This is a genomic window from Chryseobacterium sp. C3, from assembly GCF_014218905.1.
GTDB classification, from domain to species: domain Bacteria; phylum Bacteroidota; class Bacteroidia; order Flavobacteriales; family Weeksellaceae; genus Chryseobacterium; species Chryseobacterium mucoviscidosis.
Genome location: NZ_JACLCU010000008.1, coordinates 113290 through 170960 on the forward strand (window position 1 = coordinate 113290; position 57671 = coordinate 170960).

Here is a 57671-nt window from a genome sequence, read left to right on the forward strand (position 1 = left end):
CACCGGAAATTTCTGAGAGACAATAAATATACCCATGATCTGAACGCTCCTGCAGTTTGGGCAATGAAAGATACGTTATACGTTTTCGGATCTACATGGGAACAGGATTTCCCGATCTGGAAAAGTACCAATCCCACCAAAGACGACTGGAAAATTGCTGTCGATACTTTAAAAGTCGGAGCATGGGATCCTGCATTTCATTACGATGAAGACAAAAACAAGCTGTACTTGTATTGGGGATCAAGCAACGAATGGCCATTGTTGGGAACCGAAGTAAAAGTAAATACCCTTCAGTCCGAAGGTTTTGTAAAGCCGACCATCAGGTTAAAACCGGAAGATCACGGTTGGGAAAGATTCGGGGAATATAATGACAATGTTTTCTTACAGCCTTTTGTAGAAGGAGCGTGGATGACGAAGCATAACGGAAAATATTATTTGCAATATGGAGCTCCTGCAACGGAGTTTAGCGGATATTCGGACGGAGTGTATGTGAGTAATAAGCCTTTGGAAGGTTTTGAATATCAACAGCATAATCCGTTTTCTTACAAACCGGGAGGTTTTGCGAGAGGAGCAGGACACGGTGCAACCTTTGAAGACAATTACAAAAACTGGTGGCATATTTCAACCATTTTTATTTCAACAAAAAATAATTTTGAAAGACGTTTGGGAATCTGGCCTGCCGGATTTGATAAAGATGATGTAATGTATTGCAACACGGCTTACGGAGATTATCCAACGTATCTTCCACAATATGCACAGGGAAAAGATTTCTCTAAAGGACTTTTTGCAGGTTGGATGCTGCTGAATTACAATAAGCCGGTTCAGGTTTCATCCACTTTGGGTGGTTATCATTCTAATTATGCGGTGGATGAAGATATTAAAACGTACTGGAGTGCCAAAACGGGAAATTCCGGAGAATGGTTTCAGACGGATTTGGGAGAGGTTTCTACCATCAATGCCATTCAGATCAATTATGCCGATCAGGATGTTGAGTTTATGGGAAAAACACTGGGCAAAATGCATCAGTATAAAATCTATGGTTCCGATGACGGTAAAAAATGGAATGTTATTGTGGATAAAAGCAAAAACAACAAAGATGTTCCTCATGATTATGTAGAATTGGAAAAACCTGCCAAAGCAAGATTTCTGAAAATGGAAAATCTGAAAATGCCAACCGGAAAATTTGCATTAAGCGGATTCAGAGTTTTTGGAAAAGGCGCAGGAACTGTTCCCGGAAAAGTTCAGAATTTTGTTCCGTTGAGATCTGATCCTAAAAAATACGGCGAAAGAAGAAGCATCTGGATGAAATGGCAGCAGAATTCCGATGCAGACGGATATGTTATTTATTGGGGAAAATCTCCGGATAAATTATACGGAAGCATTATGGTGTACGGAAAAAACGAATATTTCTTCACCGGAGCCGACAGAACGGATGCATATTATTTCCAGATCGAAGCTTTCAATGCGAATGGAGTTTCAGAAAGATCGGAGATTTTTAAGTCTGAATAAAATATTAATAAACGCTTTGAATTTTCAGAGCGTTTATTTTTTGTCGATATTCTTCATAAATCCCTCAATTTTATTGACCAGAAAATCTGCATTGGAAGACTGATCCCAACCGAGATGATCTCCGGTAAATTCATAAGATTCATGATACACTTTATTTTCTGATAGAACCGAGTCCAGCGTTTTCTTTTGAGACAGTGGAACCACATGGTCATTAATTCCGTAATAAGAAAGGGTAGGAGCGGAAGTTGGAGTAATCCAGTGAACCGGACTTCCAAAGTCCATTAGCGTTGTTTTGCTGTCAACGATTTTAGGATCAATCAAATGTTTTTCTACGAAAGCATAATCTTCATAATTTTTAAATCCTGAATCGTTCAGATCAGTGGGACCGACGATATTGATAACCGCTTTTACCTTTCTGTCCGAATCAAATTTATAAGCATACAACATTGCTAAATGTCCGCCTGCGCTGTTTCCGAGAAGAATATATTTGGGATGAATTTTTAAGGTTTTTTCTACATTGTTCATAGCACTGGTAATATCATCCGTTTGACTGGGAAGTGCAAAACGTTTAGATGAAGCAAGCCTATAATTCAGATTGACAAAAATATGTTCAGGAAATTTTTTCATCAGATCATAAGTGAAATCTGTAAGCTGAGATTTCCTTCCTCCACGCCAACCGCCTCCGTGAATAACGATGAAAACGTTTTTATCTTTTAAAGAAGCTTTAGGAGTATAAACGTCCATTTTCTGTTCCCTGTCTTTTCCATAAGAAACATTTTTTTCTATGGTAAAAGATTTTCCATTTCCGAAGTCAATGGTGTTTTGTTTACAATTTAAAAGTGTAAGAAGAAATAAACCTGTTAAAACAATTAAACGACTCTTCATCATTGAATTTTAATTAAAAATAAAAAAACTCGCCGATTTCTCAGCGAGTTTACCACAAAAAATGATTTATATGAAGAAATGATTGTTATCTTGTTCTGTTTTTAATTTCGTCTGAAGCACTTTCTATGTTTCTTACCTTTTTCACTTTCTGGTTTCCGAAATTGTAAGTAATGCTTACATTAATGCTTCTTCTATACTGGTCGTTTCTAATGTAGTTATAGTTTCCGGAAGCCTGTAAATCTTCAATTTCCACGACATTGGTTCTTAAAACATCATTCAGATTAACCGCAAAAGTCCAGTCGTTCCAGTTTTTCTTAATGTTCAGATCTAAACTTGCTAAGTTTTTCAGCATACCAAGTTCTATCTGCTGTTTATCCACATAGAAGAAATTTACGCCTAAGAACCATGTTTTCTTTTTGTCTAAACGGATGGTGTTGTTACTGGTAATCAACATACTTGCCGATTTTCTGTTGTTTACATAAGTGTCAAAAACCTGTCCTGTTGTAGGATCTGTATCTAATGTTCCGTTGTTGATGTTATACTGAACACCCGCATTGAAGTTTAATGTAAGATATTGCTTGAATAAAGATTTCTGAATTCCCAGCATGGCAGACATTTCCTGCTTGTCTCCGAAATTGGTTCTGATGTAGGCTAACTGAACTCTTTTCTGATTGGTTTTCGGATCGATATAGCTTCTCTGCAACGGAACCTGCGTGATCTGGTCTTTTTCATAGGTATGATTCAAAATCAGGAAGTAAGAATTTTTGTACATATATGTTAACTCCTGATTGTAAGTGGAAGATGCTTTTACGAAAGGATTATTCTGGGTATAATTATCTTCCGTAATCAGATTTTTTACAGGATTCAGTTCCCAAAAGCTGGGTCTTCTCATTCTGCTTGAAAAGGAATAGGAAATATTGTTCTTATCATTAATAGCATAATTGAAGCTTAAAAAAGGTAAAAGATTATTATAATTTCTTTCGATCTGCTGATTGGTTTCTACATTGTTTTTCCAACTGTCTGCGGTTCCTAAGCTGTTCGTGATTTCGTATCTTGCTCCGATTTTTCCTGAAAACTTATCCGAAAACTTTTTTTCAAAAGTTACATACAGCCCATAAATATTTTCATTGTAAACAAAATGGTTAAAATCATTTTGAGAAGCTAACTGGTTACCGGAAAGATCATATGGATAAGAATAGTTTTTGGTGTCGTTGTCAGTTTTTGTTTTATTGTAATTTCCTCCGGCAGAGAACGTAAAATCGTTTTTAAACTTCTGAATATAATCTATCGTCCCGGAAAAATTATTGATAACCTGCGGAAGATCCTGAATTATTTTGCTGCTGTTTTGGGTGAAATTTCCTGCCGCATCCTGAATCAGCGTGTTGTTATTCGTGTACTGAAATCTTTTATAATTAAGATAAGCCGCATTCACGTTCAGTTTGCTTCCTAAAGAATCAAGCTTCACTTCATAGTTTAAATTTACAGAATTGTTGTAACTTCTTGCGTCCTCTTTATTTTTGGTTTTAGTGTAAGCGGTTGAAAGTATATTGCCGTTAGTATCATATTTTGTAATCGTGTTCATCAGATCAATCGTAGAATTGTAACTTTTGTTTGCCCATGTATTCCATGATAAAGCCAGATTACTTTTGTCATTCAACTGATAATCAATATTCAGATATCCTCCTAAATTTTTGTTCGGATCATCAATATTCCCTATAGATTCATTCTGTACATTTTCAGATCGGTTTCTAAGAACATATGCTTGCGGATTGATATTTTCGCCACCACTAAGATTCGCATTAATTCCCAGTTTGTCTTTTCTGTAATTGACAGAGAAACTGGCGTTGCTTGCATTGTATTTACTCTGGGTATTAGACATTCTCATGTTTCCGCTGGTTCCGTCACTCATTTTTTTCTTCAGCACGATATTGATGATTCCATCGGAAGATTCCACCTGATATTCACTTCCCGGAACCGTGATCACTTCAATTTTCTGGATATTTTCTGCGGGTGTATTTTTCAGAAACTGAACTAGAGATTCTGCATCCATATTGCTTTTTCTGCCGTTAATGTAGATCAGCGCATTGTTCTTTCCTGCAATCTTTAACGTTTTATCATCTGTTGTAGACAAAAGGGGAGTCTGCTTCAGAATATCGAACGTTGTATTTCCTTTTGCAATGGGAGATGCAGCAACATCATATACAAAACGGTCACTTTGTTTTTTGAAAACCTGTTTGGTTAAAGTAACTCCTTCTATGCTTTTTGTTTTTACAGTATCCTTTTTAGTTTGTTGTGCGAAAGATAATCCACTGAAGAATATAGCTGCGATAAGAATGGGCGTTTTCATGTTTTATAATTTTAGAGAGTTTTTAATAGCTTGTATTTGTTATTATTTAACATTGCAAAGATATGTAATAAATTAAGTATCTTGCAATACAAAGTACTTAAAATGTTTTTAAATAAAATTTAACTAATTGATTTTCAGTTAATAAAATTTTAGATTAAATTTTTTGCTTTTATTTCTTTGCTGTCAATAAGACAATTTTGAACATGATTGTATTACATTTCGGGATAAAATTTCTGAAATGTCATGGTGTAATAAAAAGAAAAAGAACCGAAATGGTTCTTTTTATTGAATTTATTCTCTGTCGAAACGGGCTAATTTTTTATCAATCCAGATGGTGGCAAACGGGAAGAAAGCGGCAATTAAGGCAAAAACGCTGTCTTCATCATCCCACACGTAAATTTTTCTGACCGCGGGTAAAAAGATCAGATAAAGAGAAAAAAAGAAACCGTGAATACTTCCGATGGTACTGATGTAGACAATAGGAAGAATTTCATCGGGATTGGTACGGATCCAGATCATTGCTGTGAAAAGAAAAAACCACGAAACGGCTTCTGCAAGGCAGATATTCTTAAACCACTTAATGATTTTTTCCTGAGGATATTTTAAGAAAAATTTTTCTAAGAAATTCATAAATTTTACATATCATTAATTCAGGACTAATAAGAAACCTCCAGCTTCCATCTTCCTGCATCGGCTTATCAAAGCTAAATTACTTATAAAAACTGCTCCCATCCAAATAATCAAAAACTTCGGGAGGAAGCATCGGTCTTACATTTTTTCCGCTTTTAATCATGTTACGGATTTCTGTTGCGGAAAGCTCAATAACCGGCGCGTTGATTAGAGAAATATTTTCGTGCTGAAGATATTCAGAATCTTTCTTTTCACCTTCAAAAACCCTCGGATAAACAATGATGTGATGATTTTTAATTAAAGTTTCAGAATTTTTCCATTTGTGAAGGCTTTCCAGATTATCTTCTCCCATGATTAAACTAAAAGAATAGTCAGGATATTTCTCATGAAGATAAGTCAGCGTGTCAATCGTATAACTTGGCTGTGGAAGCGAAAACTCCACATTTGAAGCACGCATTCTCGGATAATTTTTTACCGCAAGCTGCACCATATCCAGTCGGTTATGATCTTTTAACAAAGATTTTTTTTCTTTGAAAGGATTTTGCGGACTTACCACAAACCACAATTCATCCATATCGGAATTTTCCAGAATATAATTGGCTAAAATTAAATGACCAATATGAATCGGGTTAAACGAACCGAAAAATAAACCAATTTTTTTCATAAAAAACTTCTAATCCCTGAATTGTACATCTTTAATATTCAGATAATGTGTGACATTTCCTTTCCAGTGATTTTCTTCCAGTGTAAAGGCAAGATCAAAATATTTATTTCTGAAATCATCGGCAAACTGTCCTAATTTGAAGCCTACACATTCAATATTTCTTCCGGTGGACTCCTGCTTAATGTAAAATTTAAGATGATTATTATCTTTCCCCATTGTTTTGATATACCCCGAAACCTTCTGATTGGTTAAGGTAAGAATCGGTTTCATGTTGTGAGGTCCGAAAGGGGCTAATTTTCTGTGGAAATTGATAAATTCTCTGTTAATTTCATCAATCTGAATTTCAGAATCGATCGTAATCGATGGCTCTTTCTGATGTTCTTTGATTTTTTCAGAGACAACACGTTCAAATTTTTCTTTAAAAGCGGCAAATTTCTCTTTCTCCATAGAAAGCCCTGCTGCAGCATGATGTCCTCCGAATTTTAAAAAATATTCCGAACACATATCCAGTGCTTCGTGAACATCAAAATCTGAAACGGATCTCGCCGAAGCCACCATTTCCCCATTATTTCCATCCGTAAAAACGAGGGTAGGTTTGTAGTAGGTTTCAATTAATCTTGAAGCTACAATTCCTATCACTCCTTTATTCCATTCCGGATGATAAACGATGGTGGTATATTTTGTTTCCTGCTGAGATTCAATAACCTGATTCAAAGCAGAAAGAGTAGAATTCATATCCAGTTCACGCCTTTCATCATTAAGATTCATGATGTCACTTACAATCTGGTGGGCGTGTTTCAGGTTATCCGAAACCATAAGTTCAACGGCTGCTTTTCCGTGCGAAATTCTTCCGGCAGCGTTAATTTTAGGCGCAATTTCAAACACAATATTTGAAATTTCAAAATGAGAAAGTTTGTCTTCAGGAATTAATAATCTTAATCCTAAATTTCTCGTTTTTCTCAGGGTTTTCAGTCCCATTTTAGCCAAAACCCTGTTTTCGCCGGTCATCGAAACGATATCTGCGGCAATGGAAATGGCGAGAAGATCTGTTAATTCAAACAGTTCTGCTTCAGGAAGTTTATAAATGGTATTGAGCCCCTGACAAAGTTTAAAGCCTACTCCGCAACCGGAAAGTTCTTTGAAAGGATAACGGCAGTCACTTCTTTTCGGATCCAGAACAGCAACAGCGTCAGGAATTTCTTCGCCGGGTAAATGGTGATCGCAGATGATAAAATCAATATCCAGACTTTTGGCATAGCTGATCATATCTAATGCTTTGATTCCGCAGTCCAATGCAATGATTAAAGAAAAGCCGTTTTCTTTGGCAAAGTCGATTCCTTCGGTAGAAATTCCATACCCTTCAGAATTTCTGTCGGGGATATAGTAATCTAAATATTTTTTCTGAACAATTTTGCTGAGGTACAGATACATAAGTGCAACGGCAGTTGTTCCGTCCACGTCATAATCTCCGTATACCAATATTTTTTCTCCATTCTCAATTGCAGTGGCAATCCGCTCTACAGCTTTTTGCATATCTGCCATTAAAAACGGACTGTGAATGTCGTTAAGGTTGGGTTTAAAAAATTCTCTTGCCTTTTGATAATTGTCAATTCCTCTGAGAACGAGGAGTTTAGATTCAAAAGTTCCAAAACCAAGAGACGAACTTAATCCATCCACAATTTCCTCATCGGGTTCGGGCTTGTAAATCCATTTTTGACTCATTTCACAAAAATAGGGAATTATAATTTAAAAGAAAAGTTTATTGTTGAAGGGGAAGTGTTAAAAAAAACCGTTCAGCAGTTGAACGGTTTTTAAATATTTTAAGAATACATTTTCTCTCTTAATTCTTTTACTTTCTTATCAGCAAGATATTCATCGTAAGTCATTTCTCTGTCGATAATTCCGGTTGGAGTAAGCTCGATGATTCTGTTACAGACTGTGGAAAGCATTTCGTGGTCATGAGAAGCCAGTAGAATATTTCCTTTGAAGTTAGACAGTGAGTTGTTCAATGTCGTGATACTTTCAAGGTCTAAGTGGTTTGTAGGTTCGTCCAGTAAAAGAACGTTGGCTTTCTGAAGCATCATTCTGCTGAACATACATCTCATTTTTTCACCTCCTGAAAGTACTTTACATGATTTTAAAGCTTCATCACCGGAGAAAAGCATTCTTCCCAAGAAACCTCTTACGAATTCTTCATGACGCTCTTCATCATTTTTCGTGAATTGTCTTAACCAATCAACCAAACTTAAATCTTCCTGAAAGAAATTGGTATTGTCCAAAGGCATATGAGACTGGTTTGTAGTAACTCCCCAAGCAACAGTTCCTTTGTCTGCTTCTACATTTCCTGCTAAAATTTCGAAAAATTCTGTGATTGCCAATGAATTTTTAGACAAAACAGCAACTTTATCTCCTTTTTTAAGATTTAAATCGATGTTTGAGAACAATAATTCTCCGTCTTTGGTTTTCTCAAGACCTTTTACATCCAAAATCTGATCTCCCGCTTCTCTTTCCATTTCGAAAATAATGGCAGGGTATCTTCTTGAAGACGGTTTAATATCATCAATGTTTAATTTATCGATCATTTTCTTTCTTGCGGTTGCCTGTTTCGCTTTCGCAACGTTTGAGCTGAATCTTGCAATGAAGTCCTGAAGTTCTTTCTTCTTTTCCTCCGCTTTTTTATTAGCCTGAGCTCTTTGTCTCGTTGCTAATTGAGAAGCCTGATACCAGAAAGAGTAGTTACCGGTGTAAAGATTTAATTTAGCGTAATCCAAGTCACCGATGTGCGTACAAACCGTGTCTAAGAAGTGACGGTCGTGAGATACAACGATTACGGTGTTTTCGTAATCTGCTAAGAAATCTTCCAGCCAAGAGATCGTATCGATATCAAGGTCGTTCGTAGGCTCATCCAGAATAAGTACATCCGGATTTCCGAAAAGCGCCTGAGCCAAAAGAACCTTTACTTTGTCTTTGTTCTCAAGTTCGCTCATCATTTGCCAGTGCATATCATCTTTAATGCCTACGTTGGAAAGCATGGTCTGTGCATCAGATTCTGCAGTCCATCCTCCCATTTCATCGTAGATGACGCCTAATTCTCCGGCTTTAATTCCGTCTTCATCAGAGAAGTCTTCCTTCGCATAAAGCGCGTCCATCTCTTCTTTTATCTCGAATAATTTTTTGTTACCTCTCAAAACCGCTTCAAGCACAGTAAATTGATCATAAGCAAAGTGATCCTGCTCCAGAACAGACATTCTTTTTCCAGGTTCCAAAGATACGTGTCCTGTTGTCGGGTCCTGCTTTCCTGTTAATATTTTAAGGAATGTAGACTTTCCTGCACCATTTGCTCCGATAATTCCGTAGCAGTTTCCTTTCGTAAACATAATGTTTACCTCGTCAAAAAGAACTCTTTTCCCGAATTGTAAAGATAAGTTAGATACTGTTAACATATAGTTTTGTAAATTTGGCGCAAAAATACGAAAAGAATTTGGGTATTTCGCAATATTGTAATAGTCAGGTTTTTAAATGTGGGGTATTTTTTATATATTTCATTCATTAAATTAATAAAACGCAGAAAAAAAATTTCAGAAAAGATAAATTTCATCTGCAACTTTATTAAATTTTTACATCTTACAAATACAAAAGGATTTTAAAATGAAGATTGAAAAAACAGTCAATATATTAAACCGAAGAGCCAGATTTGAATATGAAATTCTGGAAGAATACGAAGCGGGAATGGTTTTAACAGGTACGGAAATAAAATCTTTGCGTTCTTCAAAAGCATCCATCGCAGAATCGTTCTGTCAGTTTATTGATGGGGAATTGTACATCATTAATATGATGATTGACGAGTACAAATTAGGAACTTTTTACAATCATAAAACAAAAAGGGAACGGAAATTGCTCTTGCACAAAAAAGAGTTACAAAAATTAGAAAAAAAGTTAAAGGATGCAGGGAACACTATTATACCTCTTAAATTATATATCAATGACAGGGGAAAAGCAAAGGTTCTCATAGCGCTGGGTAGAGGTAAAAAACTCTTCGATAAAAGGGAGAGCATAAAAGATAGAGAAAATAAACGAAACCTCGACAGAATATTAAAGAAAAGTTAAAAATCATCTGAAAAACTTTGTATATAAAGAAAAATTATATTTATTTTGCATTATCAATTATTTAATCATTTAATTCTATGAAAAATCTAAAATTAGGAATTTCAGCATTGGCACTTACTGTTGCTTCTACTGTGTTCGCTCAGACTACCAACAATCCGTGGTTAATCGGGGTTGGTGCTCACGCGGAAAACCATTTGGCACAGAGAAATAATTTCAGTAATACGTTCTCTGCTAATAATTTGACGAAGACAATGTTCAATATGAACAACTTCTCTATTACTCCACCATTATCAAAACTTACTGTAGCTAGGAACATCGGTAAAGGTTTGGTAATAGACTGGCAGACTACTGTTGGAAATGTTGAAAACAAAAGATTCAACATGGGTAAAGAGTTTATGTTGATGACAGGTTTAGGTTTCCAGGCGAAGGCTGCAGGTCTTCTTTGGGACGAAGAATCTTGGTTTGATCCATATTTAAGAGTTGGTGCTAACTATTTGAGACACGATTATACTTCTCTTACTTTCCCTAGAACGGATGCCAACGGAGAATATGTTCCAAATGGTGACAACGGTACTGAAAACGGTAAAGCTAACTTCTTTACGGTTGCTACTGGTGCAGGTGTTAACTTTTGGTTAACTAAAAACTTCGGTTTAGGTATCCAGGGAGATTACGTATCAACTCCGGGTGATAAATCTACAGTTGCTAACTTCTGGCAAGCTTCAGCTTCTTTGAACTTTAGATTTGGTAACAGAGATAGAGATAAAGATGGTATCTTAGATAAAGACGACTTATGTCCAGATACACCAGGTTTACCAGAATTCCAAGGATGTCCTGATACTGATGGTGATGGAGTTCCAGATAAAGACGATCAATGTCCAGATGTTGCTGGTCCGGTTGAAAACAACGGATGCCCTTGGCCAGATACTGATGGTGACGGTGTAATCGACAAAGATGATGCTTGTCCTACAGTTGCAGGTCCTGCTGAAAACAATGGTTGTCCTTGGCCAGATACAGACGGTGACGGAATCTTAGATAAAGATGATGCTTGTCCTACAGTTCCAGGTCTTCCAGAATACAACGGATGTCCTAAGCCTGCTAAAGTAAAAGAAAAAGAAATTCAAGAGCAAGTTAACAGCATTTTCTTTGATTTCAACAAAGCTACTATTAAAGCTGAATCTACTCCTGCATTAGACAGAGCTGCTGACATCATTAAGAAAGAAGGAGGTAACTACTTATTAGAAGGTCAAACTGATGCTAAAGGATCTGAAGCTTACAACTTAAAATTATCTAGAGAAAGAGCTGCTGCTGTAGTTGCTGCTTTAGATGCAAGAGGTGTTAATGCTAACGCTCTTAAATCAATCGGTGTAGGTAAAGCTAAAGCTAAAGTTCCTGCTACTGCTTCTGATGTTGAAAGACAAGTAGACAGAAAAGTAGTTGTTACTGCTATCGAAGATGCGGCTCAATGGGAATCTCTTAAAAAGAGAGACTACGAAGATCCAACTCCGGTAAAAGTAGTTAAGAAAAAAGCTCCAGCTAAGAAAAAAGCTCCAGCTAAAAAAAGAAAATAATTAAATTTTTCTAAATATAAATACCTCCAGTTCTCTGGGGGTATTTTTTTTTTCGTTCACTTTTGAGTAATTTTGTTGAAAATTAAAAATATAAAATGGGAAGAGCGTTTGAATATAGAAAAGCTTCTAAAATGGCCAGATGGGACAAAATGGCCAAAACATTTTCTAAAATAGGTAAAGATATTGCATTGGCAGTAAAAGCAGGAGGTGCAGATCCGGAATCTAATCCTGCATTAAGAAGATGCATCCAGAATGCGAAAGGTGCAAACATGCCAAAAGATAACGTAGAAAGAGCGATTAAAAAGGCAAGTGGTGCAGATGCAGAAAACTATGAAGAAATTACTTACGAAGGTTACGGACAAGGTGGTGTTGCGTTTTTCGTTGAATGTACCACAAACAATACAACAAGAACTGTTGCCAATGTAAGAGCTATTTTCAATAAGTTTGACGGTAATCTTGGTAAGAACGGAGAATTAGCTTTCATCTTCGACAGAAAAGGAATTTTCACGATCGATTTAACTCAGATTAAAATGGATTGGGACGATTTTGAAATGGAAATGATTGACGGCGGAGCAGAAGACGTAGAAAAAGACGAAGAAGAAGTAATGATTACAACAGCTTTCGAAGATTTCGGCTCTCTATCTCACAAATTAGACGAACTGGGAATTGAAGCAAAAAGCGCAGAACTTCAGAGAATTCCGAATAATACAAAGGAAGTAAACGAAGAGCAGTTCAAGGCAAATATGAAAATGCTTGAGCGTTTTGAAGACGATGATGACGTTCAAAACGTTTATCACAACATGGAAATTACAGAAGAGTTGATGGAAACTCTCTAAAAAATAGTAGTTGTCCGGAATTTATCATCAATAAAAAACTTTGGGTTCTTTGCTGAGTGAAACGCCTTTGCGAGCTTAAAAAGCGGTTAATATTTAAAAGACTTTTGCGAACTTTGCGTTAAAATTAAGCATTATGATGAATTAAGGATAAGTAAAAAAATAATATAACATTCATATACAGTTAACTTTCAAGTAGTTTCTTTGTATAAAACTATGAAAAGAAACGTTGAATTAGTTGTTATATCGGATGTTCATCTGGGAACTTACGGATGTAAGGCTAAAGAATTACTGCGATACCTTAATTCTATTCAGCCTAAAACTTTAGTTTTGAATGGAGATATTATCGATATCTGGCAATTCAAAAAGTCTTACTTCCCTAAACCCCATTTAAAGGTCATCAAAAAAATATTGTCCTTTGCCACAAAAAACACAGATGTTTTCTACATTACCGGAAATCATGACGAGATGTTCCGGAAGTTTACCGACTTCCAACTGGGTAAACTTAAAGTCTGTAATAAAATCTGTTTAGACATAGACAATAAAAAAACATGGATCTTTCACGGAGATGTGTTCGATGCCTCTGTTCAGCATTCGATATGGATTGCAAAACTCGGAGGAGAAGGCTACGATTTATTAATTGTGATTAATAATGTTGTCAATTGGTTTTTGGAGAAAATGGGAAAAGAAAAATATTCATTTTCAAAAAAAATTAAAAACAATGTAAAGAAAGCGGTAAAATACATCGGGGATTTTGAGCTGACTGCTTCCGAACTTGCCATCGACAATCATTACGATTATGTAGTTTGCGGACATATTCATCAGCCGCAGATTCGGGAGGTGATTAATAAAAAAGGTTCCTGTACGTATCTTAATTCCGGCGACTGGATCGAAAATCTTTCCGCACTGGAGTACAATAATAACGAGTGGAAGATTTTTTATTATGATGAACATAAAGATTCTTTAAAAGACGATACCGCAGAGGAAATTCAGGAAATCGATAGTGATGAGCTTTTAAAAATAGTAACCAACTTCAGCCAATGAGAATTTTATACGCCTTTCAGGGAACAGGAAACGGACACGTCGCACGTGCGCAGGAAATCGTTCCGATCCTGAAAAAATATGCTTCGGTGGATACACTCATCAGCGGACATCAGTCGCAGTTAAAGGCTGATTTTGATATTAACTTTAAACACAAAGGCGTTTCCCTTCTTTACGATAAAACAGGCGGTTTATCCTACCGGAAAACGTTTACAGACAATAGTTTTTTAGAAGCCTTCAAAGCGATCCGCGAAATCGAGCTTTCTCAGTACGATTTAGTCATCAACGATTATGAACCTTTAACGGGATGGGCTTGTAAATTCAAAAAACATCCGATGATCGAGTTGAGTCATCAGGCTTCCATGTTGTTTAAAGAAACGCCGAAACCGGATAAAAAAGATTTTTTTGGGGAAATGGTGCTTAAATATTATGTTCCGAGCGAAAAAAGAATTGGTTTCCACTTCGAAAATTATCATCCTCAGATAAAAAAGCCGGTGATCAGAAGAAAAATCCGAAACCTGAATCCCAACAAAAAAGGTTTTTATCTGGTGTATCTTCCGAGCTTTTCGGATGAAAATATCATTAAAGTTTTAAAGCAGATTCCGGTAGAATGGAAAGTTTTTTCCAAATATTCCAAATTGCAGTTTAAGGAAAATAATGTTGAAATTTTTCCGATTGATGAAATTCAATACTTAAAAGCGTTTGAAAACTGCGATGGAATTCTCTGCAATGCAGGTTTCGAAAGTCCCGCAGAAGCACTTTTTATGGATAAAAAACTGTTCGTAATTCCTATTCATAATCAATATGAGCAGGAATGCAACGCATGTGCTTTAGACAAGATGGGAATTCCGAATTCTAAAGTCTTGAAACTGGAAGAAATACAGAATTGGGTAAATTCCGATCAGCATCTGAAAGTAGATTATCCCGATAATATTGAGGAAATCTTGGTGAACGAAGTGTTAACGCTGTAAAAAAATATCTTCCACGTCCTTCATTCTCATCATCACAGATCGCGCGTAAGAACAGTGCGGGTAAACTTTCCAGTTGTTTTCGCGGGCAAACTTTATGGCTTCTTCTACCAGATATTTTCCCATTCCGCGACCTTCAAATTCGGGGTGAACCAGAACGAAGGAAATAATGAATTTGCTGTCTTCGGGGAAAATAGTGTACGTTAATCTTCCGATTTCTTTAACATCGTTATTTAAAGTAATTACTCCGCCGTTTCCCGATTTATTATTTTCAAATCTCATAACTTAAACTTTTATGAAGTGTAAAATACAAAAACTGCACCGCGAAAGGTTATTTGTATTTTGCGATTTCTGCTTTTAGTGCTTCAATTTCTGCTTCCAGTTTATCGATGTATTTTTTCTGAGATTCCCACAAAGAAAGCGGAATGTTGTAATTATTGGTATTTCCAATACCATTTCCGTTACCTGTAGAATTATCATTAAATATAAAAACTAAACTTTCTTCATTTTCAAAAATGTCTTCAATTGGAACTTCCAATACTTCAGCGATTTTCTGCCATTCCGATAAAGAAATTTTTGCCGTTCCTTTTTCTCTTCGGTTGTAGTTGGAAACATCCATAGAAAGGATGTCTGCCATTCTTTCCTGGCTGATGTTTCTTCTTTTGCGGGCTTCGATGAGTTTTGTTTTTTCCATTTCTGTAAAGTTTAGTGTAAAGATAAATTTTTTGCGAAAAATCGCAATAAAATCGCAAAAAGAAAAGTCTTTTTGTTGATTTCTAATTTTTACTTTTGACAAGTTAGCTAAAAAACACAAACGTTCAAAAAATACCTTTAAAAACTAAAATGCCGGAAAGATCAAATTTAAATTATTTTGCTTATCATTTCTTTTGGCTTCCTGTAACGGTGGGAGCACTGTATATTTCCATTCAGTATTTTGTGGTGTACCATCTTCTGAATTTTGGGCATTATGATATTCTTTTTACCATAACATCCTGTTTGCTGTTGTCACTTATAAATTTAGGTTTTGCCCTGATTGGTAAAGGAAGAAACCAATTTGTAAAAGATTTTTCAGAATACGTTATCATTTTATACCTCTCGTGTATGTTGTCTTTTTTAATTCACTTTTGCAGGTTCAATTTTGGAACGGTAAGGCGTTGCGCTTTTGATCTTGATATTTCTGAAGTGAAAAATATGCATGATGTGGCGATACTTTTTACATCCGTTATCAACATCATTTTTCTTTGCATCATCCGTAAATATAAACTAAAAATTAGAGTATTGCATTTTGTCCTGTTGATTTTGGCGATGATTGCTCAGTTCTTTTATACACGTAGTTTTAGAATGATTTAGTTTGAATATTATGTCATTTCGACGAAGGAGAAATCTGCCAAAAATAATCGTTTAGATGATTTCAGCATGACAAACTTTGCTCCAGATTATCTAAACGCAAAGTTTTTATTTTGAGAATGAATATATTAAGGGAGCAAAGTGAAGGCAGATTTCATCTGCTCAGAAGCGCGCTTTATCATCCGTCTGCGACGGAGTATCTTTGCTTCTCTTTAATGAGGTGAAAACTTTTTCCTTTGCGTTTAGATTGCAGTTTTTAAATCAAATCAATAAAAAATTTTTGTATAAGCATTTGATATTTTTTTAAGAATCATCTGCAAAATCCGCAAAATCTGCGGGAGCTTTTATAAGCAGAGTGGTTTGAAAATATTTTAAAATCGTCTTCCTAACTGTCTTTCCCCGTATAATAATTGTAATCCTTAATAACAACCCCGATGAACTGTCTTTCCGTCATTTTGGTAGGATCTACTTCCAGCTTCAGAATTCCTTTAATCTTATCGGAAAGTTTGCTGATAATTTGTCGGTCGTCCACTCTTAAAGCTTTCAGATAATTATCTTTAATGATTCTCATATCATTATCGCTTAAAGCAATGACCTGCGGAAAAGTAGGAACATAATCTTCTTTAATATTCTCCAGAATCGTATGCGAAATATTGATGTTGTTTTTTAAGGAAATAACGGCGGTTCCCGATGCAATATCTCCCAAACGCTGGTTGTTTTTGGAAGCAATGGCAGAGATAAGACCGATAATAGAAATATCAATAATCCTGAAAACCCAGCGAATCATATAATCTCCGAATCCCGCCTGATAACCGTCGATTTTCACCACACGGATTTTCATGACTTTTTTCCCCGGAGTCTGCCCTTCCATCAGGCTTTCCAGAACAAGCGGATAAATCGCAGTCGGGAAAAGAAGAATGCTGTAAATAGCAATAATCGACCACTGATCCAGCCCGTCCATCACATATCCCAGATTCAGAATATTGAAAAAAAGATACAGAATAGCGATGGTGTACGCAATTTGAATAAGAAGATCGATAATATAAGCAAGAAGTCTTTCTCCAACACCCGCAATGTTGAAATTAATATTTACATTTTGTGAAGTATTTATCGCGATTTGAGACATTATTTTTATTATTTTAGCCTTACAATTATGAGAGAAGTTTATTTCATTAAACAAAATAAAGAAAAATGGTTGGGAATAGAACAGGTTATTCAGGGGAAAATTAAAAAAAATCCTGATGATCTCTCTTCGCTGTACATCAACCTCGTTAACGACCTTTCTTTTGCACAGACGTATTATCCGAAAAGTAATACCACGGTTTATCTTAACCATTTGTCTGCACAGATCTTCCAGAAAATTTATAAAACCAAAAGGGTAGAAGAAAACAGGTTTCTGCATTTTTTCAAAACCGAAGTTCCTTTGCTGGTGTACCAGTACAGAAGATATTTGGGATATGCTTTTCTGTTCTTTACATTATTTACCTTAATCGGTCTGCTTTCCGGAATTTACGATAAAGATTTCGCCAAAGTTATTCTGGGTGAAGAATATGTGAACCAGACGATTGAAAACATTAAGGCAGGAAATGCGGTAGGAGTTTACCAGAGCGGTTCTACATGGGGAAGTACAATAGGGATTATTTTCAACAATATAAAAGTTGGTGCAAGACTGTATATCTACGGAATTGCAGGCGGAGTGGGAACGTTGTGGGCTTTGCTGAACAACAGCGTGATGCTCGGTTCTTTCCAGTATTTCTTTTACGATTACGGCGCACTGAAGGACAGCGCAAGAGGAATCTGGCTTCACGGAGTTTTTGAAATCTTTGCGATGGTAGTGGAAGCGATGTGCGGTCTTATTCTGGGAGCCTCTATTTTATTTCCAAAAACACTGTCGAGATTTAATTCTTTCAAAAGCGGATTTAAAGATTCATTCAAAATATTCCTGAGTACCGTTCCTTTCACCATCTGTGCAGGAATTATTGAAGGATATGTAACAAGACACGCCCTGAAAATGCCTTTAATTTTAAATTTAATTATTATTTTCGGGTCTTTGGCAATCATCGGGTTTTATTACTGTATTTATCCGTCTGTTGTCAGCAAAAAAATTAATAACCAGATTCAGGATGCAGTTTTATAAAAAAAGAGATTTCGGAAGTTTCATCAGCGATACTTTTGCTTTTTTCAAATTATACGGTAAGAATTATTTTAAAAATTTTATTCTGCTGAACGGCTTGCTGCTTATTTTAACCGTTGTTGTGATGGTGGTAGGATTCAGAGAATTCTTCGGAGCCATTTTCGGATCGAATATGAGCGGACAGAGCTATTATTTTGAACAGTATTTTCAGAATAATTTAGGACTGATTATCATCGCGGGAATTGTGCTTTTTGTACTTTCCACAGCTCTAATGACGGTTAATCTGTTTTTTCCTGTATTTTATATGAAAAGAGTTGCGGAAGGGCAGAAAGAAATAAAAACAGACGATATCATCAGTGATTTTAAAGTGAATTCTAAAAAAGTTTTCATTGCCTATTTCGGACTCACCTTTTTGGTAATGCCGGCTGCAACGGCTATTTTTGGATTTACTTATCTTCTCGTGTTTTTTTTCATTGGAATTTTTCTGCTACTTTTTATCCTTCCGAATTTATTCAGCATTATCACTTTTCTCTGCTACGATTATTTTAACGGAAATAAAGGTTTTTTCGAAAGCCTAAGTTATGCTATAAGATCTCAGTTTTCTTACCCGAATGGCAGAGAAAAATCTCCCTACTGGAAATATTGGGGAGCAACCATTATTTTGGGACTGCTTTTTTATATTGTAAGCGGATTTTTATCCGGAGTTCCGATGATTTTATACATTCTTAAACTTTCAACAACCGCTCCGGATGGGAATTTTGAACAGAATCCTTTCTCCGGAAATTTCGGGATTGTTATATTCTTGATCTACGGACTTTCAACATTGGTTTCAACCATTTTAATGAATGTTCTGTATGTAAATTCAGGATTGATGTATTACGACAGCCGCACCGATCTTCATCAGAAAATGGAACTGGCAGAAATAGAAACAATAGGAAATAATGAATAGGCTTCTTCTTTTACTGCTTTTTTTCAGCTTCGGAACTGTTTTTTCTCAGCAGCAGGACGATCTGCCTCCTGAAGAAGCAGTTTTTCTGGACTCGATAGAAACGGGACATTACAGGAATATGTACCGTGCAGATTCTGTATTGTATAAAAATCCGGTAACGGAAAACACTGTTTATCCTAAAAAATTTAAAGACAACATCCCTTCAAGATACAAAGACAAAGACTTCGATTATACTACGGTAAAACCCAGAATGTCTTTCGGACAGAAGCTGATGAAGAAGCTCGCAGAATTGTTAGACAGTATTTTCGGGGAAACCGTATTTACAAAATCCGGAAATTTCGCAGGGATTTTAGTGCGTCTTTTTGTGATTGTTCTTGTCGGTTTCCTGCTGTATTTCATCATTAAATATCTCATCGGGAACGGCGGAATTTCATTCTTCGGAAAGAAAAACCGGAAAGTGGAGATCCGCGAAGAAGAACTTCATGAAAATATTCACGAAATTAATTTTCCGGAAAGTATTCTGAAATTTGAAAAATCGGGCGATTTCCGTTCGGCGGTGCGTTATCAGTTTTTATTTGTCTTAAAAAAATTAAGCGATAAGAAACTCATCGTCTGGAATCCGGAAAAAACCAATAAAGATTATGCGGCAGAGCTGAAAGCACCGCACTTAAAAGAAAGTTTTTACGATCTTGCCTATATTTTCGATTATGTCTGGTACGGAGAATTCTCTATTGATGAAGAAAACTACCTGAAATTTAAAAACCAATATCAATCCTTTAAACCGTAATTAATTGTTATCATGAACAAAACTTTCAAAATATATGCTGTAATCTTCGTCGTGGTGATGATTATTCTGGCGTTGTTTGAAGTCAACAAAACAGAAAGTACGGATTGGAGGAAGAATTTCAAGACTTACCAGAAATCACCGTTCGGATTGTATGTTTTTAATAACGAGATCAAAGATCTTTTTAAGAATAAAGTTAAAAAAATAGATCAGACTCCTTACGATTATTATACCCAGAATAAAGAAAAAGGCAGTCATAATATCCTTGTTATCGAGCATGAAGTAGATACAGAATCGTGGAATAAAATTCTGGAAGAAGTTTCCAAAGGTTCCAACGCGATGTTGATTATCAGCGAAATGCCGAAAGAAATTTCCGACAGCATCGGTTATTATGATTCTATGATTTCTTTTCGGGACGAAAATGTTTTAAAACTTACCGACACAAAATACCAGAACGATTTCATTAAACTGGATAAATTTCCATCGGGAAGAGGTTTTACTTTCATTAAACCGGGATCTGAAGTCTTAGGAAAGACAGTGGAAAAAAATAATGACGATCAGGCAAACTTTGTTAAAATAAAATTCGGGGAAGGTTACTTTTACGTTCATTGCGAACCGCTTTTTATTACCAATTACTATCTTCTGAAACCCGGCAATGTAAAATATGCACAGGACGTTTTTTCTTATCTGGATGATAAAGAAACATTGTGGTTTCTGGAAAGCAATTCGAAATCTTCCCAGTTTCTGCTGAGGTTTATCCTTTCAAATCCTGCTTTAAAATATGCTTGGTGGGTTCTTCTGGGCGGTCTGGCTTTGTTTATTTTCTTTAATGCCAAAAGAAAGCAGCGCATTGTCCCTATTGTGGAACCACTGAAAAATAACTCGGTAGATTTTGTGAAAAGTATCGGAAATCTTTATCTTCAGGAAGGCGATTTCCATGACATGATGTCGAAAAAAGCCCAGTACTTCCTGAACAAAGTAAGAATGGATCTCCTTATCGATACCCAGAAACTAGATGAAGAATTTGCAAAAAAACTCCATCTGAAAACCGGAAAACCGATGGAAATAATTGATGAAGCCATTGGACTGATTAAAAAAGGACAGGATCCTTATGCGCATGTAATGAAGGAAGATCTTGTGAGAATGAATAAAATTTTGGATGAAATTATTTAAAAAAATGTAACAATCTGAAAATATAACAGTGTGGTAATTCTCAATGTGATTGGTAATTGGATGCACTGTTCTATTGATAAATTATAGGATATGGAAAACTTTGAAAACCCAAATATAGAAAACGAATTTTCTATCAGCTTAGATAAAAAAGAAGATCAGTTTCAGTCGAGAATTGATATGATTGAACTTCGTACAAGTCTTGAAAAAGTAAAAGCCGAAATTGCAAAAGTAATCGTCGGTCAGGAAAACATGGTGGAGCATCTTTTGGCAGCACTTCTTTCGAACGGTCACGTTCTTATTGAAGGTGTTCCGGGAGTTGCCAAAACCATCACGGCAAAATTACTGGCAAAAACGATCGATGTAGGATTCAGCAGAATTCAGTTTACACCCGATTTGATGCCTTCCGATATTTTGGGAACTTCTGTTTTCAGCGTAAAAAATTCTGAATTTGAATTTAAAAAAGGACCTATCTTTTCTAATTTCATCCTGATTGACGAGATCAACCGATCTCCGGCAAAAACTCAGGCAGCTTTGTTTGAAGTGATGGAAGAAAGGCAGATCACGATGGACGGAACCCGCTATCCGATGGAAGAACCTTTTCTTGTGGTGGCAACACAGAACCCGATTGAACATGAAGGAACATACAGACTTCCGGAAGCCCAGCTTGACCGTTTTCTGTTTAAAATAAATGTGGGTTATCCGAATCTGGAGCAGGAAATTGCCATTATCAGAAACCAACACGAAAGCAAGCAGGAAGATAAAACAGAGGTTGTTAACAAAGTGATTACTGCACAGCAGCTGAAAAATTATCAGCATCTGGTAAAAGAAATCATCGTTGAATCTCAGCTGATGGAGTACATCGCTAAAATTATCATCAACACCAGAGAAAACCAGTTCCTGTATTTGGGAGCTTCTCCGAGAGCGAGTCTGGCTTTGTTAACCGCATCAAAAGCATTTGCAGCTTTAAGAGGAAGAGATTTTGTAACGCCGGAAGACATTAAAGAAGCAAGTTATGCCGTTCTGAGACACAGAGTTATTGTATCGCCGGAAAGAGAAATGGAAGGCCTTACCGCGGATGAAATTATCAGACAGATTTTAGAGGGAATAGAGATTCCAAGGTAGGTTGCGGGTAGAAGGTTGCAGATTGTAGTTTTTAATTCAACGTTAAATTTTATATATGGCTAATTTTAAAGAGCTTCTGGTTTGGCAGAAAGCCATTGATTTTGTAACTGAAATCTACCGAACAACCGATGCTTTTCCAAAAGAGGAGACATTTGGATTAAAATCTCAGATCAGAAGAGCTTCAGTTTCTATTCCGTCTAATATTGCAGAAGGAAACTCCAGAAGAAGCAAACCGGATTATCTGCAATTTCTGAAAATTTCGAGAGGAAGTTGTGCTGAAGTTGAAACTCAATTGATTATTTCCAGAAATCTTCATTTTTTAAGTGAAGAAAATTATTTAAAATTAAATGATGATATTATTGAAATTTCTAAAATGCTGAATGGGCTCATTAATTCTTTGAAATAATATTAAAATGTAGGGCTACTAAACTGTAACCTAAGATCTGCAACCAGCAATCTACAAAATGAAAAACTTATACCTCAATACACGCTTTTTCTTCACGCTCATCGAAGTGGGGATTCTGTATGTTCTCGCTTTTTTCTTTCCGTTACTCATGTGGGTAGCGCACATCGTTTTGCTTCTGGTTTTTTTGGCAGCAATGGTGGATTATCTTTTTGTTTTCAACAGGAAAGAAGGGATTTCTGCACAGAGAATATTGCCCGAAAAATTATCCAATGGTGATGAAAATCCCGTAAAAGTTGATATTAAAAATAACTATGCTTTCAAAATCAATGTGAAAGTAATCGACGAAATTCCGTTTCAGTTTCAGAAGAGAGATTTTTTAATCGAAAAACAGATTGAACCGGGAAGAAATACATTTTTTCAATATATTCTGGAGCCAAAGGAAAGAGGAGAATATAATTTCGGCAGTTTAAATGTGTATGTTTCTTCTCCTTTAGGTTTTGTCGCAAAACGGTTTAATTTTCAGAAAGATGCCAATTTACCGGCTTATCCGTCATTTATTCATTTGAGAAAATATGAACTGATGGCTTTGCAGAGTGAATTTCTGTTGGGCGGAATCAAGAAAATCAGAAAACTGGGACATACGATGGAGTTTGAGCAGATTAAAGAATATGTTCCGGGAGATGATATCAGAACGATCAACTGGAAAGCTACGTCCAAAACAAACCGATTGATGGTTAATCAGTTTCAAGACGAAAAATCACAGCGTATTTTCATGCTGATTGATAAAGGACGAACGATGAAGATGCCTTTCAAAGGACTGAGTCTTTTGGATTATTCCATTAATGCAACGATGGCTTTATCGCATATTATTCTGAAAAAAGGCGACCGCGCCGGAATGATGACTTTTTCGAAAAAAACAGAAAATAAAATTGCGGCAGAAAATAAATCGGGACAACTGAGAAAAATTTCGGAAGCCCTTTACAACATCAAAACAGATTTTTTTGAAAGTGATTTTAACAGGTTGTATCAGGATGTAAAATATTCGCTGAACCAGAGAAGTTTAATTCTGTTATTTACGAATTTTGAAACATTGGATGGCTTAAACCGTCAGTTAAAATACCTTCGTGGAATCGCTAAAAACCATTTATTGGTCGTGGTCTTCTTCAAAAATTCAGAATTGCAGACGTTAATTCATAAAAATCCTGAAAGTATGCAGGAAGTGTATGACGAAATCATCGCCGAAAAATTTGAGTTTGAAAAGAAACTGATCATTCAGGAACTCCGCAAATACGGAATTTACACAGTATACACTTTACCGGAAAATCTGAACATTGATGTCATCAATAAATATCTGGAAATTAAAGCGAGAGGGATTTTGTAATTTTTAAACAGGGATTTCATTTCAAAATGAACCGCAAAATTCACAAATGATTTAAGCAAACTTATAAATGACGAAAATTGCATTGTTTATAGTATGTCTCTGTTGTTTTTTATCCTGCGACAAGAAAATAAAACAAGAGGATGATTTTGTCATTTTTAAAGTAAATCCTAAAATACAAAATGTTGCTTTTTACTGGAAAGATGATAACGGAACAATTCTCAAAAATATTGCTCATTTAAAGATTAAAACAGAGCAGGAAAATAAAGAATTAATATTTGCCATGAACGGCGGAATGTTTGAACCCAATAATTTTCCGAAAGGATTGTATATTGAAAATTTTAAAATACTGAATAAAACCGATACTTTATCCGGTAAAGGAAATTTTTATCTCCATCCTAACGGAATATTTTACCTCACAAAAAATAATGAAGCTGAAATTGTTGAAACAAAGGCTTTTAGGAACAATCCTGAAATAAAACATGCAACACAATCCGGACCGATATTGCTGATTGATGGGGAAATAAATCCAATATTTAAAAAAGATTCAAAAAATATCAACATCAGAAACGGAGTCGGAATCCTAAAAAATGGAAATATTGTTTTTATAATGTCTAAAACAGAGGTTAATTTTTATAATTTTGCTTCCGTATTTAAAGAATCAGGCTGCGTAAAAGCTTTGTACCTCGATGGCTTTGTTTCCAGAACCTATTGCCCCAAACAGAAATGGATTCAGAAGGATGGAGACTTCGGAGTCATGATCGGGGTTACCACATCTAAAAAATAAATTTAAAAATGAAAATATCACTTAACCGAATCAACGACGATTTTTTATTTGAATTTACCAATTCTCAGGGAAATTCAATTCTTTTAGATAATACAACACAGCCCGGAGCGAAAGGCGTTTCTCCGATGGAAAGTGTTCTGATGGCAGTTGCGGGATGCAGCGGAATAGACGTGGTTTCTATTCTGAAAAAACAGAGACAGGAAATTACAGATTTTAAAGCAGAAGTAGAAGGCGAAAGGATTCCTGTAGATGATGCGAAACCTTTCAAATCGATAAAAGTTAAATTTCTTCTGGAAGGAAATATTGATCCTAAAAAAGCGCAGAAAGCAGCTCAGTTGTCTTTCGAAAAATACTGCTCGGTTTCCAAAACACTGGAACCGAATGTAGAAATTGTATATGAGGTTTTTGTAAATGGTGAAAGTGTAAAAGATTAGATCTAGCTAAATTCAATAAAAAAAGAGGCTGTCCTAAAAGTTTTGGGCAGCCTCTAAAATTTATCATTTACTCCATTACATCAATAATCTTGGCTTCAAAAGCTTGGCAACCGTAGCTGTCCATCCCGTCTGGTGAGAAGCTCCTACGCCGCGTCCGTTGTCTCCGTGAAAATATTCGAAAAAGGTAATGTAATCTTTAAAATTTTCATCATAATTAAACTTCGCATTTCCTCCGTTGAAAGCACGTTCTCCATTCTCGTCTTTTAGGAAAATAGAACAAAGTCGGTTGCTGATATCGTGAGCGACTTCATCCAGATTTTTCTTCTCTCCGCTTCCGGTCGGCAATTCCACTTTCATGCTGTTTCCGTAATAGAAATGGAATCTTTGTAAGCTCTCTACAATCAGGAAGTTGATCGGGAACCAGATCGGTCCGCGCCAGTTGCTGTTCCCCCCGAACATACGGCTGTCACTTTCTGCCGGCGTATAATAAACTACATTTTCAGTGCCGTGAACAGAAAATTTGAACGGTTTTTCTTCATATACCTTAGACATTGCCCGAATTCCGTATTGGCTTAAAAATTCTTTCTCATCAAGCATTCTGGTCAAAACTTTTGTCAGACGGTTTTTTCTCAGAATACTCATCAGATGCTTTCTTCCATGGCCTTCTTCTTCCCAATGTGAAACAAGTTTCGTGAGTTCAGGTTTGTTTTTCAGAATCCAATCCATTCTGGTGGTAAAGTTGGGCATTTTATCCAACAGATGATGATCGATGATTTCCACGGCAAACATAGGAATCAATCCTACAATACTTCTCAGCTTCAGGGAAACACTGTCACCATTCCCAAGCTGAAGCACATCGTAGAAAAAGCCGTCTTCTTCATTCCAGAGTCCTTTTGTGCCTTCACCCAGATTTTCCATGGCTTCGGCGATATAAAGATAATGCTCAAAGAATTTAATCGCCATATCTTCATACACCTGATAATACTGAGCCAGTTCCATGGCAATTCTCATCATGTTAAGAGCATACATTGCCATCCAGCTCGTTCCGTCCGCCTGCTCCAGATGCTGTCCGTCTTTTAACACCATATTCCGGTCAAAAGCCCCGATGTTATCAAGCCCAAGAAAACCTCCCCCGAAAATATTCTTTCCGTTTTTATCTTTTCGGTTGACCCACCAAGTGAAGTTTAACAGTAATTTCTGAAAAACCTTTTCTAAAAATAAAAGATCCGGTTTGCCGTTTTGCTTTTCATCAATTTTAAATACTCGGAAGCACGACCACGCATGAACGGGCGGGTTTACATCGCTCAGGTTCCATTCGTAGGCAGGAAGCTGTCCGTTCGGATGCATATACCATTCTTTTGTTAATAAAAGAAGCTGTCCTTTCGCAAATTCCGCATCAATAATCGCAAACGGAACACAATGGAAGGCAAGATCCCAAGTTGCATACCAGGGATATTCCCATTTATCAGGCATCGAGATGATGTCTTTATTGTGCATATGATTCCACTCCGTGTTTCGGACATAATGGTTAAAATTTCTCGGAGCTTCAAAATTCGGATCGCCTTTCAGCCATTTTCCGACATTATAATGATAAAACTGCTTGTTCCAGAGAAGTCCCGCAAAAGCCTGCCTTTGCACATTTTTTTCATCCTCATTGGTGACATCATTCTGAATTTCGGCATAAAATTCATTCGCTTCCGAAATTCTTGTATTAAATATCTCATCAAAATCATAAAACGGATTATCCAGTTCATTAGGCGATAATCTGAAATCAAATGTTTTCGATTGTCCGGCTTCAATCACTTCATCAATTAAAAAAGAAGCTTTTGTTCCTCTCTTTTCAGGATTCACGGTGTTGCTTCCGTAAGTAATATAATCGTTGATGCCATCCTTGTAATAAGTATTTCCAGGATAGGGTGTTCCGTATAATTTCGGACTGTTGGTTTCATTATCACAGAAAACACTTTCCGCTGCAATATTTCTTGAATAAAACTTTTTTATCGGAACACTGTCGTGGTTGATGGTGATGCAGCCTTCATGAGAAGCATTGATTTGTCCTTTATATGTATTGTACCCCCATTTCCAGTTATTTCTGAACCACACCGTGGGAGCCACTACAATCGGAGCCACTATATTGCTTCTGTTGCAGACCGTTACCCTTACTAGAATATCGTTGTATTCTGCTTTAGCGTACTCTATAAAAATATCAAAATATTCATCCTGATCAAAAATTCCGGTGTCGAAAATTTCATATTCCGCTTCCTTTTTACTTCTTTTTCCATTTTCAGAAAGCAGTTCATCATACGGAAACGCATTAATCGGATATTTGTACACCATTTTCATATAGCTGTGAGTAGGTGTATTATCCAGATAATAAAATAGTTCTTTAATGTCTTCTCCGTGATTTCCCTGTGGATTGCTCAGTCCAAAGAAGCGCTCCTTCACCATCTTATCTTTTTTGTTCCAGAACGAAAGCGCAAAACAGAAAAGCTGCTTTGCATCAGAAATTCCCGCTATCCCTTCCTCTCCCCAACGGTAGGCATAGCTTTCTGCGTTATTGTGATTGGCGAAATTCCATGCATCGCCATTTGGGCTGTAGTCTTCGCGTACATTTCCCCATTGCCGGTTACTCACGTAAGGTCCCCAGTTTTTCCAGTTTGTGTCTTGTAATCTTTGTTTTTCAGCAATCATATCTCATCATTTTCATTACGAAGTTAGTTTTTTTGCGAAAAAATTCCAACTCACGAAATTTGAATTATTATTAATATTTCCCTGAAAGCCTTCTGTTTATCGGGGTTTGTAAGATTAAATTAAATTTTTATAAATATTTAAAAGAAAAGTTTTATCTTTGCACCATTCGTTCATTCAAATATTGAAAATGTTATCAAGAAAGGTTGAGGGATTAGACCCTATGAAACCTTAGCAACCCTTTGCGCAAGCAATGAAGGTGCTACGTTCTACCAGAATTATTTTGGACAGATAACTCACTGAAGTTCTTTCAGCCATTTCCTGTGGCATTTTCAATTGTATTAAAATAATAGAATTGAAAACAGAACTTAAACATATTAATTTTTCGTATCGTACCGATTCCCAAAAGGAATACAATATACCGTTGAGCTATCAGCTTTTCGGGAAAGACCTGTTTTCTGCCCCGATCATTTTAGTGAATCATGCTTTAACCGGAAATTCCAATGTTTCCGGAGAAAAAGGATGGTGGAAACAACTGGTTGGAGAACATCAGGTAATCGATACCGACCAATATACAGTTCTGTGCTTCAATATTCCCGGAAACGGATTTGATGATTTTTTTATTGATGAATGTGAAGATTTCACGCCTTCAGATATAGCAAACATATTTTTGAAAGGTCTTGAAATTTTAAATATCAAAAGTTTACACGCCATTATTGGAGGTTCTTTAGGAGGCGGAATCGGCTGGGAAATGCTGGTGAAAAATCCACATCTTGCCGAAATTTTCATCCCGTTAGCCTGCGATTTTAAAACCCACGACTGGCTTCATGCACAATGTCTGGTTCAGAAATTTTTATTAAACCAACACGATGAACCTTTACAGAAAGCCAGAATTCATGCAATGTTGTGCTACAGAACACCTGAATCGTTAAATAGCAGATTTCAAAACAGATACAGTGAAGAAAAGCAGAGATTAGAGTCGGAAGACTGGCTTGTTTATCACGGAAAAGCTTTAAACGAAAGATTTAGTTTAAAATCATATAAGCTCATGAATCATTTGCTGATGAACATCAATGCCAATGAAGAACATTTGGAAAAAATTCAGGCACGAATGCACATGATCTCTGTAGATACAGACTTATTTTTCCCCGCTTCAGAAATCCGAAAGTGCTCTGAAAAACTGAAAGAGAAAAACAAAGATGTCTTCTATCACGAGATCACCTCAGTTCATGGGCACGATGCCTTCTTAATGGAATATAAACAATTAAATACGATCATTAAAAATATTTTGAAAAATGAGTAAGATTAATGCTAAAGAAATAAAATTTTTAAAAAACAGATCCATCATCAAATTTGAAGGAGAAGATTTCTTGGGTGAAATCGGGATCGACGGACGAATTTTTAAAGCGCTTACTTTGGCGCGAATCAGTGTGGGAGTAATTTCCCAGCAGGCAATTGAAAACGGAATCTCCATTTTAGTTCATGAAAACGATTCCGAAAAAGCAGTCAATTGTCTGATTGACGAATTTGAACCAGAAAGAAAATCAGGAAAAGTTTCCCAGATATACAGCATCAATAATGTCTCTGTCATAGGTTTTGTTGCTGAAGATTTCAATAAAGTTTTGGCAGAATTAGCAAGAAATAATGTTTTCCCGTTGCTTTTGAACCAGATTGCAGCCGAAAAACGGGTAAATATCGTTGTGACATCTTCACAGGACGAAAAAGCAAAAAATATCATCGAATCTGAAATTTCCAAAAAACCGAAAACCGTTCATCTGGCAATCATCGGTCACGGAAACGTAGGGAAGACCTTAATACAGCAGGTTTTGGAATCTTCGGAAGAAATTAAAAGACGAAAAAAAATAGACCTCAAAGTAGTTGCAGTTGCCAATTCCAGAAAAATAGCATTCAACAAAAAAGGATTCGACAGCAATTGGAATGATGAGGTTTTAACGGCAGAAAAACCTTCCGATGTTCAGGAACTGATTAATTTCTCCAAAGAAAATCAGCTTGAAAATTTAATCGTTGTGGATAACACCGCAAGCAAAGACTTCGTAAAAAATTACCACACTTTGGCGGAAAACGGCTTCGATCTCGTTTCTTCCAACAAAATTTTCAACACCCTTCCGATTTCAGAATACCGTCAACTAAGATATACGTTGAACAAAAACAACAGACGTTATCTTTATGAAACCAATGTGGGAGCAGGTTTACCATTGATCGACACCATTAAACTTCTACACCTTTCAGGAGAAAATATTACCAGAATTAAAGGCGTTTTCTCGGGAACATTAAGCTATGTTTTCAATAATTTTTCTTTGAGAAATGATAAATTTTCCACCATCATCAATGAAGCGTTGGAAAAAGGATATACCGAACCCGATCCGAGAGAAGACTTGTCAGGAAACGATGTGGCAAGAAAATTATTGATTCTGGCGAGAGAATTAGACCTAATCAACGAGTTTGAAGATATTAAAATTCAGAATCTTGTTCCTGAAAATCTGCTTTCTGTTTCTAAGTCAGAATTCCTTTCAAGACTGGACGAATTAGATGCGGAATATCAGAAAATCAAAGAAAATCAGGAAGAAGGACACGTTTTAAGATATGTGGGAGATCTTCACGGAGATTTGCAGAAAGAAAAAGGAGAATTGGATGTGAAATTAATTTCCGTTCCGGCAACCTCCGCGTTAGGACAACTGAAAGGCTCAGATTCAATCTTCGAAATCTACACCGAAAGTTACGGAGAAAACCCAATCGTCATCATGGGAGCCGGCGCCGGCGCAATAGTTACGGCAAGAGGTGTATTCGGAGACATTTTAAGAGTAAGTGAAACGAAATGATTCTGTGAAAAGTACAAAAGTAAAATGTATTAGTGATGAATAACGAAGAAAAACTATCAACTGACAACCATCAACCATCAACCAATTTTGAAACCTTTGCCATAAGAACCCAGACTGAAAGAACTCAGTTTGATGAGCATTCAACCCCTTTGTATCTCACATCCAGCTTTATTTTTCAGGATGCGGAAGACATGAGAGCGAGCTTTGCGGAAGAAAAACAAAAAAATTTATACAGCCGTTTTTCCAATCCGAACGTAACAGAATTTACTGATAAAATTGCCAAAATGGAAGGCGCAGAAGCAGGATATGCTTTTGCCACAGGAATGGCAGCGATTTACTCAACATTTGCCACTTTGTTAAATGCCGGAGATCATATTGTAAGCTGTCAGTCCGTTTTCGGTTCTACGCATACTTTGTTCACAAAATATTTCCCGAAATGGAATATCGAAACAACCTATTTTAAAGCAGAAGACGCCGAAAATGTAGAAAAATATATTCAGCCCAATACAAAAATTTTATATCTGGAAACACCGACCAATCCTGCAATTGAGGTTTTGGATTTAGAGTTTTTCGGACAGATTGCGAAGAAGTACAACTTAATTTTTATTGTGGATAACTGCTTTGCAACACCTTACCTGCAACAGCCAATAAAATACGGAGCAGATATCGTGGTGCATTCGGCAACCAAATTAATTGACGGGCAAGGTCGTGTTTTAGGCGGAGTAGCGGTTGGAAGAGAAGACCTGATCCGTGAAATCTATCTTTTCGCCAGAAATACAGGGCCAGCAATGTCACCTTTCAACGCTTGGGTTTTGTCAAAAAGCTTGGAAACTTTAGCCATTCGTGTAGAAAAACATTGTGAAAATGCTTTAAAAGTAGCCGAGTTTCTTGAAAATCATCCAAATGTAGAACTGGTAAAATATCCGTTCTTAAAATCTCATCCAAGCTATGAAATTGCGAAAAAACAGATGAAGCTAGGCGGAAACATTGTTGCCTTCGAAATCAAAGGAGGCATTGAAGGCGGAAGAAACTTTTTAGATAAAATAAAAATGTGTTCCCTTTCCGCAAACTTAGGCGATACGAGAACCATTGTAACACATCCTGCTTCTACAACGCACTCCAAATTATCCGATGAAGAAAGAAACGAAGTCGGAATTACTGCAGGTCTGGTTCGTTGTTCAGTAGGTCTGGAAAATGTGGAAGATATCATTGCAGATTTAAGACAGGCATTGGATTAACAACGAACCCGAAGGGTTCAACAATAATAACCGTAGGTGCAACCTATGGAAAAAAATATAATAAATGAAAAATTCAGAACAATTATACAAAGTATTATCCGAAAGAATTTTAATTCTCGACGGAGCGATGGGAACCATGCTTCAGCGGTATAAATTCGAAGAAGAAGATTACCGTGGCGAACGTTTCAAAAACTGGGAACATCCGGTAAAAGGAAACAATGATTTGTTGTCTTTAACGCAGCCCCACGCAATAGAAGAAGTTCACAAAAAATATCTTGAAGCGGGAGCAGACATCATCGAAACCAATACATTTTCAGGAACAACCATTGCCATGGCAGACTATCACATGGAAGATCTCGTTTACGAACTGAATTACGAATCTGCAAAAATTGCAAGAAAAGCCTGCGACGAATACACTACGAAAAATCCGGATAAACCAAGATTTGTGGCAGGTTCCATAGGTCCAACCAACAGAACGGCAAGTTTAAGCCCCGATGTAAACGATCCCGGATACAGAGCCATTACTTTTGATGAACTGAGAATTGCTTATAAACAACAGTGCGAAGCTTTATTAGAAGGAGGATCGGACATTCTGTTGGTAGAAACCATTTTCGATACATTGAATGCAAAAGCTGCCCTTTTCGCCATTGACGAACTTCAGGACGAAAGAAATATCAAAATTCCAATCATGGTTTCAGGAACCATTACCGATGCTTCAGGAAGAACATTGAGCGGACAGACAGCAGAAGCATTTTTGATCTCAGTTTCTCATTTAAACCTTTTAAGTGTAGGTTTTAACTGCGCTTTAGGAGCAAATCAATTAACGCCTTATCTGGAAACACTCGCTCATAATTCAGAATTTGCTGTCTCAGCTTATCCGAATGCAGGTTTACCGAACGCTTTCGGAAAGTATGATGAGACACCGGAAGATATGGCGAGTCAGATTAAAGAATATGTGGAGAAAGGATTAATCAATATTATCGGAGGCTGCTGCGGAACAACGCCGGATCATATCAAAGCAATTGCAGATCTGGTTTCGCAATATCCACCAAGAAAATTGAAGGAATTGGTCTGAAATAATAGAATTTTTTAATTAAATCATAAGAAAAAGGAACAGTTTTTAATATTATCTTTAATTATCACACAAAATTAAATATAATGGAAAAACCTATTTACTTTAAAGATCCGGAAGATGCCAGATTATTTAATGAACTCAGAAAAAAAGTGAACCAAAGAGTAGAATCTATTCCTGAAAACAGGGACATTTATATTCAGATCAAAGCAGTTATTCTGCCTTTGGTCTATTTTGGTTTATATGTCTTTGCTCTTCTACATGCAGATCAGCCTTCTGTCTACATTTTGAGTTTTATTTTAATGGGTCTTTCTCTGGTTTTAATTTATCTGAATTTAATTCACGAAGCGGCTCACAATAATATTTTTAAAAGTAAAAGACTGAACAGTCTGGTTTTACAGATTTTCGATTTTGTGGGAGCCAACTCCTACATCTGGAAGAAAAGACACATCGCAAGCCATCACGCATATCCGAATGTGGACGGTTGGGACACAGACATTGAGCAGAGCGGACTGCTTTTAATCGTTCCGTGGATCAAAGCAAAAGGAATTCAGAAATATCAGCATTTCTTTTTCTTTCTGGTCTATCCTTTATATCTGTTCAACTGGATGTTTATCCGTGATTTCAGAGATTTTTTCGATAACGAAAGAGTGATCCTGAAAACGCAGGGAGCGATTCCGGTAAAAGAAAAAATTAAAATGGTGGCGTATAAACTGTTTTATTTTTTCTATCAGATCGCCGTTCCCGTTCTGTTTTTTAAAGTGTCTTTAGGCTTGGCTTTGGGAGCATGGTTTTTACAGGTAATTGCAGCGAGTATTTTTGCGCTTTTTGTATTGTTGCCTTTGCATCCGCTTCCCGATAATGCCTTCCCGAAACTTGATGAGAAAAACGGACTTCCTTTTAGCTGGCTTCACCATCAGTTTGAAGTCACCAACGATTTAAAAGAAAATAACTGGTTTGTGCGGAATATTTTGGGAAATTTCAACTTTCACGTTGCCCACCATCTTTTTCCGAATTACAGTTATGCCTATTATAATGAAATTACAGAAGAAATCGAACAGTTTGCCAGAGAAAACGGCTTAGCATACAAAAGATTTCCAATGACCACTGCTTTGGGCAAACATGTGGATTTGCTGAAGCAAAATGCAAATAATGCATATTTTATTTTAGAAGAATAAATTGATGAAATATTTAAGATTATCGGGGCTTGAGCCTTTGATTATTACACCGGAAAGTAACTTTATCAACGTTGGGGAAAGAACCAACGTTGCCGGTTCAAAGAAATTTTTAAGATTAATAAAAGAAGAAAAATTCAGGGAAGCGCTCGATATTGCACGCCATCAGGTTGAAGGCGGTGCGCAGATTCTCGACGTTAATTTTGACGATGGACTGATCGACGGAAAGGCTTCCATGATTAAATTTTTAAACCTGATTGCCTCAGAACCGGATATCGCAAGAATTCCTCTCATGATCGATTCTTCAAAATGGGAAATTCTGGAAGCCGGATTGCAGGTTGCACAGGGAAAATGCGTGGTTAATTCCATCAGCTTAAAAGGAGGTGAAGAAGAATTCATCAAACAGGCAAAAGCCATCAAAAGATACGGAGCCGCTGTGATTGTCATGGCTTTTGATGAGGTGGGACAAGCCGATACCTACGAACGCAGAATCGAAATATCAAAACGTTCCTATGATATTTTAGTGAACCGTTTAAATTTCCCTGCCGAAGATATTATTTTCGACTTAAATATTTTCCCTGTGGCAACGGGAATGGATGAACACCGAAGAAATGCCATCGATTTTATTGAAGCAACAAGATGGGTTCGCCAGAATCTTCCGTATGCATCCGTGAGCGGAGGAGTTTCCAATGTCTCGTTCTCGTTCCGTGGAAATGATACGGTGAGAGAAGCGATGCACTCGGTTTTCCTGTATCACGCCATTCAGGCAGGTATGAATATGGGAATCGTAAATCCTGCGATGCTGGAAGTTTATGATGAAATCAACAAAGAACTTCTGGAACTCGTTGAAGATGTGATTCTCGATAAAAGAGAAGATGCTACAGAAAGACTTCTTGATTATTCTGAAAAACATAAATCCGTTAAGAAAGAAAAGGTTGAAGATTTAGAATGGAGAAATCATCCTTTGCAGGAAAGAATAACCCATGCTTTGGTAAAAGGAATCGACCGTTTTATCGAGGAAGATGTGGAAGAAGCAAGATTACAGGCAGAAAAACCGCTTCATGTGATTGAAATTAATTTAATGACTGGAATGGGCGTTGTGGGAGATCTGTTCGGAAGCGGAAAAATGTTCTTGCCACAGGTAGTAAAATCGGCGAGAGTGATGAAAAAAGCGGTGGCTTACTTACAGCCATTCATCGAAGCCGAAAAAGACGGAACAAAACCAGCCAACGGAAAAATTCTGATGGCAACGGTAAAAGGAGATGTTCATGATATCGGTAAAAATATTGTAAGCGTTGTGTTAGGCTGTAACAACTACGAAATTGTAGATCTTGGCGTAATGGTTCCTGCTGAAAAAATTATTCAGACCGCGATTGAAGAAAAAGTGGATGTGATTGGACTTAGCGGACTGATTACACCAAGTCTGGATGAAATGGTGTACATCGCTCAGGAACTGGAAAGACAGAATTTAAATTTCCCTTTACTGATTGGTGGCGCAACGACTTCAAAAGCACATACAGCCGTAAAAATCGATTTAAAATATAAAAATGCAGTAGTTCACGTCAATGATGCTTCCAGAGCGGTAAACGTGGTAAGTTCATTATTGGGCGACCGAAATAAAGAATATGTTGATGATCTGAAAAGTGAATATTCTGAATTTCGTGAAAAGTTCCTGAACAGACAAGTAGAAAAAGACTACGTTTCTATTGAAGAAGCCAGACAGAATAAGTTTAAAATCGACTGGGAAAACGAACAAATTTTTACACCCAATCAGTTAGGAATTACCGTTGTTGAAAATCAGGATCTGAGAGAATTATTGCCTTTCATCGACTGGTCGCCGTTTTTCAGAAGCTGGGATCTTCATGGCAAATATCCGCAAATTTTAGAAGATGAGGTTGTAGGAGCTCAGGCAAAAGAATTGTTCAAAGATGCACAGGTGATCTTAAAAAGAATTTTGGATGAAAAATTATTAACGGCAAAAGCTATTTTCGGAATTTTCAAAGCCAATTCCAACGAAACGGATGACATTTTAATTTTTGATGAAAACAGCTATCAGATAACGAAGTTCATTACTTTGAGACAACAGGCTCAACGTTCAAAAGGGAAAGATTATCTGGCGTTAAGCGATTTTATTGCCCCTGAAAGTTCAGGAAAAACCGATTATATGGGAGCTTTCTGTGTAACAACCGGTTTCGGAACAGATGAACTGGCGCAGGAATACGAAAAAGCAAATGACGACTACAACGCGATCATGGTAAAAGCTTTAGCAGACCGTTTTGCAGAAGCTTATGCAGAATTTTTACATAAAAAAGTGAGAACGGAATATTGGGGGTACGCCAATCAGGAAAATTTAACCAACGAAGAATTAATTGCTGAAAAGTATAAAGGAATTCGTCCCGCTCCGGGTTATCCTGCGTGTCCGGATCACTTAGAAAAACACGCAATCTGGGATCTACTGAAAGTGGAAGAAAATATCGGTGTTTATCTGACCGAAAGTTTAGCAATGTTCCCGACTGCTTCGGTTTCCGGATACTATTTCGGAAGTCCACACGCCAAATATTTCGGATTGGGAAAAATTGCAGAAGATCAGCTGAAAGATTATTCGGTAAGAAAAGGAATTTCTTTGCAGGAAGCGAGAAAATGGTTGAATCCTAATTTGGCAGACGGAATTTAGTTTCAGTTTCGGCGGGGGGGTTGCCGCCCCCCCAACTGGAACTTTAAAAATAAAAAAAAAATTAAAAAATATTTTTTTTTTGATAAGTTTTTGGTGTTTGTTTTTTTTGTATAAACAACCACAAAAAACTTTCAACAAGCAACAAAAAAATGAAAATCACAGACCATATAAAAAACGCAAACGGAAAAACTTTGTTTTCCCTCGAAGTTGTTCCTCCACAAAAGGGAATCGGGATTGAAGATCTTTACAAAAATATTGATCCTTTAATGGAATTTAAACCGCCATTCATTGACGTTACGACTTCCAGAGAAGAATATATTTACATCGACAAAGGAAACGGATTAATGGAACGCAGAATTACCAGAATGCGTCCCGGAACGTTGGGAATCTGTGCTTCCATTCAGCATAAATACAATGTAGATACCGTTCCGCATCTGCTTTGCGGAGGTTTTACCAAAGAAGAAACAGAATATCTTCTGGTAGACTGTATGTATCTCGGAATCGATAACGTGATGGCTCTCAGAGGCGATGCGATGAAAGGACATCAGTATTTTGAGCCGACTCAGGGTGGTCACGGAAGTGCAATGGAACTGGTTCACCAGATTAACGATCTGGGAAGAGGAAAATATCTGCATAATCAGGATGAAATTTGTGATGAGCATAATAAATTTTGCATCGGTGTTGCAGGTTATCCCGAAAAGCACATGGAAGCGCCATCCATGAATTATGATCTGAAATGGCTGAAACAAAAAGTGCATGCAGGAGCAGATTATATCGTAACCCAAATGTTTTTCGATAATAAAAAATTCATTGAATTCGTTCAGAAAGCCAGAGAAATGGGAATCACGGTTCCTATTATTCCGGGAATTAAACCAATTGCCACGAAAAAGCATTTAAAGGTTTTACCTCAGATTTTTAAAATTGATCTTCCGGAAGATTTAATAAACGAAGTGGAGAATGCCAAAAATAATGAAGCCGTAAAACAAATCGGAATCGAATGGGCAATCGCACAGTGCAGAGAACTGCTGGAATTCGGAGTTCCGGTTCTGCATTTCTATTCCATGGGGAAAAGTGATAATATTAAAAAAGTAGCCGGAGCGCTATTCTAATAAAGTGAAAAGTGAATTTTTGATTGGAGTTCTGCATTTTTGCAGAGCTCTTTTCAATAGATTTCGGCGGCTTCGCCGCCGAAATCTATTGAATCACAAAACAGGATGCCTCTCAAACTCCTTATTCCTGTCAAAAAGATAACGGTACGTCGCTAATTTTCGGGTGACCGTAGTATCAAGATTTTCCGCAATTTTAATCATCTTAGGGTTAAAATCCCCGATCCACTGCATTTCAGTGATTTTAAAATCTGTATGTTTCCTTAAATGTTGCGTTCCTTCCCAGATCATGTAGCCTTCAACACCTTTCCTTTGCCATTCAGGAACAACGCCGAAAACCAGACCCACCATTTTTTCGTTCTTTTTAAACTGTTTAATCCAGAGAAACTTCAGCTTTTCCCAGATCCCGAATTTTCCGTTCAGATATTTAAACCACTGATTCGTATCCGGAAGATTCATCCACATCGCAATCGGTTTTTCATTTTCGTAAACAAACCATGAAATATGTTCATTGATGATCGGTTTCATCGTTTTAAACATTTTCAGAACTTTAGATTCCTGAAGACATTTTCCTTCGCCGTGTGCAGCCCATGCTTTATTATAAATTTCCGTAAAATCTTTGGCGAATTTCTCCAGATTATTTTTTGTCATCGGTTTTGCGGAAAGATCTGGATTCTTACTGTGTTTGGCGTGCATAACCGTAAAAAGTCTCGAAACTTCGGCAAAAATAGGTCTTGAAAAACAAAGCTGCTCAAAATAAATTTTAAACCCGTAGTTTTCAAAGAGATCTTTGTAATAAGGAAAATTGTAATTCATTCCGTACAGAGGTTCGATAAAACCTTCAATTACCAATCCCCAGAATTTGTCGCGCTCCCCGAAATTAATTGGTCCGTCCATTGCTTCCATTCCCCTTTCCTGAAGCCAGCTTTTGCAATAATCAAAAATAAAATTTGCAGTTTCCTGATCGTTTACACAGTCGAAAAAACCGATTCCGCCGGTTGACTGTTTTTGCTGATACGTTTCGTTAATGAAAACCGCAACTTTGCCTACGGTTTTATTTTCTTTATTTTTAAACAAAAATCTTGCACATTCCCCGTTTTTAAAAAACCTGTTTTTCTGAGGATTAAAAACATCTTCGATATCAATATTTCTGGGTCTTATATAGTTTTTGTCTTTTCGATAAAGCCTTGCCGGAAATTCTAAAAATTCCTTCTTCTGGGATTCGTTTTGTACTTCTTCAGCAATAATCATGGTGTAAAATGATAGTGGGGGCGAAAGATAATGTTTTTCGCCCAAATTAAATATGACGAACAGATTTTATCCGTATTTTTGTGCAAATTAAATAAAAATGGTTGATTTTACGGATAACGACGATGATATTTTCACAGGAAAAGAACATACGCCTATTAGGGAAGATGCTTTTGATAAATCACCGGAAGAAAAGATAGAAAAAATTACCGAACTGTTTGGAGAAATCATGGAAACGCTGGGTTTGGACATGACCGACGATTCTCTGAAAGACTCTCCGAAACGTGTTGCTAAAATGTACGTAAATGAAATTTTCGGAGGACTTCTTCCTGAAAACAAACCGGGAATTTCTACATTTTCAAACAAATATAAATACCGCCAGATATTGGTGGAAAAAGATATCACCGTTTATTCATTCTGTGAACATCACTTCCTGCCGATTATCGGAAGAGCGCACGTTGCTTACATTTCGAATGGTGAAGTAATCGGTCTTTCAAAAATTAACAGGATTGTGGATTATTATGCAAAAAGACCGCAGGTTCAGGAAAGACTTACGATGCAGATTGTAAACGCTTTAAAAGAAGCTTTAGGAACAAAAGACGTTGCCTGTATCATTGATGCAAAACACCTTTGCGTTAATTGCAGAGGAATTAAAGATACCGCAAGTTCTACCATTACCGCAGAATTAAGCGGGATTTTCAGAACCAATCCTATCACAAGACAGGAGTTTCTTCATTATGTAGGAAGCCATGCGAAATTGGATTAAAGTAATTAAATGAATGGACTATCAGATTCTTAAAAATATTGTTGAAGAAGAGCTTCTTAAATTCGAAGAAATTAATGAAGAAGATTGGGCATATAAAATTTCACCAGAAAAATGGTCAAAAAAAGAAATTTTAGGGCATCTTTGCGACAGTGCTTTATCCAATATCAGAAGATTTGTAATCACACAATACAAAGAAAATGAGAATATTGTCTATGATCAGGATTTTTGGGTAAAAGCCCAGAATTATCAGAATATTCCAACGTCGGATATCATCAGTCTTTGGAAGATTTTGAATCTTCAGATTGTACATGTAGTTGAAAATATTCCGGATGAAGATTTACAGAGAACCTGTGATATGACGAAAACAGAACCTCAGATTTTTACTTTGGAATTCATCATTAATGATTATATTAGTCATTTACAACATCATTTAAAAGCTATTTAATAATGATAAAATTTAAAAAAGTTTCAGATAAAATTTTTATTACAACAATTATTTGTTGTGAAAGACTTATCCTGAATTAAATTAAAAAATCATTTATTAATCATCAATTATCATTCATAAGAAATCATGCAACTAAAAATATACAACTCGCTTGCGGGAGAAAAAGAAATATTCAAGCCGATTTTAGAAGGAAATGTAGGAATGTACGTCTGCGGACCGACCGTTTACAGCAATGTACACTTGGGAAATGTAAGAACCTTCCTTTCATTCGACTTCATCTACAGAAGCTTGATGCATTTGGGTTATAAAGTTCGTTACGTAAGAAACATTACCGATGCAGGTCACCTTACCGACGACGGCGACGTGAACAACGACAGATTCGTGAAACAAACACGCCTTGAAAAGCTGGAACCTATGGAAATCGTACAGAAATACACGGTAGATTTTCATAAAGTGTTGGATATGTTTAATTTACTTCCTCCGAATATTGAACCGACTGCAACAGGTCATATCGTAGAGCAGATCGAACTTACTCAAAAATTAATAGAAAGAGGATTCGCGTACGAAAGCAACGGTTCTGTGTATTTCGATGTGTTGGAATACAACAGAAGAGGCTTAAACTATGGTGAACTTTCAAAAAGAAATATCGAAGAACTTTTTGCCAATACCCGTGATCTCGACGGACAGGGCGAAAAGAAAAATCCACAGGATTTCGCATTGTGGAAAAAAGCTTCTCCGGCACACATCATGAGGTGGAATTCGCCTTGGGGAGAAGGTTTTCCGGGATGGCATCTGGAATGTACTGCAATGAGTACAAAATATTTAGGAGAAACTTTCGATATTCACGGAGGCGGAATGGATCTGAAATTCCCACACCACGAATGTGAAATCGCACAGGGAAAAGCGTGCAATGATGCTTCTCCTGTAAATTACTGGATGCACGCCAATATGTTGACGATGAATTCTCAGCGTATGAGCAAATCCACTGGAAATTATATTTTGCCGATGCAGTTGGTGACAGGAGAAAACGATTTCTTCGAAAAACCTTTCCATCCTTCCATCGTTCGTTTCTGCTTTTTGCAGGCACATTACAGAAGTGTTTTAGATATTTCAAATGATGCCATGATTGCGAGTGAAAAAGGATACACGAGATTGATGGAAGCCATTAAAGTACTGGACAGCATCACTCCGAATGATGAAAAACAATCCGGTTTCAGTCTTGAAGAGTGGAAAAATAAAGCCTATGATGCATTAACGGACGATTTCAATTCTCCGGTTTTAATTGCACATTTATTTGAAGCGGTAAAATATATCTTTGCTTTAAATGATGGAAAGGAAACAATCTCAACGAAAGATTTAGAGGAACTGAAATCTACTTTAAACGCTTTGGTTTTCGACGTTTTGGGACTTCAGACGATTGAGGAGAACAACAATGAAAAACTGGATCAGACCTTGAAAGTTTTAATCGAGTTGAGAAATCAGGCAAGAAAATCAAAAAATTTCGAACTTTCCGATCAGATCCGCGATAAGCTTCTTGCTGAAGGTATCGAACTGAAAGACGGAAGAGATGGAACTTCTTATGTTTTGAATTAAAATAAAGTTTTAGAGCTTATAATATATCTCCCGCAGATTGTACAGATTACGCAGATTTTTTACAGAATCATCCGCCAAATCTGTATAATCTGCGGGAGTTTTTTTATACATGATACTGTCATTTCGATGAAGGAAAATCTATCAAATATAATTTTAGAGATGCTTTCACCATGACAAACTTTGTGGATAACTTGGCTGAGTGAAACGCCTTCGCGAACGAAAAATATGCTCAGACATTTTCAAAAAAACTTGCGACTTTGCGTTAAAAACTAATTCTTAGACCTAAATCTCAATCTTAATTTTTTTTTTATATTCAATCCAAAAATTACGTAACTTAGTCATAATAAAATGATTGAAAATTTAAATGGATAGATTATGAAAAAACATTTATTCCCTTTATTCCTGCTTTTAATAGGCGCAAACGCTTCTGCGCAGCAGGATTTTTTTGCTTTGGTCGGAAAAGACACACAAAGTATTGTTTTCAATGATTTCCGTGCCATCGACGGAACAAGCGGAACTTCCGGAGAACAGATTTTTAATGCAGATTCTTCTGCAAGAGTTTTCTCACAGAGCAGAAACGGCGCTGTAACCGAGGATAAAAATACCTACAATAACGCGCAGGCTGTAAATATGGCAACGCTGGCTTATGATTCTTACAATAATAATCTGATCTATATGCCAATGTTTTCTTCTAATATTTACGTTTTAAATGCAAAAACGAAAGAAATTACTCTGGTGGAAAACAGTGTGGCAAGAGTTACTTCATGTGACATCAATTCTCATGTAACGAGAATGACAACAGGTTACGACGGAAATATTTACGCGATCAACAATTCCGGAACACAGTTTTTGCAGATCAGCAGAAAAGGAAATCAATATGTGGTTAACGATTTGGGGATCATTAAAGATGATGCTTCCAACGGAAAAAATTCTTTCACTACTATTGAAACAGGTTTCGGAGGAGATATGATTGCCGATGCAGAAAATAATTTCTATGTTTTTTCGGCTTCGGGAAATGTTTTCAAGGTTTCACCAAAGGAAATGAAGGCTAAATTCATAGGAAAAATTGCCGGAATTCCTGAAAATTATTCGGTAAACGGATCTGCCGTAAATTCAAAAGGAAAAGTAGTGATTGCAAGTGCAAAAGGTGCTCCTCTTTATGAAGTGGATCTTACTACTTTACAGGCAAAACCGCTTGGAGGAGAACAGAATCTGCATATTTATGATTTGGCAAGTAAATATTTTGCTAATGATAAAGCCGTTTCTAATAATGCTTACGCCAATCTGGATGTTTATCCGACAAGAGTGGATGAAAAGCTGATCAACGTGAATGTAAATGATAAAGCTGTAAAAGGAAATATTAAACTGAATGTCTTCGATCTCTCAGGAAAAAATGTGATGAAACAGAATTTATCTGTAAAAGACGGTTCTTTAAATCAACAGGTTTATCTTAAAAATCTGATCAGCGGAGCTTATCTGGTAAACATTACCGACGAATCCGGAAAAGTATTATTAAACAAGAAAATTTTAGTTACAGAATAATCTTTAACTTTGTATAAAGCTTAGAAACCTTTTCAGACATTTTGAAAAGGTTTTTTTAATGAATATTTGATATTCAATAAGTTTTATTTTTCAGGATTATAATGTATTTTTATAAAAAAATATAAATGAAGCTATACTTTAATGTAGGTTACAGTGCGAAAGTCGGAGAGAATCTGCAATTGATGATCAAAGATGAAGGCTCTGTACATCAGACTCATGCTATGTTTTACGGAGAAAACGGATTGTGGAAGTGTGAGGTGGATTACTTTTCCAAAACCATATCATATCACTATCAGCTTATCGATGAAAGAGGAAATATTCTTCGCGAGGAGTTTGTTCCGCATCATCTTACTTTTCCGCACAATTACAAGGAATTTGTGGTTTTTGACGAATGGAATAATAAAAATTTTCCTGAAAACTACCTCAATAATAAAATTCTCTATAACAAGCTGAATACATTCAAGCCGGAAAAAGTTTCTGTGCTGAAGAAGCATACGCATTTATTCAGAATAGAAGCTCCGATTTATAATCCGGACTGGAAGATTGTTGTATTCGGAAGTACGGCTTCATTAGGAAATTGGGACTACGAAAAGGCGATCCATCTGTCTCAGACCGATTTCGGCATTTGGGAAACTTCTCTGGAAATTCCTGAAAACGAATTTATTCAATATAAATACTGTCTTTACGATGCCGGTAAAGGCAAAGTAATCGATGTGGAAACAGGCGAAAATAGATTTGCTCTTCCCAATCAGTCGAAGGACGTTTTACAGATTGTTTCGGATCATTATTTTAAATTCAAACTGTATCAGATGTATCACGATGCAGGAGTTGCTGTTCCTGTCTTCTCTCTGAGAACGGAAGACGGCTTCGGTGTTGGTGAATTTTCCGATATGAAAAAACTGGCAGACTGGGCAAAAGAAACCAATCTCGGAATTATCCAGATTCTGCCGATCAATGATACAACGGCAAATTATTCATGGACAGATTCTTATCCTTATGCGGCAGTTTCTGTGTACGCGCTTCATCCGCAGTATATTTCCCTTGAAAATCTCGATTTTGCGTTACCGAAAGATTTAATGGAAGATTATCAGGCTGAAAAGTCAGAACTAAATTCATTAGAATTAATCGATTACGAAAAGATGATTTCCGGAAAATGGAAATATCTGAAAGCCGTTTTCAATGAAGATAAAGAAAAGATCTACAAGGACAGAAACTTCAAGAAATTCATCAAAGATAATGAGAGCTGGCTTCTTCCTTATGCAGCATTTTGTGTACTGAGGGACAAATACAAGACTCCGAATTTCAACGAATGGAAAACGCATAAAAAATACATTGCAGGAAAGGTTTCTACATTTTTTTCAGCAAAAAGTAAAGATTATGATGCTTCTATGCTTCATGCATGGGTTCAGTATCAGCTTCATAAACAATTAAAGGATGCGATTGATTATACGCATAACCTCGGAATTTCCGTGAAAGGAGATCTGCCGATCGGAATCTACAGACATTCTGTGGAAGCATGGACAGAACCTGAACTTTTCGGAATGGATTTTCAGGCAGGAGCACCGCCGGATCAGTTCACCGAATTGGGGCAGAACTGGGAATTTCCTACGTATAATTGGGAAGCTATGAAAGCTGATGATTACAAGTGGTGGAAAAACAGGTTCAAAGCATTGGAACAGTATTTTGATGCGATGAGAATCGACCATATTTTAGGGTTTTTCAGAATCTGGAGAATGCCGGTTTCTGCAACTCAGGGAATTTTAGGATATTTTTATCCTGCCGTTCCTATTACGCTGGAAGAATTCAGTGCAAGACATATTCCTTTTAATTTCGACAGATACTGTAAGCCATTTATCAATGATCAGATTCTCTGGAAATATTTAGGCGAAAACAGCGGAAAAGCGCTTGAATTTATCAATAATAATCAGAACGGAACCTATTCATTTAAAGAAGAATTCAATACACAGCGTAAATTAGCCGACTTTTTTAAGAAAAATCCACAAGGACCGATTGAAGATCAGCTCATTTCTCTTTGTGCCAATGTTTTATTTTTAATTGAAGAGCGAAACGGGCAGGTTGTTTATCATCCGAGATTTAATGTGTACAACACAGAATCTTATAAATATCTTTCGGACTGGGAGAAAAAATCCATTTATGACCTGTATCACGACTATTTCTTCAAAAGACAGGATCATCTCTGGTATGAAAAAGCGATGGAGAAACTTCCGATGATTCTTAATGCTACAGAAATGCTGATCTGTGGAGAAGATTTAGGTCTTGTTCCGGACTGTGTTCCTGTTGTGATGGATGAACTGGCGATTATTGCTTTAAAAGTGCAGAGAATGCCTTCAGATAATATTCCTTTTTACAACCCAAAAGATGCAGGTTATCTGAATGTGGTGACGGCTTCCTCACACGACAGCTCAACGTTAAGACAGTGGTGGAAAGAAGATCCTGCGCTTACACAGAAATATTTCAATCAGCAGTTGGTACAGTATGGAAAAGCTCCGGAAGAACTGGATCCTCATTTAGCCGAAATTATAATGAAACAGCATCTTTATAATGACTCAATGTTAGCAATTTTCCCGATTCAGGAGTTTTTAGCAACGGATAAAAATCTTAGCAATCCTAAAATGGATAATGAAAGAATCAACAATCCCGCAGTTTTTCCACATTACTGGAGATACAGAATGCATCTTAATCTGGAAGATCTGAAAGAGCAGAAAGATTTTAATCAAAAAATAGCTTATTGGATTAAAGACAGCGGAAGAATATAAATTTAACATTTGATTATCAATTAGTTAATAATAAATTAAAAGAAGTTGGATCGGAAGATTTAACTTCTTTTTTTTATTTATATCCAAAAGATAGAAGTAGAAATTCGACTATATTAACCAATTAACGACTATAGAAATGAAAAAAATATTAATCAGTTTTGCTTTGGGTATGGCGACTTTATCGTTTGCTCAGCAGTATCCGAATAATGGTTGGGAAGATGACGGCTACTATCAGAATGATGGAGGCTATTACAGTGATGAAGACGATCAGAATTATTTCCCGGACGATTATTACTACAATTATCCGCAGGATTATTATCCACAGGATTATTACCAGACCAATTACAATGATTACAGGAACAGCATTATAAGCATCAACTGGAATGGCTTTTTTGCCCAAAACAGGCTGAATCGTTGGCAGATAGACCAGATCCTAAGATTAAATAATCTGTATGTAAGTTTCTCTACATGGAATAATTTCTACAGATACAATCCGGACAGATGGTATTATGACAGATTCTACGCGTTGGAAAGAATTATGGGACCGAGAGTTTTTGTGGTATTCCAGAATAATTATTACAGAGGATACAGTCCTGTAGTTTATTTTCAGAATTACCGAAGAACGCATTATGCAGGAATTTGCAGACCGATACCGCGTTACAGAAATATAAACATCAATATCTACAGAGTAGACAGAAACAAATTCCGCAGATATGATAATCCGACCTTTAATATTGTAAGAGGAAGCGACAGACCGAACAACGGTTTCCGTGGAGGTGTAAGAGACGGTAATAACGGTGGGTTCCGCAATCAGACAGAAAACAGAAACAATAATCCGGTTTTCAGAAGTGATAACGGAGTAAGAAATAACGGAGGCTTCCGTGGCGGAAATGAAGCAGGAGGTACAAGAAATAACGGAAGTTTCAGAAATGAAAGAGCGGAGAATAACAGCGGAACCAGAGGTGGCGGTTTCAGAGGAGGAGAAGTAAGAAGAGAAGAAGCTCCGAGACAGGAAAATAACGGAGGCGGTTTCAGGAATAACGGTGGTTTCAGAAGAAGTGAAAATGCTGCTCCAAGAGAACAGAACAGAGGAGGAGGAGAAAGCAGAGGAAACGGCGGCTTCCGAACCGGATTTGCAAAGAATTAATTTTCATATATTATATTTAAGTGGTGTGAGGGCAGATATTTATGATCTGCTCTTTTTTTTATTTTATGATTGAAAAATTCGTGTTAAAATTTAACATTTTTTATGAGGTTTGTCTTTTAACTTTCTTTTTAACTAATAATCAAAAAGATGTATAACAATTAATTAAAGATTTAAAAAAATGAAAAAGTTAGTTTTAGCAATAGCATTTATCGGAATGGGAAGTTTTGCAATGGCACAGCAGACAACTCCGACACCTCAGGACAGACAGGCTAAAAGAGCGAAAATGAAAGAAAAATTTCAGCAGAGAGAGCAGGAACATATGGCGCAGATGCAGAAAGATTTAAATTTAAATCAGGCTCAGGTAGATAAAATTAAAGCACTTCACGAAAAAAGAAAAGCTGAAATGAAAGCTGATTTTGAGAAAAACAAAGATCAGAGACAGGCAAAAAGAGCACAGATGGATGCCGATATGAAACAGATTCTTACTCCTCAGCAATATGATAAATGGCAGGCAGACAGAAAAGCAAAAATGGAGCAGAGAAAAGTGGCAATGAAAGAAAGAGGAATGAAAGGCGGAAGAATGCACAAACCAATGAATACGGCGGCTCCGGATGCAAATTAAGTAGTTTATAATTTTGATTTTTTAATGTGTGAGAGGACGGAATTTATTCTGTCCTTTTTCATTAAATTCTATTAAAACTTTTGATTTCGGGGTTTTATTCCCTAATTTTGACTGAAAATTTACGAATTATGGTTAGCGAAAAAATTGCAAAATTAATTAACGAACAAATAGCTCACGAACAATACGCTGCACAATATTATCTTTCTATGTCTGCATGGTTTTCCGGTAAAGATCTGGATGGGATCGCCAATTATTTCCGTGTACAGAGCAAAGAAGAATTAATGCATGCGGATAAGATGTTCGACTATTTAAATGATGTAGGCGGAGAAATCATCATTGGTGAAATCGCAAAGCCACCCCACGAATTTGCAAACGCAATCGACATTTTTGAAAAAGCTTTGGAACACGAGAAAAAAGTAACCAAAAGTATTTTTAATATCGTGAAAAATGCAAATGATGAAGGTGATTTTGCAACAACTTCTTTTCTGCAGTGGTTCATCAACGAACAGGTAGAAGAAGAAGCAAGCGCATCTCAGTTGGTTACCAAAATCAAAATGGTAAGCGATAATCCATCCGCTTTATATCTTTTTGATCAGGAATTGGCGCAGAGAGTTTTTGCACCGGATACAACCGCTTAATATTTATTTTACAGCATAAAAAACGAAAAGAGCAGAAATTCCTGCTCTTTTTTGTTGATAATTATATTTAATTCTTAATGTTTTACTATCAGATGGATAGATTTTTTCTCAGAATTAGCGAGAATACTTACTACGTAAACTCCATTCGGAAGATCGTTAATAGAAAATACTTTTCTGCTGATTCCTTTTCTTAAAGATTCGGATTCTGAAATCGTTTTAAGTGTTTTTCCGTTATAATCTGCCAATACGATATTTACTTTTGCATCTTCAGCCAGATTAAATTCTAAAGTAGCATTGGAAGAAGCCGGATTTGGAGATAATTTCACATCCTGTAAAATGGCAGACTGAGCTTTTGCCTGTCTGCATTTTTCGTCGCAGAACTGCTCTCCGTCTGAAGGCTCTTTCTGGTTGATGGTAATCAGGAAATGACAAACACTTCCGTACAATTCATCAGGACTTCCTGTAATGGTTTGAGTAGCGGCAAAATCATAGCTTTCCGGTGAGGTAATGCTTGTATTTTCCTGTTGGAAACTAAGCGCAACAGGGAAATATTCTCCTGCTTTAAGCCTGATATTTTTAAGGGAAGCGTTCTGAAGATCTGTGATGATAAATTCATGTTCATTGTAATTCAGTACCTGCATTCCTTCCATTATCTTTCCTCCGTTTTCCCATCTTTCCCAGGCTATATCATTTAGTTTTACTACAATATTTCCTACGCTTTTGAAAGGTATGTTAGAATCTTTTACCAAATTGAATTTAACATCAAAATTCTTTTCAAAATCAAAATAATTTCCGAAGAAGAATCCTGATTTTTTAGGGAAAGTTCCGCTTAAGCTTACCAGTCTTGTATTTCGGGTTACAACGTTATTGTTATTGGTAACATTAGGCTGAATAGGAGCATTCGGACCCGGATTTTCGTTGTACATAGGATCTCCCGGAGATACAATTCTGCCTAAGAAACAAACCTGATTATCGGTAAGCCCTCCATAAATTGCAGGATCTACCGGATTCCATTTGGCATCAATAATATAAGTTTGTCCCGGAGCCAGAGCCGGAATTTTGAATCCCTGACCTGTTGCATACGCATTCGAAGCATTAAATCCTGTATACGGAGTAGTAAGTTCTCCACCTGCCGAAAAACCGTTAATTAACTGTATTCCGTTCCATGAGTTTGGCCATGTTTCGCCGGTAGATCCCATCGTCCAGTATAATCTTGCAAAACTTGGGGCAGAAGTTGTACAGCCGATATTTCGAACTCTGAATCTCATCACATTAAATCCCGGTCCAAGATATCCCGGATCCTGATGAGTAAAGTTTAATAGAGAACTGTTGGTACGTCTGTTCCAGATATCAGGACTCTGATAAATATTTGCCCATGTCGTTGCAGAAGGGTTAGGTTCCAGACCGATATCCGCAGAACTGTCGAAAGCCGCAAGACTGAATATTGATTTAGCTCTTTGAACTGCCGCATAAGCATTTACCAATCCATATCCCATCTGGCTATTCCATGTTCCGTTTGGTCTTCCTGAAGTGGAGGCATAAGCATAAAGATCTGTTCTTACCTTTTGAGCAGTCTGTTCTATAATATCTCTTACCTGTTGAGCGGTTAAACAAGGGTTTGCAGATAAAATTAAGGCAGCTACACCGGCAATAACAGGACATGCAGAAGATGTTCCGTTAAAATCAGGAGTATAGTCTGAAGCATTATAACCATTGCCTCCCTGTCTGTCTGTGGTAGGCATTTTCACACCGGGAGCCATAATGTCGAGCTGGCTTCCGTAGCAGCTTCCCCACCAGTTTTCTCCGTCACATGAGCCCGGATTTTTTCTTTCACCACAAGGGCTTAATGCTCCAACCACCAATATTTGTGGATTCCAGCTTCCTGGATATCTGATCGTGGTATTGTTTTCATTACCTGCAGCAAAAACCACAACCATCCCTTTTCCGCCCCTGCCGTTTACCAAAGCGTTGGTAATTCCGTTTTCGATGATGGTGGAAGGTGCATATCCTCCCCATGAATTGCTGATTACATCTACACCATTTGCTGTAGCCCAGTTGAAACCATTAGCCAATTGTTGAGGAGTATCAGCAAAGGTAAGATTAATACTTATGGAAATTAATTTTGTATTGGGAGCCACGCCGCTGATTCCTAAATTGTTGTTTTGAACGGCTCCGGCAATTCCTGCACAGGCGGTACCATGACTTCCTCTTACCACAGAAGGTGAAGTATTGGTCTGCGCATCATATCCTGATCCGAAAACATTCGCTGAAAGATCCGGATGATTCATTTCGAAACCATGATCAAAGATGGCTGTTTTCACGTTGGCTCCGGTGGATAAAGTCCATGCCGATTCAGCTTTTATATCAATTCCCGCATAAGAAGCCCCAAACTGTCCTGTATTTTTCAGTGACCACTGATTGGGATAAGAAGGATCTGCCGTAGCTTCCAGATTGTGATACATAAATTCCGGTTCCGAAGCTTCAAAAGATCCTGTTTCGTAAAATAAAGCGGACATTTCTATTGCCGTAGGAAGAGTGGAATTTTTAGAACATGAAATCGTAAACCAAAGTGGCATATATTCGTTATAGCCTAATACTTCCACATTGTTTTTCTGTGCTAATTCATTCAGAAGTTTGAGGTCATTTTTTGATTTCAGTTTTACATAGAAATTATTAGACATTCCCATTTTTTGTTTTTCACCACTTATAAAACAAGGGGATGCAACCAGTACATTGGGATTTTTGTTTTTTTCAGCGATATTGGCAATGTATTGTTCGTCTGAAATATTGGCGTCGGATTCAATTTCTACATAATAGCTTTTTTTGTCGCTTGCCACTTTTTTTCCGTCATTCAAAAGAGAATTTTTGGTGAAATTTTCAACAATTGGGGTGGTAGTTTTCAAATTTCTTACAACATCTGTATTGGCAGACGAAATGGCAATTGATGATTTGTCTAACTGAAGGAAATATTTTTTCCCTTTGTAGTAATAAAAATACTTAGAAGCTGTTTGTGCGCTTATGCTCAGGATAATGAAGAGCGATAAGATGAATGTAAATATTCTAATTTTCATAATACTTTGTTTAATGGTTAAAATTTTTTTTAATGATCTGGTTTTTAATCTAAGGTGGTTTGAATAGAATTTCTGGCATAATTCATGTATTTAAGATTAATAGAATTTTATTTTTAAAATACTAATAGTCAGTGTTTTAAATTATATCTTATTAAAGGTAAATGAATTGGGTTTAAATTGCCAGTTATAGTAATTAACTGTCATCACATATTGATTAAGTGTAATGAAAAACAGAATAAGTGTTAATTTATACTTAAGAAAAATAGATCGTAAAACAAGTTTCGGCGGCACCGAAGGTGCCGCCGTAGACATTTCTTAATACAATATTTGAGATTACAAATAAATAAGCTGCGTTTTCAAAACCTTTCTACCCAGCTTTTCCAGAATATTTTTATAATGGGCAATCTGTCTGTCATTTTTCTCAGATTCTTCACCTGTTTTAAAATCTACAATAACGTAGCCTTCAGGACTCTTTAAAATTCTGTCCGGACGATACACGCTGCTTTCACCGTTTTCGGAAATCATGATATCTTTTTCATTGATAACCTGCCATTTTTCATCAAAAAATTCAGCGTTATTTTTTATAATTTCTTCTAAATTTCTCTCAATTTCTGCGCTTTCCTCAATGGTTATCTGACCATCCAGAACGTAGTATTCCAGAACTTTTCTGACGTCTTTTGCCGTATTGATTTGGGATAATAATTCATGGACAAAAAGCCCGATTCTTACTTTTTCAACCCGTACCTGATAATTTTTTGACGGAGTGGCAATCTTAATCGATGTATTTTTTTCGTTGATGTTTTTTAAATTCTGAATATCCTTCGTTTCAAAATGGGAGGTTTTGTCCTTTGAATGTTTTTTCAGCATCTCCGGATTCACTTCATAAAGATCAAACTCATCCAGATTTTCAGGATTTTTAGACTGTAAAAACTCCAGCAATTCCAGATTGTTAGAAGTTTTATTCGCTTTTTGGATATAAAAATACAATTGCTCTACCGGTCGCGTTGTCGCAACGTACTGCAGACACAGCCTGTCTACAAAGTTTTTATAAGAATTCTGGAGATTGAAATACTGGATTTCCTCATCATATACCTCAAGATTTTTACTGAACTGATTAATATTAACCGACTTTAAAGCACTGTCATTGCTCGTTTCAAACCAATTGGTGAACTCGGCATCACGATTTCTATTAATCATCGGGATAAAAACAATCGGAAATTCCAACCCTTTTGCTTTGTGGATCGTCATAATCTGGATCGCATCAATATTTTCCGAAGCCTGAATCGTATATGCCGAAGCCTCTTCATCCCAATATTTCAGAAATTCTTTCGTACTTGCTCCTGCATTTTGTGTAAAATTGAAAAGCATTTCGAGAAAGTTCAGCAGGAAATCAGTCTCTTTATTTTCAACAGAAAACTCATTAATGTAATATTCAACAAAGTTGTACAGATTGAATCTCGGGAAATTGTCCTGCTTAAGCTTCAGAGCGTATTTTTCCTGAATAAAGTGTAACGTTTCTTCGTGCGTTTCAATTCCTAAAATTTCCTTCATTTCCAGTGTGAAATCTGCCATCTGAATTCTTCCCAGTTTATTCAGGTAATACATCATCATGATCAGATTCGGCTTATTCTTAGGATTGCTTTCCCATCGCAGGAATTCAACAACGGCTTTAAGCGTGTTGGATAATTCTAAGGTAAGACCTTTATCGGAAATCGTTTTAATATTCGTTTCCTCTCCTTTGTAATTTACCTTTAGATTTCCCAGTTTTTGAGAATAGCTGAAAATATCAAAATTTCCACGGCATAGAATCGTAATGTCTGAAAATTTAAAGCCGTTATCCAGAATCTCCTGAATATCTTTCCTCATGCTTTCAGACGTATCGTTGTAAAAATCCTCATTCGTAAGATTTTCTATCAGATTTACTTTTACACGTCCTTCGATCAACGATTTCGGATTTTGTTCGGCATCAGTTCCGAAAATATTTTTATGCTCTTCTGCTAAAGATTCAGAATGAAATTTGTACAGTTCGTTATTAAAGTGAACAATATTTTTTGCACTTCGCCAATTGTCTTTTAAAACCAGCAAATCTGCCTGTTTAGGCGAAAATTCTTTTTTGTTGATGATATCGAGCATCAGTTTACTTTCCCCTCCACGAAAGCGGTAAATACTCTGTTTCGGGTCTCCAACCAACGTAAAAGAAGTATTTTCTGATGAAATGGCATGATCTCTCAAAGGAATAAAATTTTGCCACTGCAATTCTGAAGTATCCTGAAATTCATCAAAAAAATAGTGCTGAAACTGGGAGCCTACTTTTTCATAAATAAAAGCCGAAGGCTCATTCCGAAGGTTTTCGTTAATTAAAATATTAAATTTAGAAAGTAAAACAAGGTCGTTTTCTTCCTCAATTTTTTTTAGCTCATCCTGAATGTCTTTATTTACCTTTAAAGGCAAAAGTGCGGATAAAATTTTCTCTTTTTTCTGGGTTTCTATGTACAGCCGAATAAGCTGCATTCTGTAATCCAGTAATTGATCGAGAATTTCAAGAATTTCAGATTCCTTGTTTTTTGATTTTGCCGAAGCACCTTTCCGGTAGTTATTCACAACAGATTCTTCCGCAGTCGTAGGAAAAGGAAATCCCGGTCTTTTCTGATGATAAAAGTCTAATACTTTCGTAAAAAATCCTCCGATTCCGTTTTTTCCCTGTGCAAAATCTTCAATTTCAATATTCCTTGATCTGAATAATTCGATGGATCGTGTAGCCAGTTCAACCGCCTGTTTTTTGTTCTGGGCAATTTCTTTTCGGAGTGTATCTTTGATGTTTTCGTAATTCGTGCTGTCGAAATCCTTATTGTTTTTAAGATGTTCGTAATGAATATCTTTCACGAACTCTTTTGCCGAACCGTAAAGACTTTTATTCAGGTTTATTCTTTCATTATTTTCGAGACTGTAATCCACATAATCCATGAAAGAGTTGGAGATTACTTCGTTTTCGCCAATCTGATCGAGCATTTTATCAACCGCTTCAATCAGAAAAGGTTCCGCTTCAATTTCCAGATTGAAGTTTTTGGCAAGTCCCAGTTCATAAGAAAAACTTCTTACCAGTCGAGAATTAAAACGGTCGATCGTTCCGATATTTAAAGTAGAATAATTGTGAAGCACATAATCCAGCATTTTTTTCGCGCGGTGATGCAGTTCATCGATCGTTATTTTCAGACCTTCTTCTTCAAATGCTTTCTGAATATTTTTTAAATCCGGATTTTCCGCAAAATTATCATTGGAAAAATTTCCAAGCCACGTCAGAATTCTTTCCTTCATCTCATTGGCTGCCTTGTTGGTAAAAGTCAATGCAAGAATATTCCTGATCGACTGCTGCTGATTAGGATACCGAAGACAGATCATTAAAAGCCTCTGCACCAGAGCATAGGTTTTCCCCGAACCTGCCGAAGCATTAATTACTGTATAAGAATTTTGCATTTTTAGTGGAATTCAAAGTGCAAGTTAGCTAATTTTTAAGTGAAATTTTAACAATTTTCTGCTACTATTTAACAGTTTTAAAAATAAAATTCTAAAAGAAATCCTAAAACACGTTAACTGTGGTTAAACTTGCAGTTTAATTTAAAAATAACTTTAGTTTTGCTTTATAAAAAATAACCTGTGAAAATAAAACTATTCTTTGTCTTAGCTTCCCTTTTTTTTATCAACTGTAATGCTCAGAATTATATTTTCGGGAAAGTAACTTCCGAGGATAATAATGAGATGCCTGAAGCAACGGTAATCAATATCCGGACAGATGAAAGGGTTCTTACAAACCGCGATGGTCATTTCATGATTTCGGGAAGAGCGGGAGACGAACTTCGCTTTGTAAAATCGGGTTATGAGCGTACAAATCGTAAAATTACCCAGGAAAACATCACGGCTCCTGTAAATGTAACAATGATAAGAGCGGCAGAACTGATTGCGGAAGTTGAAATTAAAAAAAACATAACGGGAGATATTAAGATCGATGCTAAAAATCTAAATCCGCCAAGAAAAGTTGAAAAACTGAAGAACGATCTGGCAAAATATATGTCGCAAAAGTCGGCTCCGGGAGTTTTGGCAGCCAGACCGGGAGAATTTGTACAGCCGGTAACCAAAGGAATTTACAGTTTCGGAAAAGTTAAAAACAAATGGGACGATGTAGATCTGATGAATTATCTTCAAAATGCTTTGGGAGACACCTTCTTTGAAGAACTTCAAATTTCTAAACCACAGATCCAGCATTTCATTCTCTATATTTTAAGAACAGGTTTTGAAAGGAAAAATATCCTGAAATACGGCTATTGTACAGAAGCAGATATGAATCGGTTTAAAAATGCAGTTTTGGGCAGAATTTCAGCCTACAAATCGCCGCAGCCTCAAAATAAATAATCTTATGAATTTCAGATTAGTTATAATCCTGCTTTTTCTGTTTGTGAATGGTTTTTCACAGCAAAAAATTTCCGGAAAAATTACCGATGAGGACGGAATCAGTTTACCCTCCGTTACGGTAATGAATATTTCTGCGGACAAAAAAACATATACAGGAAACGACGGAACGTTTTCTATTGAGATTGCTTCTCCCGATGACGAAATTCGTTTTGTAAGAAATGGTTTTGAAAGATCTTCCATAAAAGCAAAATACGGTTTAGACAGAGAGCTAAATATTAAACTGACAAGAATTGCAGAAGAAATTGAAGAGGTAAAAGTGGCTAAAATTACCGGAGATCTCGATAAAGATTCGAAAGCGGTGGCAAAAACTGATAAGGGACAAATTGTGGAAGATGCGGTAGGATTGCCGCAACCCGTAGGAAAAATGCGCGAAAAACCGGCGGAAGTGAGGCAGGTTTTAATTCCGATCCTTTTGGGAAGCCTTAATGTTCAGGGATTGTATGATCTTGTAAGCGGCGATGCAAGAAGAATGAAGCGCCAATACAGATATGATGATCTTCAGGAAGATATTGCGTGGATAAGAAACAGGGTAGAAGACGAATATTTTACAAAAGAAGGTATTCCTGCTGAAAGAATTTCAGAGTTTATAGAATTTTCTTTTGTGAATAAACCACAAACGCGAACTTTTGTTAGGACAAAAAATTTAACCGGAGCCTTATCCAGAATGGACGATGCTATTCCTGTTTTTGTTAAAAGAATTAAAGAAAGCAAAACGCCTTAATAAATGTTAAAAAATCTTAAAATTTGGAATAAGAATTGATGCAATAGTTTCAGTAAACAGATATTAAAATTATTGTAACAAACAAATTCACAAATTTTTATGAATAAAAATATTCTTTCGATTGCCATTGCAGCATTAGGTTTCGTTATCGGTCTCGGACTTTTAGGAAACGCCATTAAAAACAGAAACAAATCTGAAAATACCATTTCTGTTACGGGTTTGGGAACCAAACAATTTACTTCTGATCTTATTACGTGGTCGGGAAGTTTTTCTAAGAATAATTTTGACCTGAAATTGGCTTATGATGAACTGGCTTTGGACCGAAAAACCATCAACGATTATTTATTATCAAAAGGAGTAAAGCAAAATGAGATTGTTTTTTCTTCTGTTGATATCCAGAAACAGTTTAAGAATTATACAGATAATAACGGGAATAACGTTCAGAACGAATTTACCGGATACAACCTTACGCAGACTGTATCGATTGAAAGTAAAGAAGTTGCGAAAATCGAAAATCTTTCGAGAAATATTACGGAAATCATCAACAGAGGAATAGAATTTACATCGTCTTCGCCAAATTATTTTTATACCAAATTAGCAACGGTGAAACAGGAAATGATTGCTTCTGCCACAAAAGATGCCAAAGAACGCGCGGAAAAAATTGCTGATAATTCCGGAAGCAGTCTGGGAAATCTGAAAAAAGCAACGATGGGCGTTATCCAGATCACGGCTCCGAATTCCAATGAAGATTATTCTTATGGCGGAACCTTCAATA

47 protein-coding genes and 1 riboswitch (2 of these 48 only partly in view) are annotated in these 57671 nt (G+C 36.6%); of the genes, 34 read left to right on the top strand and 13 right to left on the bottom strand.

Annotated features, from left to right (window positions below; genetic code table 11):
* A protein-coding gene (locus H6W53_RS17575) for a discoidin domain-containing protein (protein WP_185208636.1) crosses the window boundary here: on the top strand, nucleotides 1–1509 show its 3' portion. Its footprint begins 249 nt before the window's first position; only the last 1509 of its 1758 coding nucleotides appear in the window; the start codon falls outside the window, past its left edge; it ends in the stop codon at nucleotides 1507–1509.
* 33 nt (nucleotides 1510–1542) lie between these two features.
* Here H6W53_RS17575 and H6W53_RS17580 read toward each other — a convergent pair whose 3' ends face one another.
* From H6W53_RS17580 to H6W53_RS17605, 6 genes are all read right to left on the bottom strand, one after another.
* The gene (locus H6W53_RS17580; RefSeq protein WP_185208638.1) at nucleotides 1543–2397 is read right to left on the bottom strand and encodes an alpha/beta hydrolase; all 855 of its coding nucleotides are present in this window, start codon (nucleotides 2395–2397) and stop codon (nucleotides 1543–1545) included.
* Between the two features lie 82 nt (nucleotides 2398–2479).
* Nucleotides 2480–4741 (bottom strand): TonB-dependent receptor domain-containing protein, encoded by a 2262-nt coding sequence (locus H6W53_RS17585; RefSeq protein WP_185208641.1) that lies wholly within the window; start codon nucleotides 4739–4741, stop codon nucleotides 2480–2482.
* Nucleotides 4742–5032: 291 nt separating this feature from the next.
* Nucleotides 5033–5371 (bottom strand): DUF3817 domain-containing protein, encoded by a 339-nt coding sequence (locus H6W53_RS17590; protein WP_185208643.1) that lies wholly within the window; start codon nucleotides 5369–5371, stop codon nucleotides 5033–5035.
* A 79-nt stretch (nucleotides 5372–5450) separates the two neighbouring features.
* Nucleotides 5451–6035: a nicotinate (nicotinamide) nucleotide adenylyltransferase gene (gene nadD / locus H6W53_RS17595; RefSeq protein WP_076391920.1), complete on the bottom strand. Its 585-nt coding sequence runs from the start codon at nucleotides 6033–6035 to the stop codon at nucleotides 5451–5453.
* 9 nt (nucleotides 6036–6044) lie between these two features.
* Nucleotides 6045–7757 carry a single-stranded-DNA-specific exonuclease RecJ gene (recJ, locus tag H6W53_RS17600; RefSeq protein ID WP_185208645.1) on the bottom strand — a complete coding sequence of 571 codons (1713 nt, stop codon included), beginning with the start codon at nucleotides 7755–7757 and terminating at the stop codon, nucleotides 6045–6047.
* Between the two features lie 98 nt (nucleotides 7758–7855).
* Complete coding sequence (locus tag H6W53_RS17605) at nucleotides 7856–9478, bottom strand: ABC-F family ATP-binding cassette domain-containing protein (RefSeq protein ID WP_087707950.1); 1623 nt, start codon at nucleotides 9476–9478, stop codon at nucleotides 7856–7858.
* Nucleotides 9479–9683: 205 nt separating this feature from the next.
* Here H6W53_RS17605 and smpB point away from each other — a divergent pair, with 205 nt between their 5' ends.
* The 5 genes from smpB (at nucleotide 9684) to H6W53_RS17630 (ending at nucleotide 14555) form a co-directional block, all read left to right on the top strand.
* On the top strand, nucleotides 9684–10142 hold the full coding sequence (smpB, locus tag H6W53_RS17610; protein WP_029297688.1) for an SsrA-binding protein SmpB: 459 nt from the start codon (nucleotides 9684–9686) through the stop codon (nucleotides 10140–10142).
* A gap of 77 nt (nucleotides 10143–10219) precedes the next feature.
* The gene (locus H6W53_RS17615; protein WP_185208646.1) at nucleotides 10220–11710 is read left to right on the top strand and encodes an OmpA family protein; all 1491 of its coding nucleotides are present in this window, start codon (nucleotides 10220–10222) and stop codon (nucleotides 11708–11710) included.
* Nucleotides 11711–11805: 95 nt separating this feature from the next.
* The gene (locus H6W53_RS17620) at nucleotides 11806–12546 is read left to right on the top strand and encodes a YebC/PmpR family DNA-binding transcriptional regulator (protein ID WP_116095872.1); all 741 of its coding nucleotides are present in this window, start codon (nucleotides 11806–11808) and stop codon (nucleotides 12544–12546) included.
* 213 nt (nucleotides 12547–12759) lie between these two features.
* Nucleotides 12760–13587: a UDP-2,3-diacylglucosamine diphosphatase gene (locus tag H6W53_RS17625; protein ID WP_185208647.1), complete on the top strand. Its 828-nt coding sequence runs from the start codon at nucleotides 12760–12762 to the stop codon at nucleotides 13585–13587.
* Nucleotides 13584–14555 (top strand): glycosyltransferase family protein, encoded by a 972-nt coding sequence (locus tag H6W53_RS17630; protein WP_185208648.1) that lies wholly within the window; start codon nucleotides 13584–13586, stop codon nucleotides 14553–14555. The genes H6W53_RS17625 and H6W53_RS17630 overlap by 4 nt, the downstream gene beginning before the upstream one ends.
* Here the strand turns inward: H6W53_RS17630 and H6W53_RS17635 are convergent.
* Together H6W53_RS17635 and H6W53_RS17640 are read right to left on the bottom strand one after the other, a co-directional pair.
* On the bottom strand, nucleotides 14544–14834 hold the full coding sequence (locus H6W53_RS17635; RefSeq protein WP_087707942.1) for a GNAT family N-acetyltransferase: 291 nt from the start codon (nucleotides 14832–14834) through the stop codon (nucleotides 14544–14546). The genes H6W53_RS17630 and H6W53_RS17635 overlap by 12 nt on opposite strands.
* A gap of 49 nt (nucleotides 14835–14883) precedes the next feature.
* Entirely contained in the window at nucleotides 14884–15246 is a 363-nt protein-coding gene (locus H6W53_RS17640) for a helix-turn-helix transcriptional regulator (RefSeq protein WP_185208649.1), read from the bottom strand.
* A 149-nt stretch (nucleotides 15247–15395) separates the two neighbouring features.
* On the opposite strand from H6W53_RS17640, the gene H6W53_RS17645 reads away from it, so the two are divergent.
* On the top strand, nucleotides 15396–15902 hold the full coding sequence (locus H6W53_RS17645; protein ID WP_185208650.1) for a hypothetical protein: 507 nt from the start codon (nucleotides 15396–15398) through the stop codon (nucleotides 15900–15902).
* Nucleotides 15903–16284: 382 nt separating this feature from the next.
* Here H6W53_RS17645 and H6W53_RS17650 read toward each other — a convergent pair whose 3' ends face one another.
* Nucleotides 16285–17025 carry an RDD family protein gene (locus H6W53_RS17650; RefSeq protein ID WP_076395004.1) on the bottom strand — a complete coding sequence of 247 codons (741 nt, stop codon included), beginning with the start codon at nucleotides 17023–17025 and terminating at the stop codon, nucleotides 16285–16287.
* 27 nt (nucleotides 17026–17052) lie between these two features.
* Between H6W53_RS17650 and H6W53_RS17655 the strand changes: the two genes are divergently transcribed.
* From H6W53_RS17655 to H6W53_RS17695, 9 genes are all read left to right on the top strand, one after another.
* On the top strand, nucleotides 17053–18036 hold the full coding sequence (locus tag H6W53_RS17655; RefSeq protein ID WP_076395006.1) for a stage II sporulation protein M: 984 nt from the start codon (nucleotides 17053–17055) through the stop codon (nucleotides 18034–18036).
* Nucleotides 18023–18982, top strand: coding sequence for a DUF4013 domain-containing protein (locus tag H6W53_RS17660; protein ID WP_185208651.1), 960 nt, complete (start codon nucleotides 18023–18025; stop codon nucleotides 18980–18982). The genes H6W53_RS17655 and H6W53_RS17660 overlap by 14 nt, the downstream gene beginning before the upstream one ends.
* The gene (locus H6W53_RS17665; RefSeq protein WP_185208653.1) at nucleotides 18975–19769 is read left to right on the top strand and encodes a DUF4129 domain-containing protein; all 795 of its coding nucleotides are present in this window, start codon (nucleotides 18975–18977) and stop codon (nucleotides 19767–19769) included. The genes H6W53_RS17660 and H6W53_RS17665 overlap by 8 nt, the downstream gene beginning before the upstream one ends.
* A 12-nt stretch (nucleotides 19770–19781) precedes the next feature.
* Nucleotides 19782–20939, top strand: a complete 1158-nt coding sequence (locus H6W53_RS17670; RefSeq protein ID WP_076395012.1) for a hypothetical protein — start codon at nucleotides 19782–19784, stop codon at nucleotides 20937–20939.
* A 90-nt stretch (nucleotides 20940–21029) separates the two neighbouring features.
* Nucleotides 21030–22061 (top strand): AAA family ATPase, encoded by a 1032-nt coding sequence (locus tag H6W53_RS17675; RefSeq protein WP_076395014.1) that lies wholly within the window; start codon nucleotides 21030–21032, stop codon nucleotides 22059–22061.
* Between the two features lie 55 nt (nucleotides 22062–22116).
* Nucleotides 22117–22467 carry a four helix bundle protein gene (locus tag H6W53_RS17680; protein WP_116095880.1) on the top strand — a complete coding sequence of 117 codons (351 nt, stop codon included), beginning with the start codon at nucleotides 22117–22119 and terminating at the stop codon, nucleotides 22465–22467.
* Between the two features lie 58 nt (nucleotides 22468–22525).
* Nucleotides 22526–23848 carry a DUF58 domain-containing protein gene (locus H6W53_RS17685; protein WP_185208655.1) on the top strand — a complete coding sequence of 441 codons (1323 nt, stop codon included), beginning with the start codon at nucleotides 22526–22528 and terminating at the stop codon, nucleotides 23846–23848.
* 67 nt (nucleotides 23849–23915) lie between these two features.
* Nucleotides 23916–24632, top strand: a complete 717-nt coding sequence (locus tag H6W53_RS17690) for a phosphodiester glycosidase family protein (protein ID WP_185208657.1) — start codon at nucleotides 23916–23918, stop codon at nucleotides 24630–24632.
* A gap of 8 nt (nucleotides 24633–24640) precedes the next feature.
* On the top strand, nucleotides 24641–25066 hold the full coding sequence (locus H6W53_RS17695) for an OsmC family protein (RefSeq protein ID WP_185208660.1): 426 nt from the start codon (nucleotides 24641–24643) through the stop codon (nucleotides 25064–25066).
* A gap of 75 nt (nucleotides 25067–25141) precedes the next feature.
* Here H6W53_RS17695 and H6W53_RS17700 read toward each other — a convergent pair whose 3' ends face one another.
* On the bottom strand, nucleotides 25142–27757 hold the full coding sequence (locus tag H6W53_RS17700; protein ID WP_185208662.1) for an MGH1-like glycoside hydrolase domain-containing protein: 2616 nt from the start codon (nucleotides 27755–27757) through the stop codon (nucleotides 25142–25144).
* 187 nt (nucleotides 27758–27944) lie between these two features.
* Nucleotides 27945–28052, top strand: a riboswitch (SAM riboswitch).
* 57 nt (nucleotides 28053–28109) lie between these two features.
* Between H6W53_RS17700 and H6W53_RS17705 the strand changes: the two genes are divergently transcribed.
* The 7 genes from H6W53_RS17705 to metF all read left to right on the top strand — a co-directional run bounded on the left by H6W53_RS17705 (nucleotide 28110) and on the right by metF (nucleotide 37862).
* Nucleotides 28110–29057 carry an alpha/beta fold hydrolase gene (locus tag H6W53_RS17705; RefSeq protein ID WP_185208664.1) on the top strand — a complete coding sequence of 316 codons (948 nt, stop codon included), beginning with the start codon at nucleotides 28110–28112 and terminating at the stop codon, nucleotides 29055–29057.
* A complete protein-coding gene (locus H6W53_RS17710) occupies nucleotides 29050–30594 on the top strand; it encodes an ACT domain-containing protein (protein ID WP_185208667.1) in 1545 nt (514 codons plus the stop codon). Before H6W53_RS17705 ends, H6W53_RS17710 begins: the two co-directional genes overlap by 8 nt.
* Before the next feature lie 35 nt (nucleotides 30595–30629).
* Nucleotides 30630–31832: an O-succinylhomoserine sulfhydrylase gene (locus tag H6W53_RS17715; protein ID WP_185208669.1), complete on the top strand. Its 1203-nt coding sequence runs from the start codon at nucleotides 30630–30632 to the stop codon at nucleotides 31830–31832.
* Nucleotides 31833–31896: 64 nt separating this feature from the next.
* A complete protein-coding gene (locus H6W53_RS17720) occupies nucleotides 31897–32907 on the top strand; it encodes a homocysteine S-methyltransferase family protein (protein ID WP_185208671.1) in 1011 nt (336 codons plus the stop codon).
* An 83-nt stretch (nucleotides 32908–32990) separates the two neighbouring features.
* Complete coding sequence (locus H6W53_RS17725) at nucleotides 32991–34082, top strand: fatty acid desaturase family protein (RefSeq protein WP_185208673.1); 1092 nt, start codon at nucleotides 32991–32993, stop codon at nucleotides 34080–34082.
* Between the two features lie 4 nt (nucleotides 34083–34086).
* Entirely contained in the window at nucleotides 34087–36753 is a 2667-nt protein-coding gene (gene metH / locus H6W53_RS17730; RefSeq protein WP_185208676.1) for a methionine synthase, read from the top strand.
* Nucleotides 36754–36902: 149 nt separating this feature from the next.
* A complete protein-coding gene (gene metF, locus H6W53_RS17735) occupies nucleotides 36903–37862 on the top strand; it encodes a methylenetetrahydrofolate reductase [NAD(P)H] (RefSeq protein ID WP_185208678.1) in 960 nt (319 codons plus the stop codon).
* 93 nt (nucleotides 37863–37955) lie between these two features.
* On the opposite strand, the gene H6W53_RS17740 is transcribed toward metF, so the two are convergent.
* Nucleotides 37956–39110, bottom strand: coding sequence for a hypothetical protein (locus H6W53_RS17740; protein WP_185208680.1), 1155 nt, complete (start codon nucleotides 39108–39110; stop codon nucleotides 37956–37958).
* Between the two features lie 97 nt (nucleotides 39111–39207).
* Here H6W53_RS17740 and folE point away from each other — a divergent pair, with 97 nt between their 5' ends.
* The 8 genes from folE (at nucleotide 39208) to H6W53_RS17780 (ending at nucleotide 48637) form a co-directional block, all read left to right on the top strand.
* Nucleotides 39208–39873: a GTP cyclohydrolase I FolE gene (gene folE / locus H6W53_RS17745; protein ID WP_185208682.1), complete on the top strand. Its 666-nt coding sequence runs from the start codon at nucleotides 39208–39210 to the stop codon at nucleotides 39871–39873.
* 13 nt (nucleotides 39874–39886) lie between these two features.
* Nucleotides 39887–40318: a DinB family protein gene (locus H6W53_RS17750; protein WP_076395048.1), complete on the top strand. Its 432-nt coding sequence runs from the start codon at nucleotides 39887–39889 to the stop codon at nucleotides 40316–40318.
* Nucleotides 40319–40444: 126 nt separating this feature from the next.
* On the top strand, nucleotides 40445–41911 hold the full coding sequence (gene cysS / locus H6W53_RS17755; RefSeq protein WP_185208684.1) for a cysteine--tRNA ligase: 1467 nt from the start codon (nucleotides 40445–40447) through the stop codon (nucleotides 41909–41911).
* A gap of 375 nt (nucleotides 41912–42286) precedes the next feature.
* Nucleotides 42287–43453 carry a T9SS type A sorting domain-containing protein gene (locus H6W53_RS17760; protein WP_185208686.1) on the top strand — a complete coding sequence of 389 codons (1167 nt, stop codon included), beginning with the start codon at nucleotides 42287–42289 and terminating at the stop codon, nucleotides 43451–43453.
* Between the two features lie 125 nt (nucleotides 43454–43578).
* Nucleotides 43579–46230, top strand: coding sequence for a 4-alpha-glucanotransferase (locus H6W53_RS17765; RefSeq protein WP_185208688.1), 2652 nt, complete (start codon nucleotides 43579–43581; stop codon nucleotides 46228–46230).
* Between the two features lie 136 nt (nucleotides 46231–46366).
* Nucleotides 46367–47377, top strand: a complete 1011-nt coding sequence (locus tag H6W53_RS17770) for a hypothetical protein (protein WP_185208690.1) — start codon at nucleotides 46367–46369, stop codon at nucleotides 47375–47377.
* 178 nt (nucleotides 47378–47555) lie between these two features.
* The gene (locus H6W53_RS17775) at nucleotides 47556–47999 is read left to right on the top strand and encodes a hypothetical protein (RefSeq protein ID WP_185208692.1); all 444 of its coding nucleotides are present in this window, start codon (nucleotides 47556–47558) and stop codon (nucleotides 47997–47999) included.
* A gap of 128 nt (nucleotides 48000–48127) precedes the next feature.
* The gene (locus H6W53_RS17780) at nucleotides 48128–48637 is read left to right on the top strand and encodes a ferritin (protein ID WP_116095914.1); all 510 of its coding nucleotides are present in this window, start codon (nucleotides 48128–48130) and stop codon (nucleotides 48635–48637) included.
* A gap of 74 nt (nucleotides 48638–48711) precedes the next feature.
* Here H6W53_RS17780 and H6W53_RS17785 read toward each other — a convergent pair whose 3' ends face one another.
* Nucleotides 48712–51708, bottom strand: coding sequence for a S8 family serine peptidase (locus tag H6W53_RS17785; RefSeq protein WP_185208693.1), 2997 nt, complete (start codon nucleotides 51706–51708; stop codon nucleotides 48712–48714).
* A gap of 333 nt (nucleotides 51709–52041) precedes the next feature.
* Nucleotides 52042–55182 carry a UvrD-helicase domain-containing protein gene (locus H6W53_RS17790; RefSeq protein WP_185208694.1) on the bottom strand — a complete coding sequence of 1047 codons (3141 nt, stop codon included), beginning with the start codon at nucleotides 55180–55182 and terminating at the stop codon, nucleotides 52042–52044.
* 180 nt (nucleotides 55183–55362) lie between these two features.
* On the opposite strand from H6W53_RS17790, the gene H6W53_RS17795 reads away from it, so the two are divergent.
* The 3 genes from H6W53_RS17795 to H6W53_RS17805 all read left to right on the top strand — a co-directional run.
* Nucleotides 55363–56115, top strand: coding sequence for a carboxypeptidase-like regulatory domain-containing protein (locus H6W53_RS17795; RefSeq protein ID WP_185208695.1), 753 nt, complete (start codon nucleotides 55363–55365; stop codon nucleotides 56113–56115).
* Between the two features lie 4 nt (nucleotides 56116–56119).
* The gene (locus tag H6W53_RS17800; RefSeq protein WP_185208696.1) at nucleotides 56120–56896 is read left to right on the top strand and encodes a carboxypeptidase-like regulatory domain-containing protein; all 777 of its coding nucleotides are present in this window, start codon (nucleotides 56120–56122) and stop codon (nucleotides 56894–56896) included.
* A 99-nt stretch (nucleotides 56897–56995) separates the two neighbouring features.
* Nucleotides 56996–57671, top strand: partial view of an SIMPL domain-containing protein gene (locus tag H6W53_RS17805; protein ID WP_185208697.1) — the 5' portion only. It continues 59 nt past the right edge of the window; the window shows 676 of its 735 coding nt (coding positions 1–676); its start codon is at nucleotides 56996–56998; the stop codon falls past the right edge of the window.

What these genes read in the sequence shown, in the direction of transcription:
- H6W53_RS17685 (WP_185208655.1), top strand. Translation starts at nt 22,526, where the DNA reads ATGAAAAACTTATACCTCAATACACGCTTTTTCTTCACGCTCATCGAA.
- H6W53_RS17625 (WP_185208647.1), top strand. Translation starts at nt 12,760, where the DNA reads ATGAAAAGAAACGTTGAATTAGTTGTTATATCGGATGTTCATCTGGGA.
- H6W53_RS17655 (WP_076395006.1), top strand. Translation starts at nt 17,053, where the DNA reads ATGAGAGAAGTTTATTTCATTAAACAAAATAAAGAAAAATGGTTGGGA.
- H6W53_RS17700 (WP_185208662.1), bottom strand. Translation starts at nt 27,757, where the DNA reads ATGATTGCTGAAAAACAAAGATTACAAGACACAAACTGGAAAAACTGG.
- H6W53_RS17615 (WP_185208646.1), top strand. Translation starts at nt 10,220, where the DNA reads ATGAAAAATCTAAAATTAGGAATTTCAGCATTGGCACTTACTGTTGCT.
- H6W53_RS17645 (WP_185208650.1), top strand. Translation starts at nt 15,396, where the DNA reads ATGCCGGAAAGATCAAATTTAAATTATTTTGCTTATCATTTCTTTTGG.
- H6W53_RS17650 (WP_076395004.1), bottom strand. Translation starts at nt 17,025, where the DNA reads ATGTCTCAAATCGCGATAAATACTTCACAAAATGTAAATATTAATTTC.
- H6W53_RS17590 (WP_185208643.1), bottom strand. Translation starts at nt 5,371, where the DNA reads ATGAATTTCTTAGAAAAATTTTTCTTAAAATATCCTCAGGAAAAAATC.
- H6W53_RS17665 (WP_185208653.1), top strand. Translation starts at nt 18,975, where the DNA reads ATGAATAGGCTTCTTCTTTTACTGCTTTTTTTCAGCTTCGGAACTGTT.
- H6W53_RS17770 (WP_185208690.1), top strand. Translation starts at nt 46,367, where the DNA reads ATGAAAAAAATATTAATCAGTTTTGCTTTGGGTATGGCGACTTTATCG.
- smpB (WP_029297688.1), top strand. Translation starts at nt 9,684, where the DNA reads ATGAAGATTGAAAAAACAGTCAATATATTAAACCGAAGAGCCAGATTT.
- H6W53_RS17760 (WP_185208686.1), top strand. Translation starts at nt 42,287, where the DNA reads ATGAAAAAACATTTATTCCCTTTATTCCTGCTTTTAATAGGCGCAAAC.
- H6W53_RS17640 (WP_185208649.1), bottom strand. Translation starts at nt 15,246, where the DNA reads ATGGAAAAAACAAAACTCATCGAAGCCCGCAAAAGAAGAAACATCAGC.
- nadD (WP_076391920.1), bottom strand. Translation starts at nt 6,035, where the DNA reads ATGAAAAAAATTGGTTTATTTTTCGGTTCGTTTAACCCGATTCATATT.
- H6W53_RS17750 (WP_076395048.1), top strand. Translation starts at nt 39,887, where the DNA reads ATGGACTATCAGATTCTTAAAAATATTGTTGAAGAAGAGCTTCTTAAA.
- H6W53_RS17740 (WP_185208680.1), bottom strand. Translation starts at nt 39,110, where the DNA reads ATGATTATTGCTGAAGAAGTACAAAACGAATCCCAGAAGAAGGAATTT.
- H6W53_RS17715 (WP_185208669.1), top strand. Translation starts at nt 30,630, where the DNA reads ATGAATAACGAAGAAAAACTATCAACTGACAACCATCAACCATCAACC.
- H6W53_RS17710 (WP_185208667.1), top strand. Translation starts at nt 29,050, where the DNA reads ATGAGTAAGATTAATGCTAAAGAAATAAAATTTTTAAAAAACAGATCC.
- H6W53_RS17580 (WP_185208638.1), bottom strand. Translation starts at nt 2,397, where the DNA reads ATGATGAAGAGTCGTTTAATTGTTTTAACAGGTTTATTTCTTCTTACA.
- H6W53_RS17765 (WP_185208688.1), top strand. Translation starts at nt 43,579, where the DNA reads ATGAAGCTATACTTTAATGTAGGTTACAGTGCGAAAGTCGGAGAGAAT.
- cysS (WP_185208684.1), top strand. Translation starts at nt 40,445, where the DNA reads ATGCAACTAAAAATATACAACTCGCTTGCGGGAGAAAAAGAAATATTC.
- H6W53_RS17635 (WP_087707942.1), bottom strand. Translation starts at nt 14,834, where the DNA reads ATGAGATTTGAAAATAATAAATCGGGAAACGGCGGAGTAATTACTTTA.
- H6W53_RS17790 (WP_185208694.1), bottom strand. Translation starts at nt 55,182, where the DNA reads ATGCAAAATTCTTATACAGTAATTAATGCTTCGGCAGGTTCGGGGAAA.
- H6W53_RS17585 (WP_185208641.1), bottom strand. Translation starts at nt 4,741, where the DNA reads ATGAAAACGCCCATTCTTATCGCAGCTATATTCTTCAGTGGATTATCT.
- H6W53_RS17660 (WP_185208651.1), top strand. Translation starts at nt 18,023, where the DNA reads ATGCAGTTTTATAAAAAAAGAGATTTCGGAAGTTTCATCAGCGATACT.
- H6W53_RS17720 (WP_185208671.1), top strand. Translation starts at nt 31,897, where the DNA reads ATGAAAAATTCAGAACAATTATACAAAGTATTATCCGAAAGAATTTTA.
- H6W53_RS17800 (WP_185208696.1), top strand. Translation starts at nt 56,120, where the DNA reads ATGAATTTCAGATTAGTTATAATCCTGCTTTTTCTGTTTGTGAATGGT.
- H6W53_RS17690 (WP_185208657.1), top strand. Translation starts at nt 23,916, where the DNA reads ATGACGAAAATTGCATTGTTTATAGTATGTCTCTGTTGTTTTTTATCC.
- H6W53_RS17725 (WP_185208673.1), top strand. Translation starts at nt 32,991, where the DNA reads ATGGAAAAACCTATTTACTTTAAAGATCCGGAAGATGCCAGATTATTT.
- recJ (WP_185208645.1), bottom strand. Translation starts at nt 7,757, where the DNA reads ATGAGTCAAAAATGGATTTACAAGCCCGAACCCGATGAGGAAATTGTG.
- metF (WP_185208678.1), top strand. Translation starts at nt 36,903, where the DNA reads ATGAAAATCACAGACCATATAAAAAACGCAAACGGAAAAACTTTGTTT.
- H6W53_RS17775 (WP_185208692.1), top strand. Translation starts at nt 47,556, where the DNA reads ATGAAAAAGTTAGTTTTAGCAATAGCATTTATCGGAATGGGAAGTTTT.
- H6W53_RS17670 (WP_076395012.1), top strand. Translation starts at nt 19,782, where the DNA reads ATGAACAAAACTTTCAAAATATATGCTGTAATCTTCGTCGTGGTGATG.
- H6W53_RS17785 (WP_185208693.1), bottom strand. Translation starts at nt 51,708, where the DNA reads ATGAAAATTAGAATATTTACATTCATCTTATCGCTCTTCATTATCCTG.
- H6W53_RS17780 (WP_116095914.1), top strand. Translation starts at nt 48,128, where the DNA reads ATGGTTAGCGAAAAAATTGCAAAATTAATTAACGAACAAATAGCTCAC.
- metH (WP_185208676.1), top strand. Translation starts at nt 34,087, where the DNA reads ATGAAATATTTAAGATTATCGGGGCTTGAGCCTTTGATTATTACACCG.
- H6W53_RS17680 (WP_116095880.1), top strand. Translation starts at nt 22,117, where the DNA reads ATGGCTAATTTTAAAGAGCTTCTGGTTTGGCAGAAAGCCATTGATTTT.
- H6W53_RS17605 (WP_087707950.1), bottom strand. Translation starts at nt 9,478, where the DNA reads ATGTTAACAGTATCTAACTTATCTTTACAATTCGGGAAAAGAGTTCTT.
- H6W53_RS17695 (WP_185208660.1), top strand. Translation starts at nt 24,641, where the DNA reads ATGAAAATATCACTTAACCGAATCAACGACGATTTTTTATTTGAATTT.
- H6W53_RS17675 (WP_076395014.1), top strand. Translation starts at nt 21,030, where the DNA reads ATGGAAAACTTTGAAAACCCAAATATAGAAAACGAATTTTCTATCAGC.
- H6W53_RS17620 (WP_116095872.1), top strand. Translation starts at nt 11,806, where the DNA reads ATGGGAAGAGCGTTTGAATATAGAAAAGCTTCTAAAATGGCCAGATGG.
- folE (WP_185208682.1), top strand. Translation starts at nt 39,208, where the DNA reads ATGGTTGATTTTACGGATAACGACGATGATATTTTCACAGGAAAAGAA.
- H6W53_RS17630 (WP_185208648.1), top strand. Translation starts at nt 13,584, where the DNA reads ATGAGAATTTTATACGCCTTTCAGGGAACAGGAAACGGACACGTCGCA.